Origin of the sequence: Curtobacterium sp. MCBD17_023 (genome assembly GCF_003224415.1) — a bacterium.
In the GTDB taxonomy this organism is placed as follows: domain Bacteria; phylum Actinomycetota; class Actinomycetes; order Actinomycetales; family Microbacteriaceae; genus Curtobacterium.
Map to the genome: position 1 here is coordinate 1 of NZ_QKLJ01000015.1, position 55,231 is coordinate 55,231.

58 protein-coding genes (1 of these 58 cut by a window edge) are annotated in these 55,231 nt (G+C 71.8%); 33 read left to right on the top strand and 25 right to left on the bottom strand.

Going from position 1 to position 55,231, the window contains the following annotated elements:
* Window positions 1–21: 21 nt before the first annotated feature.
* Both DEI84_RS13175 and DEI84_RS13180 read right to left on the bottom strand, forming a co-directional pair.
* On the bottom strand, window positions 22–306 hold the full coding sequence (locus DEI84_RS13175) for a hypothetical protein (RefSeq protein ID WP_146236374.1): 285 nt from the start codon (window positions 304–306) through the stop codon (window positions 22–24).
* A 13-nt stretch (window positions 307–319) separates the two neighbouring features.
* Window positions 320–1,360, bottom strand: a complete 1,041-nt coding sequence (locus DEI84_RS13180) for a hypothetical protein (RefSeq protein WP_110891177.1) — start codon at window positions 1,358–1,360, stop codon at window positions 320–322.
* A gap of 211 nt (window positions 1,361–1,571) precedes the next feature.
* On the opposite strand from DEI84_RS13180, the gene DEI84_RS13185 reads away from it, so the two are divergent.
* The 3 genes from DEI84_RS13185 to DEI84_RS13195 all read left to right on the top strand — a co-directional run bounded on the left by DEI84_RS13185 (window position 1,572) and on the right by DEI84_RS13195 (window position 4,184).
* On the top strand, window positions 1,572–2,564 hold the full coding sequence (locus DEI84_RS13185; protein WP_146236375.1) for an AraC family transcriptional regulator: 993 nt from the start codon (window positions 1,572–1,574) through the stop codon (window positions 2,562–2,564).
* Between the two features lie 219 nt (window positions 2,565–2,783).
* Window positions 2,784–3,596, top strand: coding sequence for a helix-turn-helix transcriptional regulator (locus tag DEI84_RS13190; RefSeq protein WP_110891179.1), 813 nt, complete (start codon window positions 2,784–2,786; stop codon window positions 3,594–3,596).
* Between the two features lie 81 nt (window positions 3,597–3,677).
* Window positions 3,678–4,184, top strand: coding sequence for an ATP-binding protein (locus DEI84_RS13195; RefSeq protein WP_110825643.1), 507 nt, complete (start codon window positions 3,678–3,680; stop codon window positions 4,182–4,184).
* Window positions 4,185–4,288: 104 nt separating this feature from the next.
* Here the strand turns inward: DEI84_RS13195 and msrA are convergent, their stop codons facing one another.
* Entirely contained in the window at window positions 4,289–4,810 is a 522-nt protein-coding gene (msrA, locus tag DEI84_RS13200) for a peptide-methionine (S)-S-oxide reductase MsrA (RefSeq protein WP_110825642.1), read from the bottom strand.
* Window positions 4,811–4,968: 158 nt separating this feature from the next.
* Here msrA and DEI84_RS13205 point away from each other — a divergent pair, with 158 nt between their 5' ends.
* Entirely contained in the window at window positions 4,969–5,304 is a 336-nt protein-coding gene (locus DEI84_RS13205) for a hypothetical protein (RefSeq protein WP_110891180.1), read from the top strand.
* A gap of 22 nt (window positions 5,305–5,326) precedes the next feature.
* Here the strand turns inward: DEI84_RS13205 and DEI84_RS13210 are convergent, their stop codons facing one another.
* Window positions 5,327–6,316, bottom strand: coding sequence for an AraC family transcriptional regulator (locus DEI84_RS13210; protein WP_146236376.1), 990 nt, complete (start codon window positions 6,314–6,316; stop codon window positions 5,327–5,329).
* Window positions 6,317–6,515: 199 nt separating this feature from the next.
* Here DEI84_RS13210 and DEI84_RS13215 point away from each other — a divergent pair, with 199 nt between their 5' ends.
* Window positions 6,516–8,243, top strand: a complete 1,728-nt coding sequence (locus tag DEI84_RS13215) for an AMP-binding protein (RefSeq protein WP_110891181.1) — start codon at window positions 6,516–6,518, stop codon at window positions 8,241–8,243.
* 25 nt (window positions 8,244–8,268) lie between these two features.
* On the opposite strand, the gene DEI84_RS13220 is transcribed toward DEI84_RS13215, so the two are convergent.
* Window positions 8,269–8,778 carry a MarR family winged helix-turn-helix transcriptional regulator gene (locus tag DEI84_RS13220; protein ID WP_110891182.1) on the bottom strand — a complete coding sequence of 170 codons (510 nt, stop codon included), beginning with the start codon at window positions 8,776–8,778 and terminating at the stop codon, window positions 8,269–8,271.
* Window positions 8,779–8,863: 85 nt separating this feature from the next.
* Here DEI84_RS13220 and DEI84_RS13225 point away from each other — a divergent pair, with 85 nt between their 5' ends.
* The 5 genes from DEI84_RS13225 to DEI84_RS13240 all read left to right on the top strand — a co-directional run bounded on the left by DEI84_RS13225 (window position 8,864) and on the right by DEI84_RS13240 (window position 12,232).
* On the top strand, window positions 8,864–9,988 hold the full coding sequence (locus tag DEI84_RS13225; RefSeq protein ID WP_110891183.1) for an LLM class flavin-dependent oxidoreductase: 1,125 nt from the start codon (window positions 8,864–8,866) through the stop codon (window positions 9,986–9,988).
* Window positions 9,985–10,701, top strand: a complete 717-nt coding sequence (locus DEI84_RS13230; RefSeq protein ID WP_110891184.1) for an NADPH-dependent F420 reductase — start codon at window positions 9,985–9,987, stop codon at window positions 10,699–10,701. Before DEI84_RS13225 ends, DEI84_RS13230 begins: the two co-directional genes overlap by 4 nt.
* 35 nt (window positions 10,702–10,736) lie before the next feature.
* Complete coding sequence (locus DEI84_RS15760) at window positions 10,737–10,904, top strand: hypothetical protein (RefSeq protein ID WP_181420462.1); 168 nt, start codon at window positions 10,737–10,739, stop codon at window positions 10,902–10,904.
* A 3-nt stretch (window positions 10,905–10,907) separates the two neighbouring features.
* Complete coding sequence (locus DEI84_RS13235; RefSeq protein ID WP_110891185.1) at window positions 10,908–11,639, top strand: OBAP family protein; 732 nt, start codon at window positions 10,908–10,910, stop codon at window positions 11,637–11,639.
* Between the two features lie 134 nt (window positions 11,640–11,773).
* A complete protein-coding gene (locus tag DEI84_RS13240; RefSeq protein ID WP_110891186.1) occupies window positions 11,774–12,232 on the top strand; it encodes a BLUF domain-containing protein in 459 nt (152 codons plus the stop codon).
* Window positions 12,233–12,306: 74 nt separating this feature from the next.
* On the opposite strand, the gene DEI84_RS13245 is transcribed toward DEI84_RS13240, so the two are convergent.
* Entirely contained in the window at window positions 12,307–12,606 is a 300-nt protein-coding gene (locus DEI84_RS13245; protein ID WP_110891227.1) for a Dabb family protein, read from the bottom strand.
* 157 nt (window positions 12,607–12,763) lie between these two features.
* Here DEI84_RS13245 and DEI84_RS13250 point away from each other — a divergent pair, with 157 nt between their 5' ends.
* Window positions 12,764–13,120, top strand: a complete 357-nt coding sequence (locus DEI84_RS13250; RefSeq protein WP_110891187.1) for a VOC family protein — start codon at window positions 12,764–12,766, stop codon at window positions 13,118–13,120.
* Window positions 13,121–13,201: 81 nt separating this feature from the next.
* On the opposite strand, the gene DEI84_RS13255 is transcribed toward DEI84_RS13250, so the two are convergent.
* Both DEI84_RS13255 and DEI84_RS13260 read right to left on the bottom strand, forming a co-directional pair.
* Window positions 13,202–13,666 carry a DUF4383 domain-containing protein gene (locus DEI84_RS13255; protein WP_110825632.1) on the bottom strand — a complete coding sequence of 155 codons (465 nt, stop codon included), beginning with the start codon at window positions 13,664–13,666 and terminating at the stop codon, window positions 13,202–13,204.
* Between the two features lie 116 nt (window positions 13,667–13,782).
* Window positions 13,783–14,103 carry a metal-sensitive transcriptional regulator gene (locus DEI84_RS13260; RefSeq protein WP_110825631.1) on the bottom strand — a complete coding sequence of 107 codons (321 nt, stop codon included), beginning with the start codon at window positions 14,101–14,103 and terminating at the stop codon, window positions 13,783–13,785.
* A gap of 89 nt (window positions 14,104–14,192) precedes the next feature.
* Here DEI84_RS13260 and DEI84_RS13265 point away from each other — a divergent pair, with 89 nt between their 5' ends.
* From DEI84_RS13265 to DEI84_RS13275, 3 genes are read left to right on the top strand one after another with little or no spacing between them, the layout of a single operon-like run.
* Entirely contained in the window at window positions 14,193–14,420 is a 228-nt protein-coding gene (locus tag DEI84_RS13265; protein WP_110891188.1) for a heavy-metal-associated domain-containing protein, read from the top strand.
* Window positions 14,420–16,639: a cation-translocating P-type ATPase gene (locus DEI84_RS13270; RefSeq protein ID WP_110891189.1), complete on the top strand. Its 2,220-nt coding sequence runs from the start codon at window positions 14,420–14,422 to the stop codon at window positions 16,637–16,639. Before DEI84_RS13265 ends, DEI84_RS13270 begins: the two co-directional genes overlap by 1 nt.
* Window positions 16,636–17,091 carry a DUF4396 domain-containing protein gene (locus DEI84_RS13275; RefSeq protein WP_110891190.1) on the top strand — a complete coding sequence of 152 codons (456 nt, stop codon included), beginning with the start codon at window positions 16,636–16,638 and terminating at the stop codon, window positions 17,089–17,091. Before DEI84_RS13270 ends, DEI84_RS13275 begins: the two co-directional genes overlap by 4 nt.
* Window positions 17,092–17,198: 107 nt before the next feature.
* Here the strand turns inward: DEI84_RS13275 and DEI84_RS15765 are convergent, their stop codons facing one another.
* The 3 genes from DEI84_RS15765 to glgX are packed head-to-tail and all read right to left on the bottom strand — an operon-like array spanning window position 17,199 to window position 20,353.
* Window positions 17,199–17,372, bottom strand: a complete 174-nt coding sequence (locus DEI84_RS15765) for a hypothetical protein (RefSeq protein ID WP_181419503.1) — start codon at window positions 17,370–17,372, stop codon at window positions 17,199–17,201.
* Between the two features lie 39 nt (window positions 17,373–17,411).
* Window positions 17,412–18,299, bottom strand: a complete 888-nt coding sequence (locus DEI84_RS13280) for an SDR family oxidoreductase (RefSeq protein ID WP_110891191.1) — start codon at window positions 18,297–18,299, stop codon at window positions 17,412–17,414.
* 35 nt (window positions 18,300–18,334) lie between these two features.
* The gene (gene glgX, locus DEI84_RS13285) at window positions 18,335–20,353 is read right to left on the bottom strand and encodes a glycogen debranching protein GlgX (RefSeq protein WP_110891192.1); all 2,019 of its coding nucleotides are present in this window, start codon (window positions 20,351–20,353) and stop codon (window positions 18,335–18,337) included.
* Window positions 20,354–20,490: 137 nt separating this feature from the next.
* Here glgX and DEI84_RS15510 point away from each other — a divergent pair, with 137 nt between their 5' ends.
* Entirely contained in the window at window positions 20,491–21,498 is a 1,008-nt protein-coding gene (locus tag DEI84_RS15510; RefSeq protein WP_220032899.1) for an AraC family transcriptional regulator, read from the top strand.
* An 83-nt stretch (window positions 21,499–21,581) separates the two neighbouring features.
* Here the strand turns inward: DEI84_RS15510 and DEI84_RS13295 are convergent, their stop codons facing one another.
* The 3 genes from DEI84_RS13295 to DEI84_RS13305 are packed head-to-tail and all read right to left on the bottom strand — an operon-like array spanning window position 21,582 to window position 25,067.
* A complete protein-coding gene (locus DEI84_RS13295) occupies window positions 21,582–22,355 on the bottom strand; it encodes a copper homeostasis protein CutC (protein ID WP_110891193.1) in 774 nt (257 codons plus the stop codon).
* Complete coding sequence (locus DEI84_RS13300; RefSeq protein WP_110891194.1) at window positions 22,352–23,890, bottom strand: M81 family metallopeptidase; 1,539 nt, start codon at window positions 23,888–23,890, stop codon at window positions 22,352–22,354. Before DEI84_RS13300 ends, DEI84_RS13295 begins: the two co-directional genes overlap by 4 nt.
* On the bottom strand, window positions 23,883–25,067 hold the full coding sequence (locus DEI84_RS13305) for an ROK family transcriptional regulator (RefSeq protein WP_110891195.1): 1,185 nt from the start codon (window positions 25,065–25,067) through the stop codon (window positions 23,883–23,885). The genes DEI84_RS13300 and DEI84_RS13305 overlap by 8 nt, the downstream gene beginning before the upstream one ends.
* Before the next feature lie 188 nt (window positions 25,068–25,255).
* On the opposite strand from DEI84_RS13305, the gene DEI84_RS13310 reads away from it, so the two are divergent.
* The 5 genes from DEI84_RS13310 to DEI84_RS13330 all read left to right on the top strand — a co-directional run bounded on the left by DEI84_RS13310 (window position 25,256) and on the right by DEI84_RS13330 (window position 31,655).
* Complete coding sequence (locus DEI84_RS13310; protein WP_110891196.1) at window positions 25,256–27,052, top strand: peptide ABC transporter substrate-binding protein; 1,797 nt, start codon at window positions 25,256–25,258, stop codon at window positions 27,050–27,052.
* Between the two features lie 94 nt (window positions 27,053–27,146).
* Entirely contained in the window at window positions 27,147–28,106 is a 960-nt protein-coding gene (locus DEI84_RS13315; RefSeq protein ID WP_110891197.1) for an ABC transporter permease, read from the top strand.
* Window positions 28,103–28,999: an ABC transporter permease gene (locus tag DEI84_RS13320; RefSeq protein WP_110825621.1), complete on the top strand. Its 897-nt coding sequence runs from the start codon at window positions 28,103–28,105 to the stop codon at window positions 28,997–28,999. Before DEI84_RS13315 ends, DEI84_RS13320 begins: the two co-directional genes overlap by 4 nt.
* Window positions 28,996–30,741: an ABC transporter ATP-binding protein gene (locus DEI84_RS13325; protein ID WP_110891198.1), complete on the top strand. Its 1,746-nt coding sequence runs from the start codon at window positions 28,996–28,998 to the stop codon at window positions 30,739–30,741. Before DEI84_RS13320 ends, DEI84_RS13325 begins: the two co-directional genes overlap by 4 nt.
* Window positions 30,738–31,655, top strand: a complete 918-nt coding sequence (locus DEI84_RS13330) for an ROK family protein (protein ID WP_110891199.1) — start codon at window positions 30,738–30,740, stop codon at window positions 31,653–31,655. The genes DEI84_RS13325 and DEI84_RS13330 overlap by 4 nt, the downstream gene beginning before the upstream one ends.
* A gap of 15 nt (window positions 31,656–31,670) precedes the next feature.
* Here DEI84_RS13330 and DEI84_RS13335 read toward each other — a convergent pair whose 3' ends face one another.
* Window positions 31,671–32,813, bottom strand: a complete 1,143-nt coding sequence (locus tag DEI84_RS13335; RefSeq protein WP_181420463.1) for an ATP-binding protein — start codon at window positions 32,811–32,813, stop codon at window positions 31,671–31,673.
* A gap of 205 nt (window positions 32,814–33,018) precedes the next feature.
* On the opposite strand from DEI84_RS13335, the gene DEI84_RS13340 reads away from it, so the two are divergent.
* Window positions 33,019–33,744 (top strand): phosphatase PAP2 family protein, encoded by a 726-nt coding sequence (locus DEI84_RS13340; RefSeq protein WP_110891201.1) that lies wholly within the window; start codon window positions 33,019–33,021, stop codon window positions 33,742–33,744.
* Here DEI84_RS13340 and DEI84_RS13345 read toward each other — a convergent pair.
* Window positions 33,725–34,183 (bottom strand): iron chaperone, encoded by a 459-nt coding sequence (locus DEI84_RS13345; RefSeq protein ID WP_110891202.1) that lies wholly within the window; start codon window positions 34,181–34,183, stop codon window positions 33,725–33,727. The genes DEI84_RS13340 and DEI84_RS13345 overlap by 20 nt on opposite strands.
* 54 nt (window positions 34,184–34,237) lie before the next feature.
* Here DEI84_RS13345 and mgrA point away from each other — a divergent pair, with 54 nt between their 5' ends.
* The 6 genes from mgrA to DEI84_RS13375 all read left to right on the top strand — a co-directional run bounded on the left by mgrA (window position 34,238) and on the right by DEI84_RS13375 (window position 39,922).
* On the top strand, window positions 34,238–35,281 hold the full coding sequence (gene mgrA / locus DEI84_RS13350) for an L-glyceraldehyde 3-phosphate reductase (protein WP_110891203.1): 1,044 nt from the start codon (window positions 34,238–34,240) through the stop codon (window positions 35,279–35,281).
* Between the two features lie 283 nt (window positions 35,282–35,564).
* Window positions 35,565–36,788: an MFS transporter gene (locus DEI84_RS13355; RefSeq protein WP_110891204.1), complete on the top strand. Its 1,224-nt coding sequence runs from the start codon at window positions 35,565–35,567 to the stop codon at window positions 36,786–36,788.
* A 79-nt stretch (window positions 36,789–36,867) separates the two neighbouring features.
* Window positions 36,868–37,308 (top strand): hypothetical protein, encoded by a 441-nt coding sequence (locus DEI84_RS13360; protein ID WP_110891205.1) that lies wholly within the window; start codon window positions 36,868–36,870, stop codon window positions 37,306–37,308.
* 53 nt (window positions 37,309–37,361) lie between these two features.
* Window positions 37,362–37,967: a TetR family transcriptional regulator gene (locus tag DEI84_RS13365; RefSeq protein WP_181420464.1), complete on the top strand. Its 606-nt coding sequence runs from the start codon at window positions 37,362–37,364 to the stop codon at window positions 37,965–37,967.
* A 38-nt stretch (window positions 37,968–38,005) separates the two neighbouring features.
* Window positions 38,006–39,562 carry an FAD-dependent monooxygenase gene (locus tag DEI84_RS13370; RefSeq protein WP_110891207.1) on the top strand — a complete coding sequence of 519 codons (1,557 nt, stop codon included), beginning with the start codon at window positions 38,006–38,008 and terminating at the stop codon, window positions 39,560–39,562.
* Window positions 39,563–39,565: 3 nt separating this feature from the next.
* The gene (locus DEI84_RS13375) at window positions 39,566–39,922 is read left to right on the top strand and encodes a hypothetical protein (RefSeq protein ID WP_110891208.1); all 357 of its coding nucleotides are present in this window, start codon (window positions 39,566–39,568) and stop codon (window positions 39,920–39,922) included.
* A 22-nt stretch (window positions 39,923–39,944) separates the two neighbouring features.
* On the opposite strand, the gene mnhG is transcribed toward DEI84_RS13375, so the two are convergent.
* From mnhG to DEI84_RS13405, 6 genes are read right to left on the bottom strand one after another with little or no spacing between them, the layout of a single operon-like run.
* Entirely contained in the window at window positions 39,945–40,310 is a 366-nt protein-coding gene (gene mnhG, locus DEI84_RS13380) for a monovalent cation/H(+) antiporter subunit G (protein WP_110891209.1), read from the bottom strand.
* Window positions 40,307–40,720, bottom strand: a complete 414-nt coding sequence (locus DEI84_RS13385; protein WP_110891210.1) for a hypothetical protein — start codon at window positions 40,718–40,720, stop codon at window positions 40,307–40,309. Before DEI84_RS13385 ends, mnhG begins: the two co-directional genes overlap by 4 nt.
* Window positions 40,717–41,298, bottom strand: a complete 582-nt coding sequence (locus DEI84_RS13390) for a Na+/H+ antiporter subunit E (protein ID WP_110891211.1) — start codon at window positions 41,296–41,298, stop codon at window positions 40,717–40,719. The genes DEI84_RS13385 and DEI84_RS13390 overlap by 4 nt, the downstream gene beginning before the upstream one ends.
* Window positions 41,295–43,028 carry a Na+/H+ antiporter subunit D gene (locus tag DEI84_RS13395; protein WP_110891212.1) on the bottom strand — a complete coding sequence of 578 codons (1,734 nt, stop codon included), beginning with the start codon at window positions 43,026–43,028 and terminating at the stop codon, window positions 41,295–41,297. The genes DEI84_RS13390 and DEI84_RS13395 overlap by 4 nt, the downstream gene beginning before the upstream one ends.
* Entirely contained in the window at window positions 43,025–43,510 is a 486-nt protein-coding gene (locus tag DEI84_RS13400) for a Na(+)/H(+) antiporter subunit C (RefSeq protein ID WP_110891213.1), read from the bottom strand. Before DEI84_RS13400 ends, DEI84_RS13395 begins: the two co-directional genes overlap by 4 nt.
* Window positions 43,507–46,380 (bottom strand): Na+/H+ antiporter subunit A, encoded by a 2,874-nt coding sequence (locus tag DEI84_RS13405; RefSeq protein WP_110891214.1) that lies wholly within the window; start codon window positions 46,378–46,380, stop codon window positions 43,507–43,509. Before DEI84_RS13405 ends, DEI84_RS13400 begins: the two co-directional genes overlap by 4 nt.
* A 216-nt stretch (window positions 46,381–46,596) precedes the next feature.
* Between DEI84_RS13405 and DEI84_RS13410 the strand changes: the two genes are divergently transcribed.
* The 4 genes from DEI84_RS13410 to DEI84_RS13425 all read left to right on the top strand — a co-directional run bounded on the left by DEI84_RS13410 (window position 46,597) and on the right by DEI84_RS13425 (window position 50,414).
* A complete protein-coding gene (locus DEI84_RS13410; protein ID WP_181419504.1) occupies window positions 46,597–47,217 on the top strand; it encodes a DedA family protein in 621 nt (206 codons plus the stop codon).
* A 94-nt stretch (window positions 47,218–47,311) separates the two neighbouring features.
* On the top strand, window positions 47,312–48,217 hold the full coding sequence (locus DEI84_RS13415) for an SMP-30/gluconolactonase/LRE family protein (protein WP_258371789.1): 906 nt from the start codon (window positions 47,312–47,314) through the stop codon (window positions 48,215–48,217).
* Window positions 48,218–48,234: 17 nt separating this feature from the next.
* Window positions 48,235–49,386, top strand: a complete 1,152-nt coding sequence (rlmC, locus tag DEI84_RS13420) for a 23S rRNA (uracil(747)-C(5))-methyltransferase RlmC (RefSeq protein ID WP_110891216.1) — start codon at window positions 48,235–48,237, stop codon at window positions 49,384–49,386.
* Window positions 49,387–49,724: 338 nt separating this feature from the next.
* Window positions 49,725–50,414, top strand: a complete 690-nt coding sequence (locus DEI84_RS13425) for a transglycosylase family protein (RefSeq protein ID WP_110891217.1) — start codon at window positions 49,725–49,727, stop codon at window positions 50,412–50,414.
* Window positions 50,415–50,525: 111 nt separating this feature from the next.
* Here DEI84_RS13425 and DEI84_RS13430 read toward each other — a convergent pair whose 3' ends face one another.
* Window positions 50,526–51,554, bottom strand: coding sequence for an LCP family protein (locus DEI84_RS13430; protein ID WP_110891218.1), 1,029 nt, complete (start codon window positions 51,552–51,554; stop codon window positions 50,526–50,528).
* 81 nt (window positions 51,555–51,635) lie between these two features.
* Window positions 51,636–52,049, bottom strand: a complete 414-nt coding sequence (locus DEI84_RS13435) for a MarR family winged helix-turn-helix transcriptional regulator (RefSeq protein WP_110891219.1) — start codon at window positions 52,047–52,049, stop codon at window positions 51,636–51,638.
* A gap of 92 nt (window positions 52,050–52,141) precedes the next feature.
* On the opposite strand from DEI84_RS13435, the gene DEI84_RS13440 reads away from it, so the two are divergent.
* Entirely contained in the window at window positions 52,142–52,792 is a 651-nt protein-coding gene (locus tag DEI84_RS13440; protein ID WP_110891220.1) for a GntR family transcriptional regulator, read from the top strand.
* A 12-nt stretch (window positions 52,793–52,804) separates the two neighbouring features.
* Here the strand turns inward: DEI84_RS13440 and DEI84_RS13445 are convergent, their stop codons facing one another.
* Window positions 52,805–53,641, bottom strand: coding sequence for a YdcF family protein (locus DEI84_RS13445; RefSeq protein WP_146236377.1), 837 nt, complete (start codon window positions 53,639–53,641; stop codon window positions 52,805–52,807).
* Between the two features lie 136 nt (window positions 53,642–53,777).
* Here DEI84_RS13445 and DEI84_RS13450 point away from each other — a divergent pair, with 136 nt between their 5' ends.
* A protein-coding gene (locus tag DEI84_RS13450; protein WP_258371790.1) for an LCP family protein crosses the window boundary here: on the top strand, window positions 53,778–55,231 show its 5' portion. It continues 52 nt past the right edge of the window; 1,454 of the gene's 1,506 nt are visible here — the first part of the coding sequence; it begins with the start codon at window positions 53,778–53,780; its stop codon lies beyond the right edge, outside the window.

Consider the following 55,231-nt stretch of genomic DNA (forward strand, 5'->3'; position numbering starts at 1 on the left):
AGATGTGTATAAGAGACAGGGTCAGGACTGGTCAGGGTCGGGGTCGGGGTGGGTGCGGCCGAGACGTTCTGGCGCCCAGGTGAGGATGAACCGCATGATCCGGTCCGCTTCCGCCATCGCCGGATCCGACGGGTCCTGGACGTCAGGGTCGACGTTGCTGAGGCGGAACCACGGCGCCTGGTCGGCGTGGTCGATGAGGACGACTGAGGGCGTGTTGTTGGGGCGGGTGGGGTTGGTGAACATGACGGAGCCGAAGAAGCGGGTGTCATCGAACGCCAACGTCATGGACAGCAGCTGCAACATCATCGGCGTCCCCTCGTCAACTTCCACTGGGGTGCCAGCGGAGGTCGTGGGCGAGGTCGGCTTGGAAGTGCAGCAGCTGCCGCAACGCGTTCACCGCGTCCGTGTTCACGACCACCCAGCTGTCTTCGTAGATGACGTGCGCGGTGATGAACTCATTCGTGCAGCACCCGTGATTGGTCGCGGTCAGGATGGTGGTGTCCTGCGGGATGACGACCGCCACGGTGGCGCTATCCGCTGATGCGGGCTCGTAGCCGAGCGCGTGCATGTCGGGATGCTTGGCGAAGAACGCGGTCAGCCGGTTCGGCGGGACCAGGACGCCGGACTGCTGCACGGCCCAACGGTCCGACATCACCCCACCGAATCCGACGAGCTCCTCTGCTTGCGCGTCGATGGTGTCGTCGCGGTGCCAGCAGGTCCGCACTCCGCCGGGGCCCGGGTAGGCGGCGAGAGCCCAGTCGATGAGCGAGGGCCGGTCCCTCGCTTCCCACCCCAACGGCGTGTGAAACACATGATTGCCAAGGGTGGGCATGGCTGCACGGACGTCGTCCGCCGGGATGCCGATGTATTCGGCGACGGCATGCGTGCCGCCACCGTGCAAGGCGATCGTGCGGGCGATAGCGAACACGTGACGCCAGCGCGGCGTCGCGCCTCGTTGCGTTGACGTTCCGTGCACTTGCCGGCCGTTCGCCCAGACGCGTTGCCGCTTCCCGTTCACGACCACCAGGTCCGGATACCGGCGCACCAGTGACAGGACTCCGCCCTCCGATCCACCGGGCAGGAGGATCACATCGTCGCGTCGGCCGTCCCCAGTTCCGTCATGAACGGTGGCCGTGGGGTCCGGCGTTGCGAGGAACGCAGTACGGCCGTCCTCGAACCGGAGCCGGTCAAACGCTTCCACCTGGGCGGGCATACCGGCAGCGGCGAGAGCGGTCAGCGTCTGGGTGATGTCGATCGTCCAACCGAGGCCGAACGGCAACGACAGGATCCTCTGCTGCTGCCGGATGTCCTGCACCCACTTCCGGTCAGACATCAGCAGGGCCAGCCGCTTCCACACCACGACCCATCGAACGGAGTTCCAGTAACACGTTCATCACCTGGGTCGCCGCTTCCACCAGGGGGTCCGTCGGATTGGTCAAGGGTGCCCCGTTGAAGAGACTGAACGTCCACCTGTCGTCGGAGACTCGAACGGTGACGTGTCGTTGCAGGATGGGACTGCTGCAGGTTTGGTTGACTCGTTGGTTCAGGCCGCGAGTGCGACGTGTGGGGCGATGATCGTCTCGTACCACGCCACCATGTACCGGAACGCGTCGCAGCTCCTCCAGGCCGAGATGGGGCGCCTCGCCGCGGTGTCGCTCCTCGAGCTCTACCCGCAGGCGACCGTGGACCTGCCTGCGGAACTGCTGCTCCCGCAGAACGCCCGGATCCGGCACGTCGCGGAGTACGTCCACGAGCACGCCCACCTGCCGATCACCAGCACCGACCTCGCAGTCCTCGCCAACCTGAGCCTCCGCGCGCTCCAGGTCGCGTTCAACCGGGTCCTGGGGATGTTCCCGAACCCCTACATCCGTCAGGTGCGTCTCGACCGCGTCCGCTCGGAACTGCTCGCTGCTGACCCTGCCGCAACGAACGTCTCGGACGTCGCCCGGTTCTGGGGGTTCGCGCACGCGGGCGGCTTCTCAGCCGCTTACGCCGGCGTTTCGGCGAGTACCCCCGCGAGCCGCTGCACCGCTGACACCGCTGACACCGCTGACGCCGCTGACGCCGCTGACGCCGCTGTGCCGGACAGCACCGGCGAGACGTCGGACGCGGAGGACGGCGAAGAGATGAGCGACCCGCACACGCCGGTCGGCGAGCAGGACACACGAGAGGTGGAGATGGGCGAGCACGACGCTGGCACGCCGACGAGTCGACCGGAGCCTGTCCGCGCCGCGGCAGCAGGATCCCACCCGGACAGGGCGATGGCGACACTGCCGGGGCTCTACGACGGGAGGCGGTGGTACAGCCGTGCCACCGACTCGCCCTATTCGTACCGGTACGTCGCTGCGGGGGACGAGGCGCTGACGCTGCGCCGGTCGCAGATGTCCGGTTTCATCCGGGTGAGATCCCGCCCGGCGACGACTACGTCGTGCAGTGAATCGACGCCGGCTCCTCCGTCGTCGACCTGGGCGGCGACGACATCCCCCAGCAGCTACACCAGCCACTGTTGTTCCCTCCAGACCGGGAGTTCGTGTTCACGTTCACGGACTACGACCAACGCCTGATGCCCCTCGACCGCGACCTCGTCCGCGAGGTCGCGGCGGAACGGTACGAGCTCACCGGTGGGGAGTTGCGGTTCGAGCACACGCGGCCGCCGACAGACGAGTCGGTGCTCCGGTGGCGGCAGAGCGTGGCCGGTGCATCGCGAGCACTCGGAGCGTCCGCGGCGGGGTCCCTGCTCTGGCACGAGGCGACCCGGGGAGGTCGCCACAGCGTTCCTGGGCATGTACCGGCCGCAGACCGACGAACTCAGGGCGGCGCTGCTGCAGCCCGGGCACGCCCGGGTCCGTCGCACCGCCGAGCACGTCCACGACCACGCGCACGAACCCCTCACGGTGGGCGACATCGCCGCCGCCGCCGGCCTGAGCGTCCGAGGTCTGCAGGAGGCCTTCCAACGCCATGTCGGGCGCAGCCCGATCGTGTACCTCCGCGAGGTCCGGTTGCAGCACGTGCGCGATGAGCTCCTCCGCGGTGAGCCGGGCGCGATCGCCGTCAGCGACGTAGCGCGACGGTGGGGCTTCACCCACCTGGGCCGCTTCGCCAGCGTGTACGCGCAGCAGTTCGGCGAGTACCCGAGCGCGACTCTCCGCCGGCGGAACGAGCCCCGAGACGGAGGACGACGCCGGGCAGCTGGAAGCACCGAGCCCGTGCACGTCGTGACGCATACCATCGGACCGAGTCAGCCACCGGTCCGCGTCGCGGACCGGGCGAACACCTGGCTGAACAGGATCGTCGCCATGAAGTACGTCCTGTACGGGTTCTGGTCCGTGATGACCGGTGACGCCGCTGCGGTCGTCCTCCTCGAGTACGCGGCGGCGCTCAACCAGGCCGGCCTCACCGATGTCGTCGCCGCTCCCGCGTTCGACGTGAGCGGGACGCCCGTCACGGCTCAGATGCTCCTGGCTCCCGCCGTGCCCCTCATGGTGATGCCCGCCCCCGAGGACCTGCTCGAGCCCGACGACCGCACCTTCGTCAGGGACCTCCGTGCTCGGACGCGAGCGGCACTCGCCGGCCACGATCCGCATCGGCACCCCTGAGCGCACCCCGGTGCCGAGCGACCGGTGGTCGTGCTGCGATCCCACTGCCCCAGACGCCCGTCGAGATGTGAGGATGTGCGCATGGTGACTGACGGCACGGCTGACGGTTCGGCGATCTCCGGCCCGGCATGGGAGCGCACCGTGCTGCTCGTCGTGCCGCCGAACGACGTGGACGAGGTGCACGACTCGGTGGACGACCTCTGGCACCGCAACGCCGACCTCGGCCCGGGTGAGCGGATGCGGTTCGAGACCGCGCTGCTCGAACTCGCGGGGAACGTCATCGAGCATGCCGAGGGGAACGAACGGCTGGTGTGCCAGCTGACGCTGCGGCGGACGTCGACCACGCTCGAGGCGGTGCTCAGCGACAGCGGCGCCGAGGTGCAGGTGCCGTTCCGCACGGAGATGCCGGACCCCGAGGAGATGGCCGAGTCCGGCCGCGGGATCGCGATGATCGAGCTCCTGATGGACGACTTCTCCTACGAGCGGGACCCCGAGGGCAACCGATGGCGCCTCGTGATGGGACTCCCGGAGTCGCTCCAGCGCGAACACGACGTCGCGGAGGACACCGGCGGCGACGCCCCGCGCTGACGCGCCTGGTCGCCGGGCCGACGGCGACGACCCGACGACGGACGGGAGGCCCGGTACCAGCTGGTACCGGGCCTCCCGTCCGTGGGCTGTGACGGCGCGACCGGTCAGGCCGTGGCGGCCGCCTCGCTGCGCTTCGGCAGGACCCAGCCCGGGCGCACGAAGTGGCACGTGTACCCGTTCGGGATCTTCTCGAGGTAGTCCTGGTGCTCCTCCTCGGCCTCCCAGAAGGGGCCGGCGGGGGTGACCTCGGTGACGACCTTGCCCGGCCACAGACCGGAGGCGTCGACGTCGGCGATGGTGTCGAGGGCGACGTCGCGCTGCTCGTCCGAGGTGAAGAAGACGGCGGAGCGGTAGCTCATGCCGACGTCGTTGCCCTGGCGGTTCTTCGTCGACGGGTCGTGGATCTGGAAGAAGAACTCGAGGAGCTCACGGTAGGAGATCACCGACGGGTCGAAGACGATCTCGACCGCCTCGGCGTGCGTGCCGTGGTTGCGGTAGGTGGCGTTCGGCACGTCGCCGCCCGAGTAGCCGACGCGGGTGCTGAGGACTCCCGGTCGGCGGCGGAGGAGCTGCTGCGCTCCCCAGAAACACCCGCCGGCGAGGATCGCGGTCTCGGTGGTGGTCATCGGTACCTCCGTGGTTCGTGACGCTGGCTGCGACAGTACCCGGTGCAACAGAGGGACGGCTCCGTCTGTTCCATCCGAGCGGATGCCGCGTCGGCCGGGCGGTTGCGTCTCGTGGAGGACCTGAGCCCCGCCGCACGCGTCGCGCGTTGACTGGGCGGATGAAGGACATCCAGTACGCAGGTCGGGCGATCCGGACGAGCGACGACGCAGCCGACGCCGTCATCCACTACGCGGCGGTGCTCGGGGCGAACCGGAAGACCGACACCCTGGACGTCCCGACGGTCGACGAGCAGGGACTGCCGGTCGTCGAGACCCTGCTGATCGGTCCGTCGAGCCAGATCACCCTGAGCCCGGCACCCGACGACGGACGGGGTGTCGACGTCGACGACTCCGCGTTCGTGGAGCACGTGCACCGGTTGGCGGACATCGCCGGGCCGGTGCGCCCGGTCCACGAGGACCCGGACGTCCGCCCGGAGGACTACTACTTCGACTGACCGCGCCCCGTCCGGACCGACGTCAGCGGCGCAGCGTGTTCCGCGGGTACTCGCCGTAGGCGTTCCGGTACGCGGCGGAGAAGCGACCGAGGTGCGCGAACCCCCACCGTCGGGCGATCGTCTGCACGGCAGCGGTGGTCGGGTCGGCCTGCAGCAGCTCGCGGCGGACCTGCTCGAGGCGCACCTGCAGCAGGTACTGCATGGGCGTCACCCCCAGGTGGCGCTGGAACGCCTCCTGGGTCGCCCGGACGCTGAGGCCGGCGGCACCGGCGACGTCCGAGACGCTCATCGGCTCGGCGACGTGCTCGTGGACGTACTCGACGGCGGCGCGGAGGCGTGCGCGTCGGGGCAGGAGCACGGCCGGCGGCAACGTGGTCACGGTCGGCGGGTACATCCGGAGGAACGCACCTGCGGTCCCGCGGACGAGGGTGTGCCAGAGGAGGGAGTCGACGCCGCCCGTCCGCAGCTCGCGGGAGAGCAGCGCCAGGCTGTTCTTCCACTGCGCCACGGCGGCCGGGTCGAGGGTGCGCAGGTGGTCGAGGCCGAGGTCCGCGACCTGCCCGGTGTGGAACTGCTCGTCAGCGACCTCGTGCACGACCCGTCGGGACAGGTGCACGACGCGCTGGTCGTAGTCCTGGTACTCGAACACGAAGTCCCGACAGGTCGGGAAGAGCATCGGCACGTCACCGGTCATCGGCACGCGGTCCTGCAGGACGTCGGGGACGCCCTGCCCCGCGGTGAGCCACTGGACGATGTACTCGTCGGACGCCGGGATGGCTCCGCGGAGGAACCCGGAGACCTGCGCCCGACGGAGCGTCAGGTCGGCGTCGCCGACCGCGGTGTAGCGGTAGCGGAAGGGCTGCTCGGTCGCTCGGGCGGACCACTGCCGCCCGGCGTAGAACCCGCTGAGGTCGAGGACTGCTGCGTCGGGTGCATGCCCCATGGCCTCGATGCGGACGGTGCTGCGAGGGGCGGTGCCCGTCAGGCCGGGCCGTTCGTCGATCAGTGTCATCGTCGGTCCGATCCTCTCGCTCATGGTGTCGTGCTGGCCCGGGCGGCCCCGCATCGGAAGCGAGCAGCACACGTTCGGTGCCTCCATGAGCACGTTACGGACCGGGAATCATCCCCGCGAGGGGTTGATCGCTTCTCCATGCTGTGGTAGTTGGGCGTCGGCCGTGCGCGGACCCACCTCGATGGGGCAAGGTCGGTACATGCGCACCGAACCCGCCGCCGCCCTCCGCGCCGCCCGAGACGCCCTCATCGCCGCCCGCACCGACAGCGCTGCGGCGCGCGAGACGTTCCGGTGGCCGGACGTCGGTGCCACGTTCAACTGGGCGATCGACTGGTTCGACGTCATCGCGGCGGGCAACGACCGGGACGCCCTGGTCATCGTCGAGGAGGACGGGCGCGAGTCGCACACCACCTACGCGGAGATGTCCGCCCGTTCCGACCGGCTCGCGGCCCGGTTCCACGACCTCGGCGTCGCGAAGGGCGACCACGTGCTGCTCATGCTCGACAACCAGCTGGAGCTCTGGGAGTCGATGCTCGCCGTCATGAAGGTCGGCGCCGTGATCCTCCCGACGTCGACGATGCTCGGCGCCGCGGACCTGCAGGACCGCATCGACCGCGGCCAGGTCGCGCACGTCGTCACCACGCTGCGCGAGACGCCGAAGTACGCGGACCTGACGGGGGGCTTCACCCGCATCGTGGTCGGCGGCACCGTGGACGGCTGGACGACGTACCCGAGCGACCTCGGCGAACCCGCACCCGTGGGGGAGTGGAGGCCCGAGGTGGTGACCGCGGCCACGGACCCGTGCCTGGTGTACTTCACCTCCGGGACCACGGACAAGCCGAAGATGGTCGTGCACACGCAGACGTCCTACCCCGTGGGGCACCTGACGACCATGTACTGGATCGGGCTCGAGCCCGGCGACGTCCACCTGGCGATCAGTTCGCCGGGATGGGGCAAGCACGCGTGGAGCTGCTTCTTCGCGCCGTGGATCGCCGAGGCCACGGTGTTCGTGTACAACCAGGAGCGCTTCGACCCGGTGGGCCTGCTGCACCAGCTCGAGCAGGCCCAGGTCACGTCCTTCTGCGCCCCGCCGACCGTGTGGCGCCTGCTCATCCAGGCCGACCTCGGCAGTCGGCCGACCGCCCTCCGCGAGGTCGTCTCGGCCGGCGAGCCCCTCAACCCCGAGGTCATCCGGCTCGTCGAGGAGTCCTGGGGCCGCACGATCCGCGACGGCTACGGCCAGACCGAGACCACCGCGATCGTCGGCAACGCCCCGGGCGACACCGTGCGGCCCGGCGCGATGGGCCACGGGCTGCCCGGGGTCGCGATCACGCTCCTCGACCCGGTCACGGGCGAACCCGGCGCCAGCGAGGGCGAGGTCTGCCTCGACCTGACGACGACGCCGGTGAACCTCATGGCCGGGTACCTCGGCGCGCCCGAGCGGACCGACGACGCGCTCCGCGGCGGCTTCTTCCACACCGGCGACGTCGCCACCCGGCACGAGGACGGTTCGCTGACGTTCGTCGGCCGCACCGACGACGTGTTCAAGTCCTCGGACTACAAGGTTTCGCCGTTCGAGGTGGAGAGCGCGCTGCTCCAGCACCCCGCGGTCGCCGAGTCCGCGGTCGTCCCGGCGCCGCACGAGGAACGCCTGACCGTGGTGAAGGCGTACGTCACGCTCGCGTCCGGGTGGGAGCCCACCGCCGAGACCGCGCGGGACATCCTGGCGCACGCCCGCTCCGCGATGCCGGCCTGGCAGCGCGTCCGACGGGTGGAGTTCGGTGCGCTGCCGAAGACCGTGTCGGGCAAGATCCGCCGCGTCGAACTGCGCGCCCGCGAACAGGAGGCGTTCGGCGGCCCGCAGCTCGAGGGGGAGTGGCGCGACGAGCAGTTCCCGGGCCTCCGCACCGGGCGTCGCGACGCCTGACCCGCGGCGAGTGTGACCGGACGGATCAGGTCCGGTCGGCCCGGCCTCGGTCCGGGAGGCCCGCGGCCTGGTGGCGGCGGAGGGCCCCGGACACGACGCGGACCGCGGCGAGCTCCTCGGGCGTGAAGGCGTCGACGAAGACCTGTCGGACCGCGCGGAGGTGGGCGGCCGAGGAGCTCCGGTAGAGCCGGGCGCCCTCGGCGCTCAGGGTCACGGCCGTGCCGCGGGCGTCCGGTCCGAACCGGTCGCGCGTGACGAGGCCGCGTTCCTCCATCCGCCGGAGGTGGTGGGAGAGCCGGCTGCGTTCCCACCCGACCTCGTCGGCGAGCTCCGCGGACCGGCGTGTGCGCTCCGGCGCCTCGCTCAGCGCGAGCATCACGCGGTAGTCGCCGTCGGAGATCCCGGACGCGGACTGGAGCGCCGCGGCGAGCGCACGCCGGACGGCGTCCGACGTCTCGACGTAGTCGCGCCAGGTCGCCAGTTCGTCGACGGTCGGCGATCGCCGGCCCCGCGTCTGCTGTCCGTCGTCACCCATGCGGCCTCCTCTTGACTCCTCGACGGTAGCGGCACATGATTGACGCGTCAATCACTTGGTTGAAGCGACAACGAAATGAGGCACCATGCCCGACATCACCTTCGGCCTCGACACGTTCGGCGACGTCCCGACGGACGACGACGGCGCGTTCGTCAGCCACGCCCGGTCGATCCGGCAGCTCGTCGACGAGGCCGTCATCGCCGACGAACTCGGCGTCGACGTCTTCACGGTCGGGGAGCACCACCGGCCCGAGTACTCCGTGTCCTCCCCCGAGACCGTGCTCGCCGGTCTCGCCACGGTGACGAAGCGCATCCGCCTCGGGTCGGGCGTCACGGTCCTGTCCTCCGACGACCCCGTCCGCGTGTTCCAACGCTTCGCGACGGTCGACGCGCTGTCCCGTGGTCGGGCCGAGGTGATCCTCGGCCGCGGGTCCTTCACCGAGTCCTTCCCGTTGTTCGGCCACGACCTGGCCGACTACGAGGTCCTGTTCGAGGAAAAAATCGAGTTGTTCGCGCAGCTCCTGCGCGAGGAGCCCGTCACCTGGAGCGGGACGACCCGCGCGCCGCTCGTCGACGCCGACGTCTTCCCGAAGACCGAGCACGGCCTGCGCACGTGGGTCGGCGTCGGCGGGTCCCCGCAGTCGGTCGTGCGGACCGCGCAGTACGGGTTCCCGCTCATGCTCGCGATCATCGGCGGGCAGCCCGAGCGCTTCGCGCCGTACCTCGACCTGTACCGCCGGGCCGCCGAGCAGTTCGGCACGACGGCGTACCCGGTCGGCATGCACTCGCCCGGCTTCGTCGCCGACACGGACGAGGAGGCCACGGAGCTGTTCTGGCCGCACTACCGGGTCGTCCGCGACCGGATCGGCGCCCTGCGCGGGTGGCCGCCGGTGACCCGCGCCGAGTTCGACCGCGAGGTCGCCACCGGCTCGATGTACATCGGCTCGCCGGAGACCGTCGCGCAGCGGATCGCCCACGCCGTCGACACGATGGGCGTCGGCCGCTTCGACATGATCTACACCTCCGGCGGCCAGTCGATGCGGGCCCGCACCCGAGCCGTCGAGCTGTACGGCGGCGTCGTCGTCCCCCGGGTGCGCGAACTGCTCGCCGACCGCGGCGACACCGACCACGGCGACACCGCCCGCGGCGACACCGACCGCGGCGACACCGCCCGGACCGAGGACACCGATCGCCAGGAGGCCGCAGCATGACCGGCACGGACACCACCGGTACCTCCCCGTTCCGGACCGTCGCGGTCCTCGGCGCCGGGAAGCTCGGGACGGTCCTCGGTCGCCTGCTCGTCGGCACCGGCCACCGCGTCCTCGTCGCGGGCTCGGGCGACCCGGACCGCATCCGCCTGATCCTGTCCGTCGTGGCGCCCGGGACCGAGGCGGTCCGCGCCGCCGACGCCGTCGAACAGGCCGACGTCGTCGTGCTCGCCCTGCCGCTCGGACGCCTCGACTCGGTCCCGGCGGAGCGGCTCCGCGGCAAGGTCGTCATCGACGCGATGAACCACTGGTGGGAGGTCGACGGGCACCGACCCGACCTCGAGGACGGCCGCGTGTCGACGAGTGCGCTCGTGCAGCAGCACCTGCCGGGAGCCACGGTCGTCAAGGCCTTCAACCACATGGGGTACCACGACCTCGACGCCGGCGCACGTCCGGCGGGCGACCCCGAGCGGAAGGCGATCGCCGTCGCGGGCGACGACGAGGCGGCCGTGGCGGCCGTCGCGGCGCTCGTCGACGAGCTCGGCTTCGACGCCGTCGCGGCGGGCTCGCTCAGCGACAGCGTGGCGCTCGAACCGCACGCCGAGGCCTTCGGGGCGAACGTCCCGGCTCCGGAACTCGTGGCGCTCATCGAGCGGTTCCCGACCACGGACCGGGGGCGGGCCGTCGCGGCCGCGCGGGCGGGCCTCCCGGCCTGAGCCGGCGAGGACGGCCACCGCGTACGGTCGCGTCCATGAGCGACACGACGAACGGAACCGGCCCGGACGACATCTCCGACGCGGAGGCCCGGCACACCGAGGAGCTGCCCGACGGCTCCGCCTCGGGGAACGCCACGCAGGACCCGCAGCAGGACAGTGACGTGGACTCCGGCGGGGAGCCGGCCGAGCCCGAGGAGGGCTGACCCGTGCCGCGGAATCCCGCGGTCCCGGCCCGTGCCACCGGCGTCACCCCACCGGGCGCGGACCGGGGCTTCCGCCTGGCCCTGCTCGACCGTGGCGCCGACCTGCTGCAGCCGACGGACCCGCTCAAGGGGTTCGACGTCTACGTCGTCGGGTTCCACTGCGTCAAGGGCGAGCCCGACGTGCAGATGGAGGCCCACCACTACTGCAAGGTTGTGAACGCCGACATGCTGCAGTGCGTGCTGTTCGACGGCAACACCGCGGACGCGAACCTGATCGGCGTCGAGTACATCGTCTCCGAGCGGCTGTTCGACGGGCTGCCCGAGGACGAGAAGCCGTCGTGGCACCCGCACAACCACGAGGTCTTCTCCGGCGAGCTCGTCGCCCCGGGGCTGCCGATCGCGGTCGAGACCGAGCTGATGGGGCACCTCGTCAACTCGTACGGCAAGACCTGGCACACCTGGCACAGCGCCCCGATGGGCGGGCACGAGGCGGACCCGCTGCCCGTCGGCGACCCGATGCTCATGTGGTCGTTCAACCGCGAGGGCGAGGTGCAGTCCGCGCTGCAGGACGACCGGAACACCGCGATGCACACCGACCCCGGGCCGCGGAAGGCCTCGCGGGCGAAGCACCTCGACCGGGCGCACCCGCAGCGTGGCGTCGGCACGATGCGCGACGACTTCACCGGCACGACCCCGACCCCGGGCGTCGTGGACGCGGAGGACGGCCGACCCTGACGCCGGCGCCGGCCCGACCGTCCCTGAGCGGACAGCGGGACGGTCCTCCCAGCCGTGCCGGAGTTCGCTGGCATCCGGTTCCTCGCCCGTCCACCACGGGTGTGCCGGGCCGGTCGACCGGAAGCGGTGCCCAGATGCTGTCGTTGATCTACTCGAGCGTCGCGACGGACGTGTTCGACGACGATGCCCTCGCGGACCTGCTCACGCAGAGCCGGGACGCGAACGAGCGGAACGACGTCACCGGCATGCTGCTGTTCCGGAACGGCTACTTCCTGCAGCTGCTCGAGGGTCCCGACGCCGCCGTCCGCGGCAAGATGGCGACGATCAAGACCGACCCGCGGCACACGAAGGTCACCATGCTGGTCGAGGAGCTCATCGAGGAGCGACAGTTCCCCGGGTGGACGATGGCGTTCGCGCCGACGTCCGAGGCCGACCTCGACGACGTGCCCGGGTACCGTTCGACCTTCGAGGACGTCGAGGCCGTCTCGACCGAGTCGCCTGCGCCGGGCACCGGCCCGTCGGTGGCCTCGCCGGCGCTCCGCGAGCTCATCCGCTGGTTCGAGGCACGACCGGACCGCTTCCGAACCGCCTGACCGTTCCGAACCGCCTGACCGGGCGTGCGCCGGACGGGAGGCCCGTGGCGAGCGTGCCACGGGCCTCCCGTCCGTCAGGCAGCCACGTCGAACACGACCACTCGCGCGTCGTGCGCGCCGATGTGGTCGGCGACCGGCTGGTGCGCCGGGTGCGGCAGGTAGGCGTCCCGCGCAGCGGCGTCCCGGAACCTGACGACGAGCATCCAGTCGAAGCCGCCCTCGAGCCCCTCGGGGCTGACGCTCGGGCCGGTCTCGACGGACACCACGCCGTCGATGCCGGGCAGGTGCTCGTGTGCGAGCGCCGTCGCCCGTTCCGGCACGGCAGTGTCCTCCGTGTCCCACTCCACCAGCACGACGTGCACGATCTCGGTCATCGGCGACCCCTCCTCCACTGCACCACCGGCCGTCCGACGGTGTCCGGACCGAGCCTGCGCCGCGGGGCCTGGACGTACCCCGGAGCGCCGCCGGACTGGGTGTCCTCGACACGGCGCGGCCTACCGTCCAGGGCACACCACGACGAGAGGAAACACCATGGCAAGTGGAGTCGCAGCAGTCTGGGTCCCGGTCAGCGACATGGCGCGCGCGGTCGCGTTCTACCGTGACACCCTCGGTCTCACCGTGCAGGACCAGTCGGAGGACTGGAGCGAGATCGACGCCGGTGGGCTCATGATCGGCCTCAACGGGCGCGAGTCGGCCGGCGGGTCGAGTTCCGGTGGCGCGGTCGTGTCGTTCCAGCCCGACGGCAGCATCGAGGACGAGGTCGCCGCGCTGCGGAGCCGCGGCGCGGACATCCAGGGCGAGATCAGCGAGCACCCGTGGGGCAAGATCATCCCGTTCAAGGACAGCGAGGGCAACGACCTGCAGCTGTACACGCCGCCGCAGGGCTGAGCGGCCGCGGACACGACAGAGCCCCCGGGGTGACCCGGGGGCTCTGTCGATGCTTCTGGTGGGGTGCGTCCGACGCTGGGGTCAGCGGGCGGTGCGGGCCCCGGAGCGCGGGAGGACGATGCCGAGGATGATCATCGCGACGGCGAGGATCAGGTGCAGCACGTTGTCGGCGCTGTTCAGCGGCACGAAGTTCGCGGCGCTGGACATGCCGGCGGTGAAGAGGCCGTAGATGAAGAGCACGGCGTAGATGATGCCGCCGACGAGCAGGTACTGGCGCGAGAAGCCGAACGAGCGCGCGGCGATCAGGCCGACGATGCCGAACAGCAGGTGGACGATGTTGTGCAGGACGGACACCTGGAACAGGCCCAGGAGCTGCGCGTTCGAGTCGTTGCCGGCGGCCATCATGCTGCCCATGTCCATGGTCAGGCCGGGGATGAAGCCGGCGATGCCGACGATGAGGAAGACGACGCCGAAGACCAGCGCGCCCTTCTGCGTGAGCGTCCGGCCGTAGCCGTGGTCGGTGCGGGTCGATGCGTTGGTGGTCATGAAGGAACCTTTCGTCAGGAGTCGACGCGGTCGGTTGCCATGCGCCTCGCAGGACATTCGGAGTGGACCAGCAGTCGGTTTGGTGGGAGAACCCAGCAGTACACGGAAAGTGGTCGTCATGACCGGAGGAGGCGCTTGATGGCCAGGGTCGCCTCCTGGATCTTCTCCTCCGCAGCCGGTCCGCCCTGGGCGACCGCGTCCGTGACGCAGTGGCGCAGGTGGTCCTCGAGCAGGCCCATCGACACCGCCTGCAGTGCCTTCGTCATCGCGGACACCTGCGTGAGGATGTCGATGCAGTACTCCTCGCCCTCGACCATCCGCTGGAGTCCGCGCGCCTGGCCCTCGATCCGCCGCAGCCGCGTGAGGTAGTCGTCCTTCGCGGAGATGTAGCCGTGGTGCTGGTGCTCGGTCGTGTCGGATGCGGTGGGTTCGGGCATCGGGAACAGATCCTCGTCGTCGGCGTTACGGTAGTGGTACCCCCCTAGGGTATCCGCCCGATCCGGGGTGCACGACGAGGAGGACCGCCATGACCGACCAGCAGACCGTCACCTACGGCATCGACGGCATGACCTGCGACCACTGCGTGATGAGCGTCGACGAGGCGTTCCGCGAGCTCCCCGGGGTCACCGACGTCCGGGTCGACCTGGTGGCCGGCGGCCGGTCCACCGCCACCGTGACGAGCACCGGACCCCTCGACCACGACGCCGTCGACGCCGCGATCGACGAGGCGGGCTACACCCTGGTCGCGCGCTGATGGCGGGCACGACCACGGGCACCCCGGTCGAGCTCGCGATCGAGGGCATGACCTGTGCCTCGTGTGCGAACCGCATCGAGCGGAAGCTCAACAGGATGCCGGGTGTCTCGGCCACCGTGAACTACGCCACCGAGACGGCCACGGTCTCGCTGCCGGACGGCACCGCGGTCGACGACGCCATCACGACGGTCGAGCAGGCCGGGTACGGCGCGCGGCTGCCGGAGCCCGAGCAGCCGGACGGCGACGCGCTCGCTCCGCTCCGGCGTCGCCTGGTCGTCTCCATCGCGCTCGCGGTCCCCGTCGTCGCGCTGTCGATGGTGCCCGCGCTGCAGTTCCCCTGGTGGCAGTGGGTCGCACTCGTGCTCGCCGCCCCGGTCGCGACCTGGGGTGCCTGGCCGTTCCACCGTGCGGCTGCGCTGAACGCCCGGCACGGTTCGGCGACGATGGACACGCTCGTCAGCCTCGGCGTCGTCGCCGCCGGGCTCTGGTCCGTCTGGGCGCTGGTGTTCGGCGGCGCCGGTGGACCCGACATGCACATGGCCTTCGCGTTCACGGCGCCCCGGGGTGCCGCCCCGGAGCCGTACCTCGAGGTCGCCGCCGCCGTGACGGTGTTCCTGCTCGCCGGCCGGTACGCCGAGGGCCGCGCGAAGACCCGGTCCAGCGCGGCGCTCCGTGCGCTCCTGGCACTCGGCGCGAGCACCGCACGGGTGCTCCGCGACGGCCGGGAGGTCGAGGTGCCGGTCGGGTCGCTCCGTGTCGGCGACCGGTTCGTCGTCCGCCCAGGGGAGCGCATCGCCACCGACGGCACCGTCGTCGCGGGCACGAGCGCCGTCGACACGAGCGTCATGACCGGGGAGAGCGTCCCCGTCGAGGTCGGACCCGGTGCCCCCGTCACCGGCGCGACCGTGAACGTCGGCGGCATGCTCACCGTGCAGACCGTCCGCGTCGGTGCGGACACCGAGCTCGCGCGGATCGGCAAGCTCGTGACCGAGGCGCAGACCGGCAAGGCCGACGTCCAACGGCTCGCCGACCGCGTCTCCGGCGTGTTCGTCCCCGTCGTGCTCGGGCTCGCCGCGCTCACCCTCGTCGGTTGGCTGCTGCTCACCGGCGACGTCGAGGCTGCCCTGACCGCCGCGGTCGCCACACTCGTCATCGCCTGCCCCTGCGCGCTCGGCCTCGCGACGCCGACCGCGCTCCTCGTCGGCACCGGTCGCGGCTCGCAGCTCGGCGTCCTCATCCGCGGCCCGCAGGTCCTCGAGGCCACGCGGCGGATCGACACCGTGCTGCTCGACAAGACCGGGACCGTCACCACCGGCACCATGCGGGTCACCGAGGTGTTGCCGGCCGACGGCGAGGACCCCGACGCGGTCCTCCGCGCCGGGGCCGCCGCCGAGTCCGGGTCCGAGCACCCCATCGCCCGGGCCCTGGTCGCCGCGGTCCCCGACGTGGGCAGGCCGGAGGCGTTCACGTCCACCGCGGGTCTGGGCGTGCAGGCCGTCGTCGACGGCGTCCTCGTGCTCGTCGGGCGGCCGACCTGGCTGCGTGACGCGTGGTCCGTCCCGATGCCCGGCGCGCTCGCCACCGCGGCCGCCGATGCCGAGCGGTCCGGTCGGACGTCGGTCGCCGTCGCCTGGGACGGTCGGGTCCGCGGCCTCGTCGTCGTCGCCGACACGGTCGCGCCCGGTGCCGCCGAAGCCGTCGGGCACCTGCACGCCCTCGGTCTCGAGACCATGCTCCTCACCGGTGACGCCGACGGGGTCGCCCGGAGCGTCGCCGCACAGGTCGGCATCACCCGCGTCACCGCCGGCGTCCGACCGGAGGACAAGTACCGCATCGTCACCGAGCTGCAGGCCGCGGGCCGGACGGTCGCCATGGTCGGCGACGGGGTGAACGACGCGGCGGCGCTCGCCGCTGCCGACCTCGGCATCGCCATGGGCACCGGGACCGACGCCGCGGTCGAGGCCGCGGACATCACCCTCGTGCGCGCCGACCTCCGGGCAGCGGTCGACGCCGTCCGGCTCGCCCGCCGGACCCTCCGGACGATCCGCACGAACCTGTTCTGGGCCTTCGCCTACAACGTCGCCGCGATCCCGCTCGCGATGGCCGGCCTGATGAACCCCGTCATCGCGGGAGCCGCCATGGCACTGTCATCGGTCTTCGTGCTGACGAACAGCCTGCGCCTCCGCCGCTTCCGGTCCGTCGACGGGAGCGCACGGTGAGCGGGCACGCGCACGGCACGACCACGTGGTCCACGGCCGCCCAGGCGACGCTGCACTGCCTGACCGGGTGTGCGATCGGCGAGGTCCTCGGCATGGTGATCGGCAGCGCGACCGGTCTGCACAACGCCGGCACGGTGGTGCTGTCGATCGTGCTGGCCTTCGTCTTCGGGTACGCGCTCACCATGCGCGGTGTGCTCCGGTCCGGGCTGTCGCTCGGCGCGGCGCTCCGGGTGGCGCTCGCCGCGGACACGGTGTCCATCGCCGTCATGGAGGTCGTCGACAACACCGTGGTCGTCGCGATCCCGGGGGCGCTCGACGCGGGGCTCGACCAGTGGCTGTTCTGGGGCGCCCTGGCGCTGTCGCTCGCGATCGCCTTCGTGGTCACGACGCCGGTGAACCGGGCGCTGATGCGCCGCGGGCTCGGGCACGCGAAGGTGCACGCGCACCACTGAGCGGTGGACGTCGCCGACGCGACGGACCACGGAACGGACGGGAGGCCCGGTACCAGCTGGTACCGGGCCTCCCGTCCGTCGTCTGGTCGGCGCGTGCGCCGCGTCGCTCAGGCCTCGGAGTCACCCTCGGCGGCGTCGTCCTCTTCGGGGTTGAAGTGCGATGCGTCGCCCACGAACCCGGCCGCGAGGCCCTCGGGCTCGTTGGGGACCGTACCGTCGTCGCCCAGGCCGTCCGCCTTCGGCGTGCCCTCGGGGTCGTGCGCCGTGCTGTCGTTGCTCATCGTGTGCTCCTTCGCAGTGCTGGCCGGGTGCGACGACCGTCAGAAGGCGGGGGTGCCGCCGGCGATCGTGATCGTCGACCCGGACTGGTAGCTCGATTCTGGACTGACGAGGTGGACGTACGCCGCACCGAGCTCGGCCGGCTGACCCGGTCGGCCGAAGGGCGACTGCTGCCCGAAGGTCGAGACGGTCTCGGCGTCGTCGGAGCCCGGCTGCAGCGGGGTCCACACCGGACCGGGCGCGACCGAGTTGACCCGGATGCCCTTCGGTGCGAGCTGCTGGGCGACGGCCTCGGTGAAGAGCTTGATCGCGCCCTTCGACACCGCGTAGTCGATCTTGTCCGGCGACGGGGTCGATGCCTGGATCGAGCCCGTCGTGACGATCGTCGAGCCGGGCTCGAGGTGCGGCACGGCGGCCTTCGTCAGCCAGAACAGCGAGTAGATGTTCGTCTTGAAGGTCGAGTCGAACATCGACGTCTCGAGGGTGAGGATGTCGTCGTTGCTGTCCATCCGGCCCGCGACCATCACGAGCGTGTCGAGGCCGCCGAGCTCGTCGACGCCCTTCTGCACGAGGTCGATGCAGTACTGCTCGTCGGAGATGTCACCCGGGAACAGCACGGCCTTGCGGCCCTCGCCCTCGAGCAGGTCACGGACCTCCTCGGCGTCCTCCTGCTCGTCCGGCAGGTAGGACAGGACGAGGTCGGCGCCCTCGCGGGACAGCGCGATCGCGGCGGCGCGGCCGATGCCGGAGTCCGCCCCGGTCACGATGCCGCGGAAGCCCTCGAGCCGGCCCTTGCCGACGTAGCTCTCCTCGCCGTGGTCCGGCTTCGGGTCCATCTTCGACGCGGCCCCCGGCAGCGACTGCTCCTGCTTCGGGAACGGCGGCACCGGGTAGAGGGTGGTCGGGTCCTTCTTCTCGTACTGGCTCATGGGGGCCACTGTCCTCTCGGTCGTCTGACGGGGCTCTAGTGCAGTGCGGTGAACGAGGCGTCGCGGACGAGCAGGGTCGTCGCGTCGCCGTCCACGGCCTGGTCGGGGTCGCTCGACAGCCCGAGGGTCCAGGTGCCGCCACCCGGACGTTCCGGCAGCGTGAACTCGACGGTCGTCTCCGAGGCGTTCAGCAGCACCGCGACCGAGTCGTCGCCCTCGCTGAGGACGAGGATCACGGCACGGTTGCCGCCGTCGGTCCAGTCACCCTCCTCGAAGTCGTTCGCGTCGGCGCGGAGCACCTGCACGGTCGAGGGGGAGATGCCGGGAGCCGTGCGGTACCACTGCGGGCGCAGGGCGACGTGCTCCTTGCGGAACGCGATCGCGGCGGTGGTGAAGGCGAGCAGGTCCTGGTCCGCGGCCGACCAGTCGAACCACGAGATCTCGTCGTCCTGGCAGTACGCGTTGTTGTTGCCGCCCTGCGAGCGGGCGATCTCGTCACCGCCCAGGATCATCGGCACGCCGGCCGAGAGCAGCAGGGTGCCGAGGAAGTTCCGGCGCTGGCGGTTGCGGTAGTCGTTCACGCTCTCGTCGTCGGTGGGGCCCTCGATGCCGCCGTTGAAGGAGGTGTTGTTGCTCTCGCCGTCGTTGTTGTCCTCGCCGTTCGCCTCGTTGTGCTTCTCGGCGTACATGGTCAGGTCGGCCAACGTGAAGCCGTCGTGTGCGGTGACGAAGTCCACCGAGCAGAGCGGCGAGCGGCGCGACCCCTCGTACACGTCTGGGCTGCCGAGGACGCGCTGCACGGCGTCGCCGAGCGTGCCCTCGTCGCCGCGCCAGTAGCCGCGCAGGTCGTCGCGGTACTTCCCGTTCCACTCGGACCAGTCGGCCGGGAACCCGCCGACCTGGTAGCCCGCCGTGTCCCACGGCTCGGCGATCATCTTCACCTCGCGCAGGACCGGGTCCTGGTGGATGATGTCGAGGAACGCGGAGTGCTTCTCGGCCGCGCCGTCCTGGCGGGTGAGCGTCGTCGCGAGGTCGAACCGGAAGCCGTCGACGTGCATCTCCTCGACCCAGTACCGGAGCGAGTCGGTGATGAGCTGCAGCGCGGACGGGTGCGACACGTTGAGGCTGTTGCCCGTGCCGGTGGTGTCGAAGTAGTTCGCCTCGTCGCCCTCGACCAGGCGGTAGTACGACTGGTTGTCGATGCCCTTGAAGGACAGCGTCGGGCCCATGTGGTTGCCCTCGGCGGTGTGGTTGTAGACGACGTCGAGGATGACCTCGAGGCCCGCGGCGTGCAGGGCCTTCACCATCTCCTTGAACTCCGCGACCTGCTGGCCGGCGGTGCCGGAGGCGGCGTACTCGTTGTGCGGGGCGAAGAAGCCGATGCTGTTGTAGCCCCAGTAGTTCCGGAGGCCCTTGTCCTGCAGGGTGGAGTCCTGCACGAACTGGTGGATCGGCAGCAGTTCGACGGCGGTGACACCGAGGTCGGTCAGGTGCTTGATCGCGGCCGGGTGCGCGAGGCCCGCGTACGTGCCGCGGATCTCCTCGGGCACGTCGGGGTGCTGCTTCGTGAAGCCCTTGACGTGCACCTCGTAGACGATCGTGTCCGCGAACGGGGTGTCGAGGCGGGTGTCGCCCTCCCAGTCGAACGAGCGGTCGGCCACGACGGAGCGGGGCATGGCGGCGGCGGAGTCGGACTCGTCGATCTGGTCCGGCTCGTTCATGTCGTGGCCGAACAGCTCCTGGCCCCAGGCGTAGTCGCCGTCGATCGCCGTGGCGTACGGATCGAGGAGGAGCTTGGCCGGGTTGTGGCGCAGGCCGTTCGCCGGGTCCCAGGGGCCGTGCACGCGGAAGCCGTACTTCGTCCCGACGGTCACGTCCGGCACGACGTCGTGGAAGGTGTAGCCGGTGCGGTTCGTCAGCTCGGTCCGGTGCTCGGTGCCGTCGTCGTCGAAGCGGCAGAACTCGACGCGTTCGGCGGTGCTGGAGAAGACGGCGACGTTGGCGCCGCCCTCGACGAGGGTGACGCCGAGCGGGTTCCGTGTGGAAGAGGTCATGATCCGTTCTACCGGTCGCCGACTGAGCCCGCCGCCGATCCGCGTACCCCGGGCCCGGGCGTACCGCCCCGTGGCGACGGGCCTGGTCCGGCTCGGGGCCGCTCGCGATCGGTGCACGGGCATGGGAAGATCAGATAGTGACCCATCTCCACCCGGTACCGGGGAGCCCTGACGGGTTCCGTGCCGTGCGCCTCGAGGGCACCAGTGCGACCCGCCCCGCGGTCCTCGACGACGCCTACGGCACCGGTGCCGGGATCGGTGACGAGCGGTCCGCCTTCCGGTACACCGGTGCGGGTGACGCCGACCTCACGCTGAGCGGCTCCGCGGTCGAGGGCCGGCGCTCCGGCACGATGGAGCCGCGACCGACGCACATCCTGTTCTGGATCGGCGACGGCACCGCGACGATCACGGACGAGGACGGCACCCGTGACGTGGTCCGGCCCGGCCGACCGTTCCTCCTCGCCGCCACCGTCCGCTACCGGTTCGAGGCCGCGACGAGCCGCGTCTCGATGATGCACCTGTCCGACCGGCTGCTCCGGGCGGCGCTCACCGCGGAGGGCACGCAGGTCGTCGGGCCGCTGCGGTTCCGCCGGACCACCGCGGACGCCGACCTGGCGGAGCTCCGGACCGTGCTGCAGTCCCTCGGGCGGACGATCACCGACCCGGACGTGGCCGGCAGGCAGCGGGCGGAGTTGAACGCCCGGGTCGCCCGGGTCGTCATCGGCACCTTCCCGGTCGACGTACCGGCGACCACGAGCAGCGAACGCCTGCGGGACGCCCTGACGTACATCCAGGAGCACGCGCACACCGTGGTCACGCTGGCGGACATCGCCGCCGCCGCGGGGATGAGCGCACGCGGACTCCAGCAGTCCTTCAACCGGTCGGTGGGCGTCTCCCCGCTCTCGCACCTGCGGAACGTCCGGCTCGACGCCGTGCACGACGAACTCGTGCGCTCGGAGCCGCTCACGGCGTCGGTCGCCGAGGTCGCACGGCGGTGGGGGTTCGCGCACCTGGGCCGGTTCTCCGGCGCGTACCGCGACCGCTTCGGCGAGCTGCCGAGTGCGTCCCTGCGTGCCGACCGCGGCGGCAGCGCGGACACCGACGGGGTGGTCGGTACCGGCACCGGCACCGGCGCCGGCTCCTGAACCGGCTCCTGGCTGCACCGGAGGCCGGGCGCGGTTCGTGTCGACCGGTCCCGGTCAGGGCACGCCGCCCGTCGCCAGCCCGGTCAGGACCGGTACGCGTCCACCGCCGCCCGCGCTGCCCGGACGACCTCGGCGTCGGTCTCGAAGTGCCCGGTCCCGGTGTCCCCGGCGCCCATCGGGACGCCGCCGTGCGCGGTGTCGGCGAGGCGCTTGGCGGACAGGTGCACCGCCGCCGCCCCCGTGCCGAGCAGGACCGGGACGTCAGCGGGTGTGACCCCGGCACCCGCCATCACCTGCACGTCCCCCGCCACGGCGACCATCCGCGTGATGGTGTCCGCGCCGACGAGTGCGGTCGCGGCGCCGCCCGAGGTGAGGACACGCGCGAAGCCGAGGTCGCCGAGGCACGCAGCCGCGGCCACGGGGTCGGCCGCGTGGTCGATCGCCCGGTGCAGGGTGACCTCCGCACCGGGCACTTCCGACCGGGCGACGTCGATGAACCGGGCGAGCGCGTCCGTGTCGAGCGTCCGGTCCCGACGGAGCGCGCCGACGACGACCCCGGCGGCACCGGAGCGGAGGACGGCGACGAGCTCCCGCGCCATGAGGTCGACCTCGTCGGGGTCGTGCACGAACCCGCCCGGGCGGCAGCGCACCAGGACGTGCACCGGCGGTCCGACGGCGACGGCGGCCTCGACGAGCCCCTGCGAGGGCGTCAAGCCGCCGAGCTCGAGCGCGCTGCACAGCTCGACCCGGTCGGCTCCGGCAGCGCGCGCGATCGTGGCGCCGGTCGGTGAGGTGACGGCGATCTCGAGTGTCGGCGGCCTGGTCGGCGCCGGGGCCCGGCGGTCGTCGGTGCTCACGCGTGCACGAGCGGTCGGTCCGACGCGGGGATGATCCGGGCGTGCAGGTCCGGCGGCTCCGGGAACGTCCGGTCGAAGGGGAACACCGGCCGTTCGATCCGGTGGTGGCCCAGGCGTTCCAGGTCCTGGTCGACCCCACCGGGCGTGAGCGCGAGCATCCAGTCCGCGGCCATGTCGTACAGCTCGGGTTCGAGGTAGCCGATCTTCACGACGACCAGGTCGGCGCTCCGCGGGTCGAGGTCCAGGTCGGTGAAGTCGTGCTCGTGGTGGTACGGCTTCCGCAGCTCGGTGAGGACGGCGAAGACGCTGCCGACCTGCAGCACGACCTCGGTCCGGGCGTCCCGGTCGCCGTGCTTGACCGCGTGCACCCGTCCGGTCATCGTGAGCGGCCCGGCGTGCAGGTCGTCGACCTCGGCGCCGGCGGTCACGGTGACGGTCGCCCCGACGCCGGCCTCGACGCAGGCGGCGACCGCGGCGGGGCCGGGGACGCTGGCGTAGAGGACGACCGGGCCGTCGGCGCTCCGGAACTCCTCGCGGGCGAGCAGCTGCGTCAGCCCCCACGTCATGTCGCCCGAGCCGCCGGCGGTCGGGTTGTCGCCGGAGTCGGACACGAAGTACGGACGTGCGACACCGGGGGCGAGGGCGGCGGCCAGGCACTCGTCGAACGTCCCGGTCGGGGCGACGAAGGCGAAGTCCTCGCGGGCGTCCCAGAACGCCCGCGCCAGACGCTCGGCACCGGCGGTGACGGCGGCCTCGTCCCACCCGGTGACGACGGTGACGGCACGGTTCCGCGGCTGGTCCGCCCAGGCGTACCCGACCCAGATCGCTGCGTCGAGCACGCCGTCGGTCGCCTCGACGTCGGCCACCTGCGCGTAGACGGACGCCGCGGGCTCGATCCGGGTGGAGGTCTTCTCGCCCGGCAGCAGGACCGGGACCGGGATCCACGCCTTCACCGGGCGTCGAGCTCCGGCCGGGCGGGTGGTGAGCACGTCGACCAGGTTGCGGACAGCGCGCTCCTTCGTCTCGAGGGCGTCCTCGTGCGGGGCCATCCGGTAGCAGGTGATGAGGTCGCACTGGTGGGCGAGCTCCCGCGAGACGTTGCCGTGCAGGTCCATCGACGCGGAGACGACGACGTCCGGCCCGACGACGGCGCGGATGCGCTCGAGCAGTGTCGCCTCGGCGTCGTCGAGCCCCTCGACCACCATCGCGCCGTGGATGTCGAACCACAGGCCGTCGATCGCGGTCTCGGCGGCGATCGTGGAGAGTCGGTCGGTGATCTCGGTGCTGAGCTCCTCGAAGGACTCGCGGAGGACCACGCCACCGGGCAGCGCGTGCCCGATCAGTGCACCACGGAAGTCGGCCCGCTCGGACAGTGGCGCGAGGAAGTCGTAGCGCGCGACCACCTCGTCGCCGCGGTCCGGGTGGAAGGCGGCCGCCGGTGTGCGGGTGGGCGTGAACGTCGACGTCTCGATGGCCAGGCCGGCGATGGCGATGACCGGACGACGGGCGCCGGGGGTGGTTCCGGTGTCAGACACGGGTGCTCCTGTTCCTGGTGGTGCGCAGCGGGACGGGGGTGGACAGCTCCTCGAGCGACGCCGCCAGGCCGCGCTGCAGGGCGAACTGGCCGGCGCCGACGAGCCCGGCGTCGGCCCCGAGCGAGGCGCGCTCGATGACGAGGTGCTGTGTGACGAGCGGGTGGCAGCTCTCGTACAGCTGGCTCCGCACGGCGGCGACGAAGGGGTCGAGGGTGGAGAGGATGCCGCCGAGGGAGACGGCGTCCGGGTTGAAGAAGTTCACGTTCGCGGCGAGGACCTCGCCGAGGTACCGGCCCGCGAGACGGACGGCACGGGTCGTCTCCGGGTGTGCCTCGGACGCCAGGCGGACGACGTCCTGGGTGGTCGTGACGTCGGCCCCGGCCTCGCGGAGGATCCGCACGAGCGCGGCCCCGGATGCGACCGTCTCGAGGCACCCGGTGTTGCCGCACGAGCACGGGGTGTCACCGGCGGCGTCGATCCGCACGTGGGTGATGTCCCCGGCGGCACCGGTCGAGCCGCGGTACAGGTGCCCGTCGATGATGATCCCGGCACCGATCGCCGAGCCGGCCTTCACCGTGATCGCCTGGCGACGGGTGGCCGGCTGCACGGTCTGCTCGCCCGCGGCCATGCAGTTCGCGTCGTTGTCGATCGCGGCGGGTACCCCGAAGTGCTCGGTGAGCCACGCGGCGACGGGGAACCCGTTCCACCCCGGCATCCGGCTCGGCAGGTCGACGACCCCCGCCTCGACGTCGACGGGACCCGGGAGGCTCAACCCGACCCCGCGCAGGCCGTCGCGTCCGCGCGCCGCCACCAGGTCGTCGAGGAGCGCCGCGAGCGCTGCCAGGCCGGCGGACGGACCGTCGGCGAGGGCGAACGGGACGGTCGAGACGGACTCGAGCGCGCCTCCCGGCAGGACGATGCCGATCCGGACGTGCCCGCCACCGACGTCCGCGGCGACCGCGTACTCGTCCGTCCCGCCGATCCGGAGGACCTTGCGCGGGCGGCCGCCCGTGGAGACGTCGGTGCCCTCCTCGGCGAGGATGCCGTGCCCGAGGAGCTGACCGACCACGTGGGACACGGTCGACGGAGCGGCGCCGAGGAGTTGCGCGATCTCGGTGCGACTCGACGCCTGCCCGCTGGCGATGAGTTCGAGGACGCGGGAGCTGAGGTCCGGCACGACTTTCTCCAATCCGCGGCGACGGACGCGCTGACCGCCCGACCCGCCCGAGCCTACGGGGCGGACGGGTCGATCGACGCTTTCCGTCGATCCGCAGAAACACACTATTTACACGGGAACGTTTGTTTTTCCAACGACTTCGGCCATTGACTGTGCGGACCACGCCGACCCTCGCTCAAGGAGTCCACATGACCAAGCCCCGTCGCTGGGCCCTCTTCACCGGAGCCGCGCTCGCGGTGAGCGCACTGCTCGCCGGGTGTTCCGGAGGCGGTTCCGCCACCACCGGCACGAAGTCCGACGAGATCAACTACGCGTTGCCGGCGAACTTCACGCCGAACTGGATCCTGCCGATCGGCACCGCGGCGCACCTCAACACGAACAACGGCTCGATCGCGCAGTCGCTGTACGAGCGCTTGATCGCCTACGACGGGTCCACGGGCAAGATCGCGTGGAACAAGGCCGGGTCCGTCGCGACCGATGCCGACTTCGCCGACGACGGCAAGAGCGTCACGATCACGCTGGGGGACCGGCACTGGTCCGACGGCGAGGCGATCACGAGCCGCGACGTCGAGTTCTGGTTCAACCTCATCAAGGCGAACGCGCAGGACTGGGGCTCCTACTCCGAGGGCAAGGCCCCGGACAACTGGAGCTCGTTCACGACGGTCGACGACACGCACTTCACCATCGCGTTCGACCAGGCGTACAACCAGGACTGGATGCTCGCAAACCAGCTGAGCTACATCATCCCGCTGCCGCAGCACGCCTGGGACAAGACGAGCGCCTCGGCCGAGGTGACCGACGCCGACCGCACCCCGGCCGGCGCCAAGCAGGTGTGGAAGTACCTCAACACCGCCGCCGGCAAGATCGCCGACTACGACTCCGACCCACTGTGGAAGACGATCTCCGGCCCGTACGGCTTGTCGTCCTTCACGACCGCGGGGAAGGTCCAGCTCACCGCGAACGGCAAGTACGACGGTGGCGAGAAGGCGTCCATCACGACGGTCAACCTGCTGCCGTTCACCACCGCCGACGCCGAGACGAACGCGCTGCGCTCCGGAGCGGTCGACTACGGCTACATCAACGCCACCGACCTCGACCAGGAGGACTCCTTCACGGCGAAGGGCTACGAGGTCGACCCGTGGACCGGTTGGGCGATCACGTACATGCCGTACAACTTCAACAACCCGGACATGGGCGCCGTCTTCAAGCAGCTGTACGCCCGCCAGGCCGTGCAGATGTCGATCGACCAGGAAGCGCTGTCGAAGGTCGTCTTCAACGGCACCGCCACCTCGACGTACGGTCCGATCCCGCAGGCACAGGAGTCGGACTACGTCTCCGACGTGCAGGAGGACAACCCGTACCCGTTCAGCACGAAGAAGGCCAAGGCCTTGCTCACCAGCCACGGGTGGACCGCGAAGGGCGGCACCATGGTGTGCACCGACGCCGGCAGCGGCGCGGACCAGTGCGGCGAGGGCGTGGCCGAGGGCACGGAGTTCACGATGCAGGTGCTGTCGCAGTCCGGCTCCACCGTCACCGACAACATGATGAGCGCCGTCCAGTCGTCGCTCGCGAAGACCGGCATCGGCTTCACGATCAAGACCGCGCCGGTGTCGAGCGTCCTCTCGCAGACCCCGACCTGCACGTCGGACGAGGACAGCTGCGACTGGGACCTGTCGTTCTTCGGCACCGCGGGCAGCTGGTACTTCCCGGCGTACCCGACCGGTGAGTCGCTCTTCTCGACCGGTGGTTCGGCGAACTTCGGCAGCTACTCGAACGAGGAGGTCGACGCGCTCATCGACGCGACCACCACCTCGACCGACACGAGCGCCGTGCAGGACTACAGCGCCGCGGTCGCGAAGGACCTGCCGGTGATCTGGCTGCCGAGCCCGGACTACCAGATCTCCGTCAAGAAGAGCGGCCTGACCGGGTTCGACCAGGACTCGCTCGCGAACTTCCACCCCGCCCAGTGGAAGTGGAGCAAGTGAGCCGCTGACGCGGCCACTCCGGGAGGCTCGGTGCGCGCCCGTCGCGCACCGAGCCTCCCGGGTCCTCACCATCCACCCCGACGACGGAAGCAGCATGACCACTGCCCTCTACCTCACCCGCCGCGTCCTCCAGGCGCTCGCGGTGGTGCTCATCGTCACGATCGTCGTGTTCTGCCTGCTGCACGCGCTGCCCGGCGGACCCGCCCGCGGCGTGCTCGGCGTCGCGGCCACCCCCGCGCAGATCGCCGCGTTCAACCAGGCGCAGGGACTCGACCAGGCGCTCCCCGTGCAGTACCTCCGCTTCCTCGGGCGGCTGCTCACCGGCGACCTCGGCACCTCGTACACGCTCAACGAACCGGTGGCGCAGCTCATCCAGGAGCGCATCCCGAAGACCCTCGTACTGACCGGCCTGTCGGCGGTGCTCGGGCTCGTCGTCGCCATCCCGGTCGGCATGTGGCAGGCAGCCCGACGCAACGGTGCGATCGACTACGCCGCCACCGCACTCGCCTTCGTGTTCTACTCGACGCCCGCGTTCTTCCTCGGGCTCGTGCTCATCGTCGTGTTCAGCCAGCAGCTGCCGTGGCTGCCGTCCCAGGCGCCGAGCGGCACGACCCTCGCCGAGGTGTTCCAGCAGCCGGCCGGACTCGTCCTGCCCGTGCTCACCGGCGCCCTCGCGATGATCGCCGTCTTCAGCCGGTACATGCGAGCCGCGACGCTGGAGAACCTGCAGGAGGACTACGTCCGCACCGCGCGCGCCGGAGGCTCGTCGACGGCGACGATCCTGCGGCGGCACGTGTTCCGGAACTCGCTGACCCCCGTGGTCGCGATGCTCGGCTACTACCTGCCGGTGCTGTTCGGCGGCGCGCTCGTCACCGAACAGCTGTTCAACTACCCCGGCATGGGGCTGCTGTTCTGGAACGCCGCCCAGACCTCGGACTACCCGACCCTGCTCGGCTGCGTCCTCGTGATCTCCGTCGCGACCGTCATCGGCACGCTGCTCGCGGACGTCGCCCAGTCCCTCATCGACCCCCGTGTGAAGGCAGGCCGCGCATGACCACCGTCCAGCTCGCCCCCGAGACCCCCGGCGCCCCCGTCACGGCCGCCGCCACCGGCTTCCGGCTCGCCGCGCGCCGGTTCCGCCACAACACCCTCGCCGTGATCGGCCTGGTCGTGCTCGTCCTCATCGTGCTGTTCTGCTTCGTCGGGCCGTTCCTGTACCCGACCGACCAGACCCACACGATGCTCGAACAGGCGAACCAGCGCCCGGGCGGCGGCCACCTGCTGGGCACCGACGCCGTCGGGCACGACGTGCTCGGCCGGCTGATGTACGGGGGCAAGGTGTCGCTGCTCGTCGGCATCGCCGCGGGTCTCCTGGCGACGGTCGTCGGCACGCTCTGGGGCTCGGTCGCCGGGTACGTCGGCGGCTGGGTCGACGCGACGATGATGCGCGTGGTCGACGCCGGCATCGCGATCCCGGCCCTGTTCATCCTCCTCGTCATCTCGGCGATCACGACTCCCGGCGTGTGGGGGCTCGTCGTGATCCTCGGGTTCGTGTCCTGGCTCGTGCCCTCCCGGCTCATCCGTGCCGAGACGCTGACGCTGAAGAACCGCGACTTCGTGCTCACCCTCCGCGCGATCGGCGGCTCGCACGCCCGCGCGATCGGCCGGCACCTGCTGCCGAACTCGGTCTCGACGATCGTCGTGGCCGCGACCTTCCAGGTGGCGGACGCGATCCTCCTGGTCGCCTACGTCTCCTACCTGGGGCTCGGCGTGCAGCCGCCGGCCACGGACTGGGGCGGCATGCTCTCGGCGGGCCTCACCGCCGCCTACTCCGGTCGCTGGTGGCTCATCGTGCCGCCGGGACTCGCCGTGATCCTCGTCGTCTGCGCCCTGAACGCGGTCGGCGACGGACTCCGGGACGCATTCGACGTGAAGGGCCGCGGATGACCGCCACCGAACCGATCCTGGCCGTCGAGGACCTCGGCGTGCACTTCCGCACCGAGTCCGGTGACGTGCACGCCGTGCAGGGCGTGTCCCTGACCGTGGCACCCGGCGAGACCCTCGCGCTCGTCGGTGAGTCCGGCTCCGGCAAGTCCACCGTGGCGCTCGCCGCGATGGGGCTGCTCTCCGGCAACGCGACCGTCACCGGCAGCGCCGTCGTCGACGGGCACCAGGTCGTCGGCGCCGCCGAGACGGCCCTCCGCGGGCTGCGGGGGAAGACCGTCTCGATGGTGTTCCAGGAGCCCGCGACCGCACTCGACCCGCTCACCCGGGTGGGCGCGCAGATCGCCGAGGTCATCCGGAACCACCGGCAGGTCTCCGCGGGGGACGCCGCCCGCCAGGCCGTCGACCTGCTCCGCCGCGTCGGCATCCCGTCGCCGGAGGAACGCGCGAAGGCCTTCCCGTTCCAGCTCTCCGGCGGGCAGCGGCAGCGCGTCGTCATCGCGATGGCGATCGCGAACGAGCCGGCGCTCCTCATCGCCGACGAGCCGACCACCGCGCTCGACGTCACGGTGCAGGCCGAGATCCTGGAACTCCTCCGGGCGCTCGCCGCCGACACCGGCACCGGCGTGCTCCTCGTCACCCACAACATGGGCGTCGTCGCCGACTTCGCCGACCGGGTCGCGGTGATGCTGCGCGGGCGGATCGTCGAGACCGGCGGCGTCGAGGACGTGCTCCTCCGCCCGCAGCACGAGTACACCGAGCGGCTGCTCGCCGCGGTGCCGCGGCTCGAGACGGCGGCGTCGGCGCAGGACGCCGCCGGGTCGTCCGCACGCCGCCGAGAACCGCGGCGTGCCGAGGTCACCGAGGCGTCTCGCGTGCCCGACGCTGCCCCGCCAACGGACGGGAGGCCCGACCGCACCCCGGTGGTCGACCTGCGCGACGTGTCGGTCACCTTCGGCCGCGGCGCCCGCGCCGTGCACGCCCTCCGCGGCATCGACGTCGAGGTCCACGCGGGGGAGACCGTCGGTCTGGTCGGCGAGTCCGGCTCTGGCAAGTCCACCGCGGCCCGCGTCGCTCTCGGCCTCGTCCGGCCCACCGCCGGCAGCGTCCGGCTGTTCGGGTCCGACCTCCGCCGTACCCGGGGCCGCGACCGCCGCGCGCTCCGGTCCGGCATCGGGGTCGTCCTGCAGGACCCGGTCGCCTCCCTCGACCCGCGCATGTCCGTCGCCGACTGCATCGCCGAACCACTCGCCGTCCACCGCCGCGGGACGTCCTCGGCCGACCGCCGCCGCCGGGTGGACGAGGTGCTCGACGCCGTCCGGCTGCCGCGCTCCCTCGCGACACGGGCCCCGCGGGAGCTCTCCGGTGGGCAACGTCAGCGGGTCAGCCTCGCCCGGGCGCTCGTGCTCGACCCGCGCCTGCTCGTCGCCGACGAACCGACCAGCGCGCTCGACGTCAGCGTGCAGGAGGCCGTGCTCGAGGTCCTCACCGAGCTGCAGGGCGACCTCGGCTTCGCGTGCCTGTTCGTCTCGCACGACCTCGCCGTCGTGCAGCAGTTCGCCGAGCGCGTCGTCGTGATGCGGGCCGGCGCCGTGGAGGAACAGGGGCCCACCACGTCGACGCTCCTGCACCCGACCACCGACTACACGCGACGGTTGCTCGCCGCGGTGCCCGTCCCCGACCCGGTGGTGCAACGGCAGCGCCGGGCCGAGCGCCTGGCCTCCCTCGCCGCGGTGGCACCGTGACGGGCGCGGTCCTCGCCGGCGTCGACGTCGGCGGGACGAACACGAAGGTGCTCCTCGCCACCCCCGACCTCGAGGTCCTCGACCGCATCGACCTGCCGACCCCCGCGCACGACGGTGGGGACGCGATCCTCGACGCGGCCGAGGCGGCGGTGCGGTCCCTGCTCGACCGGCACCGGGCCTCCTTGGCGGGGGTCGGGGTGGGCGCCGCCGGTGTCGTCGACCCGACCACGGGCACCGTGCTCGTCACCGCGAACTCGTTCACGGGGTGGGCCGGTTACGGCGTCACCGACGCCGTCGCCGCACGGCTCGGGGTCCCGGCGACCCTCGACAACGACGTGAACGCGTTCCTGCTCGGCGAGGTCGCCGCGGGGGCGGTCGCCGGGGAGCCCGACGTCCTCGGCATGACGCTCGGCACCGGGGTGGGCGGTGCGCTCGTCCTGGGCGGGACGCTGTTCGGCGGACCGCACGGTGCCGCGGGGGAGATCGGCCACGTCCCCGGCTTCGGTGACACCGTCTGCACCTGCGGGGCGCGCGGGCACCTCGAGACCGTCGCCGGTGCCCGGGGCATCACCGACCGGTACGCCGAGCGCACCGGTCGCCGGATCGGGACGCACGAGGTCGCCACGGCGGCCCGCACGGGCGACCGGGACGCGCAGGACGTGTTCGCGACCGCGGGGTGGGGCATCGCCCGGGCCGTGCTGCTCACCGCCGGCATCCTCGACGTGACGACCGTCGTCATCGGCGGCGGGGTCGCCCGGTCGTGGGACCTGCTCGAACCGGCCGTCACGGCGGCGCTCGTGGCCGAGCCCCCGGTCAGCGGGGCGGCGATCCGCGTGGAGCAGTCGGTTCTCGGGGCGGACGCGGTGGCGCTCGGGGCAGCGGCGCAGGTGCGGCGGGTCGTGCTCGGGGGCTGACGCCTCAGCGCGGTTTCACGCCCGGACGGTGCGGTGGATGAAGTCGGCCATGCCGGGCACGGTGAAGGCGAGGTATCCCCGGTCCGGAGCGTAGACGTGCCCGTTCTTGATGAGCTCGTTCCGTGAGACCGAGAGGTCGCTCGTTCGTGTCTTCCCGGTCCGCGTCACGAGGTCCTGGATCGCTGACGGCCGTCCGTCATCGACTGCCATGGCCTGCATGAGTTCGCGCTGCTTGGGCGTGGCCCGGTCCCAACGCGACTGGTAGAGCCCCTGATCGACTTCGTCCCGTGCTCGGAGCACTCCGGCCGCCGCCGATTCTGCATCGATGCGGTCCTCGACCGACCGTGCGTCCCACACGTGCTTGCCGCACGCCTGCGCGAAGTAGGGGTATCCCTGGATGGACTCGACCGCGAGGTCGAGCGCGTCGTCTGCCCACTCGACGCCTGCTCGCTCCGATGGGTCGGTCAAGGCGAACCGAGTCTCTGCGTCGGTGAGGAGGTCGAGCCGCCGGTAGTCGTACAGGCGTTCCGCGTAGCTCGTTGCGTCGGCGAGTACCGACGGCAGCGACGGTAGTCCGGTGCCGATGAAGAACACGGGCACCGGCCACGACTCCTGGCCGAGAGCGTGCAGTGCCAGGTTCACGGCGTTGAGGTCGTCCTTGGGCGCTTCCTGGAGTTCGTCGATCGCGATGAGGAGTCCCTGTCCGATCTCCCGGAACGCGAGGCCGACCTCTCGCAGGAGATCCTCGAGGTCACGCTCGAGGTCACCGCTGTCAGCGACACCAGCAGTCGGGGCGACGTCGAACCCGAAGTTGTAGGTGCCACTCGGATCGACGCTGATTTGGAAGGAGCGGAACGCACCCAGAGCACGTCGGAACTTCTCCGCCACGGCGGTTCCGAGAGACACCGTGCCGCGGAGCGTCGAGTGGAGCTGTCGGACGACACCTTGCTGGAGACTGCGTTGCCGAGACGCTTCGAGTTTGACGACCGACCAACGCCCGGTCTCGATCGCCCGACGGGCGACCTCGTTCAGCAGGACTGTCTTGCCGACTCCTCGAAGTCCGGAGACCACCACTGGCCGGGCGCCTTCGGCCGTCTCGAGCGTCTCTGCGAGGGTCCGCTCGATGCCGGCGAGCAGCGCATCGCGGCCGGCCAGCACCGGCGGGACGCGACCCGCGCCCGGCTTGAAGGGATTGATGACATGTGCACTGCCACTCACTCGGTAAGCCTATCTCAGTGCGTATAAGCAAACCCCTTATACGAGCTCAGAGACCTTACCGGTTCCCCGCAGGGCTGAGCGCTCTCTGATCTCCGCCCGCCGGTCTCCCGGCTCGGCCCGGTCGGTCGACTGGGAGCATGGCCGGATGACCGATGCGCCGCTCGTGACGCCTGCCCGCCGGAAGCCCGCGCAGCGCGGCATCCTCGTCCCGACGCCCCACCCGCTCAGCACCATCGCGATCGCGGTCGGCGCGGTGGTCCTCATCACGATCGTCGGCTTCGTGCTCGGGGACGTCGACCTCGGGCTCGCGCGGGCGCTCAACGCGCTGCACGTCGGCGCGCTCGGGGCGTTCACGACCGCGGTCTACCACGTCATCAGCCCGGTGCCGGCGATCGGCATCACGATCGTGGTCACCGGCGTCGTCTGGCTCGTCCGGCGAGACGTCCGGCCGGCGGCGGCGTTCGCGGGGACGGTGGTGATCACCTGGGTGCCGTCCGACCTCGTGAAGGAGTTCGTGCAGCGGCCCCGTCCCGACACGTCCGCGCTCCCGCACCCCTTCGCGACGCAGCCGGACCCCTCGTACCCGAGCGGGCACACCGTCTTCGTCGTCGCGTTCGAGATCGCCCTGGCGTGGGTGCTCCGGGACACGCGGTGGCACCGACTCGCGGTGGTGCTCGGCTCGGTCGTCGTCATCGTGGTGGTGCTCGCGCTCACGATCGACGCGGTGCACTTCCCGACGGACACGGTCGCCTCGGTGCTGTGGGCGCTCGCCGTGGCACCGGCGGCACGGCTCGTCTGGGCGGACTGGGCGATGCCGCGGATCCCGGTGCTCCGCCGGGCCGAGTACGGGCTCAGCCGACCGCGCGCCTGATGAGCTCGGCGACGGTCCGCTCGTCGTCGAGCGAGAACTCCGGCGTCACCGCGAACGACGTCGGCCAGAACGACCCGTCGTCGAGCGCCGCCGCGTCCTGGAACCCGAGGGTGGAGTACCGCGCCCCGAACTTCGCAGCGTCCTGGAAGAAGAACACCACCGAGCCGTCCTTCGCGTACGCCGGCATCCCGTACCAGAGCTTCGGCGCGAGGTCGGGAGCGACCTCGAGCGCGATCCGGTGGATCCGCTCCGCCAGGCCGCGGTCCGGCTCGGGCATCGCGGCGATCTTGTCGACGACGGCCTGCGCGTCGAGGGCGGCCTTCTCGGCCTTCGAGGTCCCGCGCTTGCGACTGGCCTTCACCTCGGCCGCGTGCTCGCGCATCGCGGCGCGCTCCTCCTCGGTGAAGGTGCTGTCCGAGGTCTCGTCGCGTGCTGCCATGGCGGGTCCCTTCGTCGGTGGGCATCACGGTAGCGCCGTGGCAGGCTCGGGTCCATGACCTACATCGCTGCCGACGACCGCTACGACTCGATGACGTACCGCCGCACCGGCCACTCCGGCCTCGACCTGCCGCTGCTGAGCCTCGGCTACTGGCACAACTTCGGCGACGACGTGCCCTTCGAGACGCAGCGCGCCGTCAGCCGCCGGGCGTTCGACCTCGGCATCACGCACCACGACCTCGCGAACAACTACGGCCCGCCCTACGGTGCCGCGGAGGTCAACTTCGGCCGGCTCATGCGCGAGGACTTCGCCCCCTACCGCGACGAGATGGTGATCTCGACGAAGGCCGGCTGGGACATGTGGCCCGGTCCGTACGGCCAGGGTGGCGGTTCCCGCAAGTACGTGCTCGCCTCGCTCGACCAGTCGCTGCGCCGGACCGGCCTCGACTACGTCGACGTCTTCTACTCGCACCGGCTCGACGCGTCCACGCCGCTCGAGGAGACGATGGGCGCCCTGCACACCGCCGTCCAGCAGGGCAAGGCGCTCTACGTCGGCATCTCCTCGTACGACGCTGACCGCACCCGCCAGGCCGCCGCGATCCTCCGGGACCTCGGCACGCCGCTGCTCATCCACCAGCCCTCGTACTCGATGCTCAACCGCTGGATCGAGACCGAGGGACTGCTCGACGCCGCCGGGGAACTCGGCTTCGGCGTGATCGGGTTCACCGCCCTCGCGCAGGGGCTCCTCACCGGCAAGTACCTGAACGGCGTGCCCGACGGCAGCCGGGCCGCAGCGGGGAAGTCGCTCGACCCGTCGACGATCACCCCGGAGGTCGTCGAGCACCTGAACGCGCTGAACGCCGTCGCGGAGGCGCGTGGGCAGAGCATGGCGCAACTCGCGCTCGCCTGGGCCCTCCGCGACGAGCGCGTGACCTCGCTCGTCATCGGGGCGTCGCGCGTCGAGCAGCTCGAGGACAACGTCGCGGCGCTCGCGAACACGACGTTCTCCGACGAGGAGCTCCGCGCCATCGACGAGCACACCGTCGGCATCGCCGACGTCGACCTGTGGGCGGGCGCCCGCGCCGGCGAGGTCTCCTGATCCGACGCGGGCCGTCCCGCGCCGTTCCGAAATGTCACCGACGCACCTGCATTTCGACACCTAGGACGCCGGGTGTCGACGACCGGTCGGAACGGATCGACCGCGGGAATCGCCGGACGGGAGGCTGGGCACCAGCCCGGAACGCGCCTCCCGTCCGGCGGGTACCCTGGACAGGCAATCCAGCAACAACCGTGTATCTACCGGACGCCGGCACCCCGGCGGACAGCGGCGGCACCCGATGGGTCCGCCCGACAGGGGCGGGCCGAGAAGGCACACCCCCACCATGCTCCAACCGCGTTCCACCAGCGCGTCCCTGATCACCCTCGCCGGGCGGTCCTACTTCCCCATCGCCTTCATCGCGCGGCTCCCGTTCGCGATGATGGTCGTCGGCGTCCTGACCCTCGTGGTCGCCGCTCGCGACTCGGTCGCCCTCGGTGGCGTCAACTCCGCGTCCGTCGGCATCGGCTCGGCGCTGTTCGGTCCGCTCGTCGGCGCCGCCGCGGACAAGTACGGCCAGCGGGCGGTGCTCGTCCCCGTCGGGCTCGCCAACGCGGTGCTGCTCGGGGCGCTCCCGTTCGTCGTGCAGAGCGCCGCGCCGGACCTCGCCGTCCTCGCGATGTCCTTCCTCATCGGTGCGAGCGCACCGCAGGTCGCGCCGATGTCGCGTACCCGGCTGGTCGCGATCATCCGCAACCGCATGGACCCGAAGCGGCACGAACGGGTCCTCAGCGGCACGATGGCCTACGAGTCCGCGGCCGACGAGACCGTCTTCATCGTCGGGCCGTTCCTGGTCGGTGTCCTCGCGAGCGCGATCGCGCCGTGGGTCGCCGTGGCCGGGGCCTCCGTGCTGACCTTCGTCTTCGTGACGGCGTTCGCGCTGCACCCCACCGGTCGGCTCACGATCGCGCACGCGTCCGACCCCCGTCCCGCGCCGGCCCGGGAGCTCCTCCGGCCCCGTCTGGTGGTCGTGGTCGTCGGCATCCTCGGCATCGGGTTCTTCTTCGGGTCGACCCTGACCTCGCTGACCGCGTTCATGGCCGACCACGGCGGGTCGTCGCGCGCCGGCCTGCTCTACGGGCTGATGGGCATCGGCTCGGCCGGGCTCGCGCTCGGGTCGGCGGCGTTCCCGCGGGCCTTCCGGCTCGGCTGGCGGTGGCTGGTGTTCGGCGCCGTGCTCCTGGGCTCGGCGATCGTCTTCGCGACCGCGGACTCCGTGCTCGCGGTCGGGATCGTCCTCGCGGTGATGGGCATCGGCATCGGTCCGACCCTCGTCACGCAGTACAGCCTCGGGTCCGACCGCTCGCCGGTGGGCCGGTCGGCGACGACCATGACGATCCTCGGCTCGGCGGTCATCGTCGGACAGTCGATCGCCTCGGCCGTGGTCGGTGAGGTCGCGGAGCGTGCGGGTACGCCCGCTGCGATGGCGTTCCCGGCGATCTCGGCAGCCGTGGTCGTGTTGGCCGCGGTGGCGAACCTGGTGCTGTCCCGTTGGGACAGCGTGCGCTGACCCGAGCGCGCTCGGGTACCTGCACCGGTTCTCAGCCGGTAGCCTTCCCCTCGCGGCGTGGCCGTCGCGATGATGAGCCGTGCGTCGCATCACGGTCGTGGGTCTCGGGTCCGTCCTCGCCGTCCTGGTCGCCGCGGGCGTCGTCGTGTGCGTCCCTGGCAGATCGGGGCCGTCCGCGCCGCTCCCACCGGCCGGCGCCTCGGCGAGCACGGTGGGCCGGGCCTTCCTGGACGCCGCCGTCCGCCGCGACTGGGACGGGATGCGGGCGCTGTCGAGCCCCGACGACACGAGCTGGTGCCCTGCGAGCCTGTGGGCCCGGTGGGCCGGCGAGGGTGACCCGACCATGCACTCCTGGGGAGGACTCCGGGACGTCTCGGCCCCTGCCGACGCCGATCGGTGCTTCGAGTACTCCCTCCGGGAGTCCGGGCTCGTCGGGATGGCGATGGGGGAGGGCACCTGGGGGTTCTGCGAGCGGCACACCCGGCACGGATGGCGGATCGTGTCCGAGGGCCAGGCGTAGATTGCCCATCAGGTAGATTTGCCCAATGGGCAAGTTCGGTCTACGTTGGCCGCATGGTAGACGAGGTCTCGTTCCGTGAGCAGAAGAAGGCAGCGATCCGTGACGCGTTGAGCGTGACGACAGTGCTGCTCGCCCGGGAGCACGGGCTCGACAACATCCGTGTCGAGGACATCGTCGGCAAGGTCGGGGTGTCGAGGCGGACGTTCGGGAACTACTTCTCGAGCAAGGAAGACGCCATCGCAGACCGCCACGTGCAACGCGTCCGCGCGGCGGCCGTCGAGCTGCTGCAGCGGCCGCGCGAGGAGCCGCTGTGGACTGCTGTCACGGAGGCGCTGCTCGCTCCGTACGAGGCGGAAGAGACGACGGTCCCCTCGCAGGAGGAGCAGAGCGGGCTGCTCGCAGTGCTGTCGACGCCAGGCATGCAGTCCGCCGTCGACCGAGGTGCCCGCGCAGCGAACGCCGTCTTCACGACCGCCATCGCGGCACGCTCTGACGCAGCACCGGATGACCCCCTGCCTGGTCTGGTGTCCGCCGCGGCGCTGTCGACCTTGTTGACGACGCTGGAGTCCTGGGCGGCGCGTGCAGAGCCGCAACCCCTGCAGCCGTTCCTCCGAGCTGCGTTCCGACTCCTCGGCGACGGTTTCGACCACCTCCGCTGACCACTGTTCCCACGGATTCCGGCAGAAGGAAGATCATCATGTACGACGTCGTCATCGTCGGAGGCGGACCTGTGGGCGTCTTCGCCGCCTGCGAGCTGAAGCTCGCGGGTGCGAACCCCCTCGTCCTCGAACGCCTCCCCGAGATCAACCAGTGGGACAAGGCGCACGGCTTGACCGGACAGGTCGTCCGACTCCTGGACCACCGCGACTTGTTCGAGCAGTGCGCTGGGACGGCCGTCCCGGCGCCTGCGCCGAGCTTCTTCTTCGGAGCACTGCCCCTTCCCCTCCACGTGCTCGGCGACCACAACCCGATGTACCTGCTCCACATCAACCAGCGTGACCTCGAGCGCGTCCTGAACGACCGTGCGGCAGAACTCGGTGTCGAGATCCGTCGCGGCGTCGAGATGCGTTCCTTCGCGCAACACGACGACACCGTCACCGTCGACGTGGTCGACGCCGCGACCGGTGCGGAGCGGACCCTCTCGGCGCAGTACCTGGTGGGGAGTGACGGGGCGCGGAGCACTGTCCGGAAACGCTCCGGTATCGGCTTCCCCGGCAACACCGACGAGCACATCGTCGACCGCACAGCGCTCATCGCCCCGACTCCGCAGCTGACACCCGCCGGCCCCGGGAAGGTGCACGTCGCCGGTCTGGGGGAGATCGCCGAGAGCTTCCACCGCACCGAGACCGGCGTCGTCACCATCGCCCTCCGCGACCCGGAGCACCCGCTGGTCTACACCGCCGAACGGGAGGACCACCCCGAGCACAGCTTCCCCGGCGACGGAGCAGCCATGACGCTGGCCGATATGGAGGACAGCCTGGAGCGCGTCCTCGGCGTCCGCGTCGACCTCCAGGCGCCGGCCGCCGGCGAGCCGACGTTGCTGCGCCGTCTGACCGGTCGGAACACCCGCGTCGCCGACCGCTACCGCGACCGGCGGGTGTTCCTGCTCGGTGACGCCGCACACGTGCACTCCGCCGCCGGCGGACCCGGCCTGAACCTCGCACTGCAGGACGCGGCGAACCTCGCCTGGAAACTCGCCGCCGTCCTCCACGGCTGGGCCCCCGAAGGTCTGCTCGACACCTACGAGACCGAGCGCCGCCCGCTCGGGCAACGCGTCTTCATGCAGACCCAAGCACAGACCGCGCTCATGGCGCCCGGCTCGGACGTCACCGCCCTCCGCGACCTGTTCGCCGAGATGCTCACCGACACGACCACCGTGCAGCGCATCGCAGACCTCCTCGCCGGGTCGGACGTCCGCTACGACATGGGTTCGATGGACCCCGACGGCCCCACCGGACGGTTCGCGCCGTCGACGACGGTCGAGCTCGTCGACGGGACCACCCGCAGGATCCCGGAACTGCTCCGCGACGCCCGCCCCGTCCTGCTCGACGCGACGGGCGGACACCGCGACACCATCGCCCCGTGGCACGACCGCGTCGACCAGGTGCCACTGGCCACGACGCACGGACAGACCTCGATGCTGGTTCGACCCGACGGCTTCATCGCCTGGTCCGACACCGACCCTGCCTCCCTCACCGAGGCGCTCTCCGCCTGGTTCGGAACACCCGAGCACAACTCCACCGGAACGGTGTGAAGCGTGGACCTCGACGTCATCGGAGCCGCGATCGTCTCGATCAGCGGTGCGCTCTTCGCGACCGCTTCGATCTGGTGCCTGGTCGGCCTCTTCCTCAGGACCCGCGGGGAGTCCGTCCTCCCGGCAGCTTCCAGAGCCCACCTGTCCACGTCGGCATCGACGGTCGTCGCCGGGCTCGTGGTCCACGTCATCGGCTTCTTCCCCGAAGCCTTCGTGCTCGTCTACGCGGGTGCGACGTCGACGCTCGTCGCCGTCGCCGTCGCACGGACGGCGGAACGCACCACTCCCGCCCGGGTCGCGGGACCGGCACTCCTCACGGCGAGCGGGATCGTCACGCTCACGATCGGGCTGCTCATCTGACCGCTGCCGTCCGGGACGGCGGTCAGGCCTCGGTGTCGTCGACCAGCAGCTCCTCGTGCCGGTAGTCGCCCGAACGCAGCCCGGCCCGGGCGATCATGTGCGTCGACACCGGCACGAGTGCGAGCTGGAACACCATCGCCGGCAGGACCACCCAGAGCGCCGTCCACGTCCACACGGCGACGACGACCGCCGCCAGACAGCAGGCGAGGCCGAGCACCTGCGGCTTCGACATCGCGTGCAGCCGGACCAGCGGGTCCGGGAAGCGCACGATGCCGATCGCCGCGGCCAGGGACAGCGATGCCCCGACGAGCAGCAGCGCGAGGGCGATCCAGGCGCGGATCCCGGCGGCGTCGAGGAACGCCTGGAGCATGTCCGTCATCTCGGTCATCGCTGGCCTCCTGCGGTGTGGCCGTGGTCGTCCTCGGCCGCGGCGTCGTCGGCCTGGCCGGCGACCGCCGCTTCGTCCGCTGCCTGGACGGCATGCTCCGGCGTGGTGGCGTCCATGCCCTCGTCCTCGGGGTCGGTGGAGGGCGTGACGGCCCGCGCGACGGCGACGGTCGCGAAGACACTGGTCGCGGCGATGACGACGAGCACGGGGACCGCGCTGAGGTCCTGCCGGATGACGATCGCCGCGGCGATGACGAGCAGCACGGTGGTGAGCACCATGTCCGACCCGATCATCCGGTCGAGGATCGTCGGTCCGCGCACGATCCGGCCGACCGCGAGCGCGAGGGTCGCGCCGAGGAGCAGCAGCACGAGGGCGACCCCGACGGCCATGACGACGACGGCGGCGCTCACCGGGTCACCTCCGGCAGCGGCTCGGACAGCTCGGACACGTCCTGCTGCGACCCGATCGCCCTGATGACGAGCGCCTCGATGGTCATCGCTTCCCGACAGGCGTGGTCCACCTGTCCGATGCGCTCGGTGTCGAGCACGTGCAGCAGCAGGCGTCGGCGCCGCAGGTCCTCGTCGATGACGTAGGAACCGGGGACGAGCGAGATCGCGATCGTCGACAGCGTGAACGTCATCTCCGAGGTGGTGTGCAGCTGCACGAGGACGATCGAGCTCTTCCGCACCCCTCGCGGCCGGACGGCGACCCAGGCGACCCGGAACGACGCCGCGACGACGTACCCGGCCCACACGACGAGGAACCGGAGCACGTGCAGGACGGAGAACCGTGCGGACAGCGGGACCGGTGGCAGCGGCAGCAGCTGCGTGACGAGCAGCGCGACGACGATCCCGCAGAGCAGGGTCAGCGGCGTCCAGTTGCCCCAGAGCAGCGCCCACAGCACGGTCAGGCCGGCGACCAGGGGCACGTCGTACCGCCAGGCCAGGGCCATCCGGCGTGCGTTCGTGTAGCGGCGGGCGTCGCTCATCGCTCGTCACCTCCGAGCACGGCCTGCACGTAGCGGTCCGGCGACTCGAGGGACTCGGCGGCGCGGGTCGCGTACCCGTAGAGCGGACCGGCGACGACCGTCAGGGCGACCGAGCCGAGGACGGCGACCGTCGTCACCGCGACCATCATCCGCGGGAGCGAGGACCGGGCGTGCTCGGAGGACGGGGCGTCGCCCGTGCTGTGGGCGTCGGACCGCGTCGGGTCGTCGAGGGTGCCGATCGAACCGTCCCCGGCCGGGGCGCGGACGACCGCGCCGGGCACGCCGGCGGGGGCCGTGCCTCCCGTCCGGTCGTCCGTCGCGTCCTCGGGCACGGTGACCGGGGCGGGCTCGGGTGCCCGGAGGTGCTCGTGCGGCTCGGCGACGCTGGCGTGCGGTGCGGCCGCCTCGGCGGCGGGCTTCGGCCGCCAGAAGGCGGCGTCCCAGACGCGCATCAGCGCGTACAGGGTCAGGAGGCTCGTCACGACCCCGGCGCCGATGGTCACGTAGGCGAGTGGCGAGCCGTCCTCGGCTGCCGCGCGGAACAGGCCGAGCTTGCCGATGAAGCCGGAGAACGGCGGGATCCCGCCCAGGTTGAACGCGGGGACGAGGTAGAGCGCCGCGAGCAGCGGGGCCGCCGTGAGGAGACCGCCGAGTGACCGCGTCGACGTCGTGCCGCCGACCCGCTCCATGAGCCCGGAGACGAGGAACAGTGTCGTCTGCACGACGATGTGGTGCACCGTGTAGAAGACCGCCGCCGCCGTGCCGATCACCGATCCGAGCCCGATGCCCATCACCATGAAGCCGATGTGGCTGATCAGGGTGAACGACAGCAACCGTTTCACGTCCGTCTGCGACACCGCGCCGAGCACGCCGACGATCATCGTCAGCGTGGCGACCACGAGCAGGACCGTGTTCAGCTGGGGCCGGGGGAAGATGATCGTCTCCAGCCGGATGATCGCGTAGATGCCGACCTTCGTCAGCAGGCCCGCGAACACCGCCGTCACCGGGGCCGGGGCGGTCGGGTACGAGTCCGGCAGCCAGAACGCGAGCGGGAAGACCGCTGCCTTGATGCCGAACCCGATGAGCAGCATGGTGTGCAGCAGGAGCTGGACGTGGTCGGGCAGGTCGGCCACGCGCTCGCTGATCTGGGCGATGTTCACCGTGCCGGTCGCACCGTAGACCAGGCCGATGGCGGCGAGGAAGATCGACGACGAGATGAGGCTCGTGATGATGTAGGTCGTGCCGGCGCGGACCCGCTGCACGCTGCCGCCGACGGTGATGAGCACGTAGCTCGCGACCAGGAGCATCTCGAACGCCACGTACAGGTTGAACAGGTCACCGGCGATGAACGAGTCGAGGACGCCCGCGGCGAGCACGAGGTACGTCGGGTAGAAGATCGTGACCGGTGCGTCCTCGTCGTCGTCCGCCAGACCCTGGCCGATCGAGAAGAGCAGGACGACGAGCAGCACCGACGCCGACACGGTCAGGAGCAGGGCGCTCAGCCGGTCGACCACGAGCGAGATCCCGTACGGCGCCTGCCACCCGCCGACCTGCACGACGATCGTGCCGTGGCGGTCGACGAGCACCATGAGCGTGACGGCGACCGCGACGGCGATGACGAGCACCGCGACCGTGATGGCGCGCTGCAGCTGCTGGTGCCGGAGCAGCCCGAGGGCGACGGCTGCCCCGAGGAGCGGGACGAGGACGAGGAGCGGGACGAGGGCGGTCACGGGTGGGCCTGCTCTCGGTCGGTGTCGTGGGGAGCGCTGACGTGCGGGTCGTCCTCGTCCTCGGGGGCCTTCGGGTCGCGCGGTGCGGCGTCGTCCTCCTCGGCGAGCTCCGGGTCGTCGTCGGCGGGGTCCTGGCGGTCCTGCCGGATCGCGACGTCGGCCTCGTCGACCTCGACCTCGTCGGCGCGGGACAGCCGCCACGAGCGGTGGATGAGCGCGAGCAGGAACGCGCTCACCGCGAAGGTGATGACGATCGCGGTCAGGGCGAAGGCCTGGGGGAGCGGGTCGGCGATGCCGTCCGCCGACTTCCCGATCGGCGGGTCGCCCGCGGCACCCGACATCGTCAGGAGCAGCAGGTTCAGCGCGTTGCCGAGCAGCAGGAACCCGAGCAGCATCCGGGTCAGGGAGCGTTCGAGGAGCAGGTAGACGCCGCACGAGAAGAGCACGGCCATCGCGATGACGAGGACGAGGGTGACTGTCATGCGTTGGTTCCCTCCATGGTGTCGGCGGCGGGTGTGCGGCGGTCCTCGATGCGCTGGCGGTCGACCTCGGCGCCGAGCGAGCGGAGGACGTCGAGCACGAGCCCGACGACGACGAGGTACACGCCGATGTCGAAGAACGTGGCGGTGACGAACTCGACGTGCCCGAGCACGGGGACGGTCGCCTCGAAGAACTCGGAGTACAGCGCCTCCTTGCCGGCGACCATCGGGACGATCGCCGTGACCGCCGCCGTGGCGACGCCGAGCCCGAGGAGTCGTCCGGCCCGGATCGGAGCCGCCGCGCCGAGTTCGGCCGGTCCGCCGGCGAGGTACCGGGCGGCCAGGGCGATGCCGGCCACCAGTCCGCCCGCGAACCCGCCACCGGCCGAGTTGTGCCCGGCGAAGAGCAGGTAGAGCGACAGCACGACGAGCCCGTGGAACAGCAGCCGGACGACGATGTCGAGCAGGGCGGAGCGGCCGGTGGGGATCGCTGCGCTCGTCGGCAGCCAGGCGCGCGGTTCCCCGTCGGCACGGTCGTCGCCGTTCGCCACCCCGGCCGGCATGTCCCGCAGGCGGGGCAGGGTGTCCTCGCGGGACTTCACGAAGATGAGGCTCGCGACGCCGGTCGCGGCGGCCACGACGACGGTGAGCTCGCCGAGCGTGTCCCATCCGCGGAGGTCGACCAGTGCGACGTTGACGACGTTGAGCCCGTGGCCGAACGAACTGGTCAGCGCGGGCAGGTCAGGCCACAGCGGTCGGGCGGTACGGGCCGAGGCGGCGACGATGACCACGGTCGCCAGGGTGACGCCGGCGAGGGCGGCGAACAGCGCCCGGAGGACCCGGAAGCGCGAGGGGTTGGCGGTGCCGATCTTCGGGGGCAGGCGTCGGAGCACGAGCACGAAGGCGATGAGGGTGACGGTCTCCACGACGAGCTGCGTCAACGCGAGGTCGACGGCGCCGTGCAGCAGGAACAGGATCGACGTCCCGTACCCGGTGACCCCGACCAGCACGGCGGCGGCGAACCGGGTCTTCGCGGCGAGCACGGACACCGCGGCGGCCGACATCACGACGACCACCGGGAGTTGCCCCCACGTGTCGGCGAAGCGGACGTGGAACTCCCACGGGCCGCCGACGACGAGGTTCAGCAGAGCGCCGGCGACGAAGACCGACAGGATCACCGTCAGGTAGTACGGCAGCGAGCCGCGCTGCAGGCTCGCGGTGAGCCAGGTCGCGAACCGGTCGAGTGCCCGCATCAGGCGGCGGTAGGTGCCCGACGCCGAGGGGGACCCGGCCAAGCGGTGCTGCACGGCCTCGACCCGGGCGCGGACGAGGAACAGCGCGATCCCGGCGACGAGCGTCAGCGCGGAGAGGCCGAGCGCGGGCTCGAGCCCGTGCCAGAGGGCCAGGTGCGGGACCTCGCCGGAGCCGTGCCGCGCGGTCTCGGCGGCGGACTCGAAGCCGTGCGCGACGAACGGGGTCGCGAGGCCGAGCACGAGTCCGGTGACGCCGAGCAGCGACGGGACGACCCCCATCCCGTGCAGGGCGTGCGGCTCGGTCTGCGGGACCCCGGCCTTGCGGGCGAAGGTGCCCCAGAAGAACCGGCAGGAGTACGCCACGGTCAGGGCCGAGCCGACGGCGATGCCCACGAGCGCGGTCCAGGCCCACACCGCGTCCGTGCCGTGCAGCTCCTCGACGAAGCCGGTGAGCACGGCCTCCTTCGCGACGAAGCCGACGAGCGGCGGGATCCCGGACATCGACGCGAGCGCGAGCACGGCGACCGCGGCGAGCCAGGGGAGGCGTCGGCCCAGACCGCTGAGCTTCCCGAGGTCGCGGGTGCCGGCGACGTGGTCGACCGTCCCGACGACCAGGAACAGCGTCGACTTGAAGGTGGCGTGCGCCACGAGCAGCACGATGCCGCCCAGGGCGATCTCCGGCGCTCCCCACCCGGCGGCGAGCAGCAGGAAGCCGAGCTGGGCCACGGTGCCGTAGGCGAGCAGGAGCTTGAGGTCGGTCTGCCGGAGCGCCCGGTACCCGCCGACGAGCATCCCGAGCACACCGAGGACGGTGACCGTCTCACGCCAGCCGTCGAGCAGCGCGAACGCCGGGGCGAGGCGCGCGACGAGGTAGATCCCCGCCTTCACCATCGCCGCCGCGTGCAGGTACGCGCTCACCGGGGTCGGCGCGGCCATCGCGGCCGGCAGCCAGAAGTGGAACGGCACGATCGCGGACTTCGTCAGCGCGCCGACGAGCACGAGCACGACGGACACCGACACCGCGGTGCCGGTCGGGGGAGCGGCGATGATGCCGGACAGCGAGGTCGTCCCGGCGGCGACCGAGATCACCACGAGGCCCGCCAGCATCGCGAGCCCGCCCGCGGTGGTCACGACGAGCGCCTGCATGGCCGCTGCGCGACTGGCCCGCTTCACGGCGTCGTGGCCGATGAGCAGGTACGAGAAGACCGTCGTGGCCTCCCACAGGACGAACAGCACGATGACGTCGTCGGCGATCACCAGGCCGTACATCGACCCGGCGAACGCGGTCAGCACGCCCGCGAACCGACCGAGCCCGGGCTCGTCGGCGTCGAAGTACGAGGCGCAGTAGACGAGCACGAGTGCGCCGACCGCGGTGACGACCAGCGCGAGCACCCACGACAGGGCGTCCACCCGGAACGCGAGGTCGAGTGCGAGTTGCGGGATCCACCGCACCCGCTCCGTGACACCGCCGCCGAGTGCGGCAGGGGTCTGCGTCACCGTCAGGACGGCGGCGGCCGCGGGTGCGAGGGCGGCGACGAAGAAGACGCGGCGCCCGAGCAGGGGGGTGAGTGCGGGGACGACGAGTGCGATGACGCCGAACGCGATGAGGACGGTGGACAAGCGGACACCTCCTCGGGGGTCGGGCTGCAGTCCGGCTCTCTTGGTTCCTCACAGCCTACGGAGAGGCGGATGAGCAGAGCCTGTACGGGCGGACAGGATGGGCCGAGCCGGAGCAGACTGATCCCTTCCGCGCATCTGTCCGGGTGCAGCCCGGCCTGCCGATCTGGGATGATCGGACGGACGGTGCCGATCTCGCGCGCCGCGGAGGGTGACCCGGTGGACGCAGCAGAACAGGTGGTGCTCCAACTCGTCGGCACCCCGTGGGCGTTCCTCGCCGTCGGTCTCGTGCTCGCCGTCGGCAGCGTCGCGGTGTTCCTGCCGAGCCAGGCGATGGTGGTGGCGATCGGTACGCTCCTGGTCGGTGGCGACGGCGGGCTCCTGCCGGTGCTCCTCCTCGTCGTCGCGGCGACGACCGGCATGGTGCTCGGTGACCTCGGGCTCTACCACCTGGCGCGCTCGGCGGACCTCGGCTCGAAGTCCTGGTTCACGCGGCCGAAGGTCAGGAAGGCGCGGGAGGCCATCGACGAGCGCTACCGGTCGGCACCCGGGCGCATCGCGGTCCTCGGCCGGTTCATCCCGATGGGCCGGCTCACCACGAACCTCGTGGGTGCCGACAGCGGACTCGACGCCCGGCGGTTCCTGCTCGCCTGCCTGCTCGCCGACGTCGTATGGGCCGCGTACTGTGTCGCGATCGCGGCGGCGACCGGGAGTTGGAGCCGCGACCAGCCGTTCCTCGTGACGGTGGTGGCGGTCGTGGCGTCGATCCTCCTCGGACTCGGCATCTCCGCGGTCGAGAAGGCCCTGCGCCGGCGGAGCGAAGCGGTCGCCGCGCGCTGAGTGCCCGCGGCGGCCGATCGGCCGCGACGGACTGGGTGCCGCACGGACGCGCGCCCGTACCGTGGTGGGACCGTCCGCGTCCGGAGGAGGACCCGTGCCCGAGTCGACCATCGCCGAGCTCGTCCCCGACCCCACCGCGCTCGAGACCCTCGACACCGGCAGCACCTGGGCCGAGGGTCCGTGCTGGATCCCCGCGACCCGGACGCTCCGCTGGTCGGACATCCCCGGCGACCGGATCATGCAGTGGTCCGCGGCGGACGGTACGGTGTCGGTGTACGCCGACGACGTGGAGTACACGAACGGCCGGACCCTCGACCGGGACGGATCGGTGGTGCAGTGCTCGCACGGGCTGCGCCGGGTCGAGCGTGACCGGGACGGCACCGTGACCCCGATCACGTCGTCCTGGGGAGGGGTCCGCTACAACTCCCCGAACGACGTCGTCGTCACCCGGGACGGCAGCGTCTGGTTCACCGACCCCGCGTACGGCATCACCCAGCCCCGCGAGGGACACCCGGGCGTGCGGGAGTACGGCGACCACTGGGTGTTCCGCTGCGGACCCGCCGGCGAGGACCTCCGCCCGGTCGTCCTCGACGTCGACGAGCCGAACGGCCTGGCGTTCTCGCCCGACGAGCGCGTGCTGTACGTCGCGAGCTCGGACCGTGCCCGCCCGGTGATCCGCGCGTATGACGTCGTGGTGGACGCCGACGCGGCCGGAGCCCCGGCCGTGCGGGTGAAGAACGGCCGCGACCTCGTGCGCTTCGCTCCGGACGAGGGCGTGCCGGACGGCATCCGCGTCGACGAAGCCGGACGGATCTGGTCGTCCTCCGCCCTCGGGGTGGTCGTCAGCTCCGCCGACGGGGTCCGGATCGGGACGGTCCCGGTCCCCGAGGTCGTGTCGAACCTCTGCTTCGGCGGCGACGACGGCCGCACCCTCTTCATCACGGCGACGACCTCGGTGCACCGCATCCGGACCACGACCCGGGACGCCGCCCGCCGCTGACGTATCCTGACCCGGCCATGCAGTGCGACTACTTCGACCGCGGGGTGTGCCGGTCGTGCACCCTCATGGGTCAGCCATACGGCGACCAGGTGCTCGACAAGGAACTCCGGACGCGGGAGCTCCTCCACGACGCGGTCGAGGCCGCCGGCGGCCCGGGAGCGGTCGAGTGGCTCCCCGCGGTCACGAGTCCGGAGTCGGGGTACCGCAACAAGGCGAAGATGGTGGTCGGCGGCTCCGTGCAGCACCCCACCGTCGGGATCCTCGACGACCGTCAGCGTGGCGTCGACCTGCGGCACTGCGGGATCTGCACGCCGGGCATCCAGCGGGCGCTCCCGGTGCTCGCCGAGTTCGTCTCGACCGCGGGGCTCATCCCGTACGACGTCCGCCAGCGCCGTGGTGAGCTGAAGTACGTGCTCGTCACCGAGTCGCCCGACGCCGAGCTCATGGTGCGCTTCGTCCTCCGCTCGGAGGGACAGCTCCCGCGACTCCGCGACCACCTCGACGTGCTCCGACGGGTGCTGCCGCAGGCGGTCGTCGTGACCGCGAACCTCCTGCCGGAGCACAAGGCCGTCACGGAGGGGGACCGGGAGGTCGTGCTCACCGAGCAGCAGACCCTCCCGATGCGCCTCGGTCCCGTGACGATGCACCTGCGCCCGCAGAGCTTCTTCCAGACGAACACGGCCGTCGCGACGCAGCTGTACGCGCAGGCGTCCGCGTGGATCGACGAGGTCGACCCGGCGTCGATGTGGGACCTGTACTGCGGGGTCGGCGGGTTCGCCCTGCACGCGGCCCGGCCGGGTCGTGCGGTGACCGGCATCGAGACGAGCCGGGAGGCGATCGTGTCCGCCAAGCAGTCCGCCCGTGAAGCGGGTCTGGCCGACGTCCGGTTCGCCGCGGACGACGCCACGGCGCACGCCCTCCGCGCTCGTCCCGCCGCCACCCCGGAACTCGTGGTCGTGAACCCGCCCCGGCGCGGCATCGGTGCCGAGCTCGCGGGGTGGTTCGAGGCGTCGGACGTCCGGCACGTCGTGTACTCGAGCTGCAACCCGGTCACGCTCGCGCGTGACCTCGCGGCGATGCCGTCGTACCGGCTGCGGCGGGCGCGCGTGCTCGACATGTTCCCGCAGACGGGGCACCTCGAGGCCGTGACGCTGCTCTCGCGGGCCTGACGGCCGGGAGGCGCGGTGCGGGCCCGTCCCGGGCCTCCCGTCCGCCTCGCACATCGTCGGGCCGGGATTGCCAGGGAACTCGGAAGGTCGTGTACCCGGGTACACCCCGATCGCCGCAGGCGCGGCGATCGTGACACCCAGGTTCCGCCGAGGGGTACATACCACTGATGGGCAGAACCATTTGTCTCGGTTTGATAACGAGCCAGAGTTTCCTATGGTGGCCGACCGTGACACCGGCGCGGAGGCTGCCCCCGGTGACGCCATCAGACTGACCGCGATCGGTCGGGGTGGGCAGCCGGCGTCGGGAACGACGAGTGCGGCCCCGGTGGAGCAACGACATGAAGAACCACACCCGAACCCGCGCCCTCGTCGGCGGACTCGCCTTCGCCGGCCTCGCCGCGACGGGCGTCGGTCTCGCGGCTGCACCGGCGAGTGCGGCCAGCGGCTCGACCTGGGACGCCCTGGCAGCATGCGAGGCCAGCGGCAACTGGGCCGCGAACACCGGCAACGGCTACTACGGCGGACTGCAGTTCACGCAGAGCACCTGGGCCGCCAACGGCGGCACCGGCAGCCCGGCCGCCGCGAGCCGCGAGACGCAGATCGCGGTGGCCGAGAACGTCCTCGCCTCCCAGGGCTGGGGCGCATGGCCGGCCTGCTCCGCGAAGCTGGGCCTGAGCGGCACCACCGGCGCCGCTCCGGTGCCGCAGCCGGCCGCGCCGGCACCGGCCCCCGCCGCCCCGGCGGCCCCCGCGCAGCAGGCGGCCCCGGCCCAGCCGGCGGCTCCCGCACCGGCCCCGGCTCCGAAGGCCGCCCCGAGCACGCCGGCTCCGTCGGCGACCTCGAGCAAGCCGGCCGCGGTGCCCACGAGCGGCAAGACCGTCAAGGTGGTGTCCGGCGACACGCTCGACACCATCGCGACGAAGCTCGGCATCGACGGTGGCTGGAAGCAGCTGTGGGCGGCGAACACGTCGACCATCGACGACGCCAACCTCATCTACGCGGGGCAGACCCTGCAGCTCCCGGCCTGACGTCCAGCGTCACGCAGCCGATCGGAAGCGCCCCACGACCTCGGTCGTGGGGCGCTTCGTCGTCCCCGGTCCGGAGTCCCCGGCCCGGAGTCCCCGGACGGCCGTGTCGCCTCAGCCGGTGGCCGCGGTCCGCCCTGCCGCGTGCCCCGCGAGCCACCCCTCGACGTCGTCGGACCGCAGGGCGATGGTGAGGCTGGTCAGTTCGGCACGGTCGACCTCGACGTAGCTCTGGCCGTCCGGGCTGGTGCCACCCCCGGCGGTCGGGAGCGTGAACGTCTCGAGGTCGTGCGGCCGGATCCGGCGGAGGGACCAGCCGAGGTCGACCAGCGTGGGGAAGGTGAGGCCGGGGTCGACGGAGAGGTACGCGCTCGTCGAGCTCACGAACCGCTGCACGGCCCCGGGGTCGGTCAGGGTGTCCGCCGACAGGACCCGCTCGAGGAGCGCGTGCATGAACGCCTGCTGGTTGCGGACCCGGGTGTGGTCGGCGTCCGGGAAGGCGTAGCGCTCCCGCACGAACGTGAGCGCCGCGGCGCCGTCGAGCTCGTTCGGTCCCCGGACGAAGTGGTGTCCGCGGGCGTCGAAGGTCGCGGGGGACTGCACCGTCACGCCGCCGAGGGCGTCGGTCATCCCGACGAACCCGGCGAAGTCGATCTCGGCGACGTGGTCGATCCGGACCCCGAGGAGCTGTTCGACGGTCTGCACGGTCAGTGGGACACCGCCCCACGAGTAGGCGGCGTTGATCTTCGCCCTGCCGTGTCCGGGCACCTCGACCCAGGAGTCGCGGAGGATCGACATGAGGGAGACGTGTCTGCGGTCGGCCGAGACGTGCACGAGCATCAGGGTGTCGGAACGGCCACCGCCCACGCCGTCGTGCTGCGGGTCGAGCCGCTCCCGTGCGTCCGACCCGATGAGCAGGACGTCCAGTGCGTCCCCGTCGTCGTGCGGCCGTCCTCCGCTCGGGAAGGGGTCGTCGAGCACGGTGCGTCCCGCGTCGTACCGCTCGGCCAGGCCTCCGATGAACACGCTGGCGACGACGGCGAGCACCGTGGCGACCGCCGTGAGGGACCCGACGGTCGCCAGTAGTGCGACGAGCAGCGGGCGGCGTCGGGCGGAGCGCGCTGCGGCGCGGCGTCCGGTCACGAGACCCCCTGGGGACAGGTCGGCCCTGGTGCCGACCCGTCCAGGGTGTCATATTCCAGACGTCAGACACAAGTACCAGCGTCAGGGTGGGGTCGGCCGCGTCCCTGCGAGGATCGCGCCGAGACGACGGCGCAGCTCCGGGTCGTCCGGCAGGACCTCGCGCTCGATGTGCCGTGCGGTCTCCCACATCTCCCGCCCGCGCTCGGTGACCGTCACCACCCGGCGACGCCCGTCCTCGGGATGGGGTCCGCGGACGACGAGGCCGTCCCGTTCGAGCCGCTCGAGGGTGCGCGACATGGTCTGCGGCTGGACGCGTGCGGTCCTCGCGATGACGTCCGCGCCGGTCGGGCCGTTCCGGAGGGCGATGTCGAGTGCGATGAGTGCCGCGTGGGGCAGGCCGATCGCCCGGAGTCGTTCGTCCCACTCCCGTTCGACGGCCCGTGCGGCGGCCGCCAGCAGTCGCCCGATCGGCCACCGGGAGGGCTCGTCGTCCATGCCGCGAGTCTACGGTCGGGCGGTCCACTTCCTCCGGCGCGCTGCCGTCGCGCCTCTCGCGCCGACCGCGTGACATGTGACACGCTGAACGCATGCCAGTGCCCTCGACCCAGCCCGCTGCCGAGCGCAAGCTCCTCCGGGACACCGTGCAGGACAAGATCCGAGACGCCATCATGGACGGCACGCTCGAGCCGGGCGAGCGGCTGAACGACGACGACCTCATCGCCTGGCTCGGCGTCTCCCGCACTCCCATCCGAGAGGCTCTGGCCGAACTCGCCCGCGCCGGTCTCGTCGAGATGGCCCCCAACCGCTACACCAAGGTCGCCGCCCCCAGCGCGGCCGAGCTGCTCGACGCCTACCAGACGCTCGGCGTGATCTACGGCGGCGTCGTCCGGCTCGCGGTCCCGCGCTTCACGGACGCCGAGCGCCGCCGGGTGGTCCGGACGCTCGATGACGTGCTCGAGCGCCTCGGCGAGGGCCAGCAGGCCGAGGTCGCCCACGACGGCGCGGACCTCTACGCGATGTGGGCGGAGGCTTGCGGGAACGCGTCCCTCGCCCAGCTGTGCCGTGCCACCACCGACGGACTCGCCTTCCGGTTGCGGGTCCCCGAGCTCGCCGAGGTCGTGCCGCCCGAGGCGGTCACGCCCCGCGTGCGGGAACTCCGCGACGCCGTCGCGGCGAACGACCCGATCGCCGCGGAGCTCGCCATGGAGGCCGCCCACCTGCTGCCCAGCAGGACCTGAACCAGCCGGCGCTCAGCGGGGCAGGACCCCCGTTGCGAGCCCGAGCGACCAGAGTGCGACGATCGCCACCACCGCCGCGAGGTGCCACCAGCGGTGCATGACGAGCACGGCGGCGAACTCCCGCAGGAACGCGCTCGGGACCGCCTGCCGTGCCGTCGGGGACCCGAGCACGCGGGCGTCGAGACCGGTGCGCCGGGCCGTGATCGCGGTGCGCATCACGTGGTAGTCGTTCGTGACGACGAGCGTCCGCCCGTCCACTCCGGCGTCCTGGAGGACCGCGGAGGAGAACCGGAGGTTCTCGCGGGTGTTCCGGGAGCGCGGCTCGCGGAGGACGAGGTCGGCGGGGAGACCGTGCCCGACCAGGTACTCGGCCATGGCGTCGGCCTCGGTCCGGTCCTCGTCCGCGCCCTGCCCGCCGGACGCCACCACGACCGGGGTGCGGCCGGCGGCGTCCGACCGCCGGAACACCTCGACCGCGCGGTCGAGCCGGGACCGCAGCATCGGCGACACCTGCCCGTGCACGAGCCCGCACCCGAGCACGACGAGCGCCTCGGCCTGCTCGGACACCCGCACGTGCCCGTACGCGAGCGCGGCGCCGAGGAACACGAGGAAGGCGACGGCGACGTACCCGGCGACCGCCAGGACGAGCACGAGGACCGCCGAGCTGGTCGGGGTGTCGACCCGCGCGAGCACGACGACGAGGGCGTCGAGCGCGAGCAGAACGGTCCCGGCGACGAGTGCGAGGAGCCTGGTCAGGCTGCGGGCACCGCGGCGGAGTGCGCGGACGCCGTTTCCGACCAGGAGCACGGCGACCAGGGCGCAGCACACGGCGAGGACGGACAGGAACACCCTGCGACCGTACTGGGCGACCATGTGCGGACCGCGCCCGCCGCAGGGCCGTGAGCGGGGCCTCCCGGAGGGGTCCGTACAGCTCGTCCAGCCGGAACCCATGTCATCCGCGAGCCCCACCGTTATGGTTCTCCCCGTGACGAACGCACCCGAGGAGACCAGGCCCCGCCGTGCCGACCGCGCCGTGCCGCCCCGCCACGGGCGCCGGAAGCGCCACTGGGGAGCCGTGCTCCCCGCGGTGGCAGGCGTCCTCACCATGGCCGTGCTGCTGAGCGGTGGGTACGCGGCCTACGCGTACAACCGGCTCGCGAGCAGCGTCACGAAGGTCGACGCGATCGGCAGTGCGCCGCCGGCGGAGGACGACGTCGACGGCAGGGCGATGAACATCCTGCTCGTCGGTGACGACCACCGACCGGACAACGCCACCCCCGAGCAGCTCGCCGAGCTCAGCACCGAGTCGGACGGCGGCGCGACCAACACCGACACGATGATCGTCCTGCACATCGCCGCCGACGGCCGCAGCGCGACGATGATCTCGTTCCCGCGTGACTCGTACGTCGACATCCCGGACGTCGGCAAGGGCAAGCTCAACAGCGCCTTCGAGTACGGCACCCGCGACGGCGGCGGCGACTCCGGTGGTGCGAGGAAGCTCATCGCCACGATCCAGGACCTCAGCGGGCTGACGATCGACCACTACGTGCGGGTGTCGCTGCTCGGCTTCTACGAGATCGTCAAGCAGCTCGGCCCGGTCAACGTCTGCCTCAACCAGCCCGCCAAGGACGCCTTCTCCGGCGTCGACCTGCCTGCCGGGGTCTCGCAGCTGGACGCCAAGCAGGCGCTGTCCTTCGTCCGCCAGCGGCACGGCCTGCCGGGAGGCGACCTCGACCGCCAGGTCCGGCAGCAGTACTTCCTGTCGCAGGAGGCGCGCAAGATCCTGTCGGCCGGCACGCTCCTCAACCCGGTGAAGACCACGAAGATCATCGACGCGATCGGTGACTCGGTGGAGACCGACCAGGGCCTCGACCTGCTCGCGCTCGCGCGGCAGATGAGCAACCTCCGCCCGTCGAACATCAAGTCCGCGACCATCCCCATCCTCGGCACCCCGACGGTCTACCCGAACGGGTACGCGCTCTCCGTGGTCGAGGTCGACACCGCCGGCATGCCCGCCTTCGTCCAGGGCCTCGTCGGGGAGCCGCCCGCGTACACCGACGCGAAGGCCGCTGACCCGGCGTCCGTGTCCATCACCGTCACCAACGGAAGCGGTGTCACCGGCGCCGCGGCCACCGCGAGCGGCGTGCTCACCGGACGCGGGTTCCAGGTCGGGACGCCCGGCTCCTCGGCGACGACGGCCACGACGATGGTCCAGTACCCGGCTGGCCAAGAGGCCCAGGCCAAGGCCGTCGCGTCCGTGGTCCCCGGCGCGGTGCCGGTCCAGAGCACTGCGGTGCAGGGGGTCACCCTGGTCCTCGGTACGGACGGCGCGATGCCCTCCGCTCCCGCTGCGGCGCAGCCGTCGGAGGAGGCCCAGCCGTCCCAGCCGTCGGAGGAGGCCGAGGCGTCAAAGCCGGCCGAGCCCGCGGAACCCAGCCC

Coding starts and splice junctions, on each gene's coding strand:
- DEI84_RS13175 (WP_146236374.1), bottom strand. CDS start 306: ATGATGTTGCAGCTGCTGTCCATGACGTTGGCGTTCGATGACACCCGC.
- DEI84_RS13185 (WP_146236375.1), top strand. CDS start 1,572: ATGATCGTCTCGTACCACGCCACCATGTACCGGAACGCGTCGCAGCTC.
- DEI84_RS13190 (WP_110891179.1), top strand. CDS start 2,784: ATGTACCGGCCGCAGACCGACGAACTCAGGGCGGCGCTGCTGCAGCCC.
- DEI84_RS13195 (WP_110825643.1), top strand. CDS start 3,678: ATGGTGACTGACGGCACGGCTGACGGTTCGGCGATCTCCGGCCCGGCA.
- msrA (WP_110825642.1), bottom strand. CDS start 4,810: ATGACCACCACCGAGACCGCGATCCTCGCCGGCGGGTGTTTCTGGGGA.
- DEI84_RS13205 (WP_110891180.1), top strand. CDS start 4,969: ATGAAGGACATCCAGTACGCAGGTCGGGCGATCCGGACGAGCGACGAC.
- DEI84_RS13210 (WP_146236376.1), bottom strand. CDS start 6,316: ATGACACTGATCGACGAACGGCCCGGCCTGACGGGCACCGCCCCTCGC.
- DEI84_RS13215 (WP_110891181.1), top strand. CDS start 6,516: ATGCGCACCGAACCCGCCGCCGCCCTCCGCGCCGCCCGAGACGCCCTC.
- DEI84_RS13220 (WP_110891182.1), bottom strand. CDS start 8,778: ATGGGTGACGACGGACAGCAGACGCGGGGCCGGCGATCGCCGACCGTC.
- DEI84_RS13225 (WP_110891183.1), top strand. CDS start 8,864: ATGCCCGACATCACCTTCGGCCTCGACACGTTCGGCGACGTCCCGACG.
- DEI84_RS13230 (WP_110891184.1), top strand. CDS start 9,985: ATGACCGGCACGGACACCACCGGTACCTCCCCGTTCCGGACCGTCGCG.
- DEI84_RS15760 (WP_181420462.1), top strand. CDS start 10,737: ATGAGCGACACGACGAACGGAACCGGCCCGGACGACATCTCCGACGCG.
- DEI84_RS13240 (WP_110891186.1), top strand. CDS start 11,774: ATGCTGTCGTTGATCTACTCGAGCGTCGCGACGGACGTGTTCGACGAC.
- DEI84_RS13245 (WP_110891227.1), bottom strand. CDS start 12,606: ATGACCGAGATCGTGCACGTCGTGCTGGTGGAGTGGGACACGGAGGAC.
- DEI84_RS13250 (WP_110891187.1), top strand. CDS start 12,764: ATGGCAAGTGGAGTCGCAGCAGTCTGGGTCCCGGTCAGCGACATGGCG.
- DEI84_RS13255 (WP_110825632.1), bottom strand. CDS start 13,666: ATGACCACCAACGCATCGACCCGCACCGACCACGGCTACGGCCGGACG.
- DEI84_RS13260 (WP_110825631.1), bottom strand. CDS start 14,103: ATGCCCGAACCCACCGCATCCGACACGACCGAGCACCAGCACCACGGC.
- DEI84_RS13265 (WP_110891188.1), top strand. CDS start 14,193: ATGACCGACCAGCAGACCGTCACCTACGGCATCGACGGCATGACCTGC.
- DEI84_RS13270 (WP_110891189.1), top strand. CDS start 14,420: ATGGCGGGCACGACCACGGGCACCCCGGTCGAGCTCGCGATCGAGGGC.
- DEI84_RS15765 (WP_181419503.1), bottom strand. CDS start 17,372: ATGAGCAACGACAGCACGGCGCACGACCCCGAGGGCACGCCGAAGGCG.
- DEI84_RS13280 (WP_110891191.1), bottom strand. CDS start 18,299: ATGAGCCAGTACGAGAAGAAGGACCCGACCACCCTCTACCCGGTGCCG.
- glgX (WP_110891192.1), bottom strand. CDS start 20,353: ATGACCTCTTCCACACGGAACCCGCTCGGCGTCACCCTCGTCGAGGGC.
- DEI84_RS13310 (WP_110891196.1), top strand. CDS start 25,256: ATGACCAAGCCCCGTCGCTGGGCCCTCTTCACCGGAGCCGCGCTCGCG.
- DEI84_RS13315 (WP_110891197.1), top strand. CDS start 27,147: ATGACCACTGCCCTCTACCTCACCCGCCGCGTCCTCCAGGCGCTCGCG.
- DEI84_RS13320 (WP_110825621.1), top strand. CDS start 28,103: ATGACCACCGTCCAGCTCGCCCCCGAGACCCCCGGCGCCCCCGTCACG.
- DEI84_RS13325 (WP_110891198.1), top strand. CDS start 28,996: ATGACCGCCACCGAACCGATCCTGGCCGTCGAGGACCTCGGCGTGCAC.
- DEI84_RS13340 (WP_110891201.1), top strand. CDS start 33,019: ATGACCGATGCGCCGCTCGTGACGCCTGCCCGCCGGAAGCCCGCGCAG.
- DEI84_RS13345 (WP_110891202.1), bottom strand. CDS start 34,183: ATGGCAGCACGCGACGAGACCTCGGACAGCACCTTCACCGAGGAGGAG.
- mgrA (WP_110891203.1), top strand. CDS start 34,238: ATGACCTACATCGCTGCCGACGACCGCTACGACTCGATGACGTACCGC.
- DEI84_RS13355 (WP_110891204.1), top strand. CDS start 35,565: ATGCTCCAACCGCGTTCCACCAGCGCGTCCCTGATCACCCTCGCCGGG.
- DEI84_RS13365 (WP_181420464.1), top strand. CDS start 37,362: ATGGTAGACGAGGTCTCGTTCCGTGAGCAGAAGAAGGCAGCGATCCGT.
- DEI84_RS13370 (WP_110891207.1), top strand. CDS start 38,006: ATGTACGACGTCGTCATCGTCGGAGGCGGACCTGTGGGCGTCTTCGCC.
- mnhG (WP_110891209.1), bottom strand. CDS start 40,310: ATGACCGAGATGACGGACATGCTCCAGGCGTTCCTCGACGCCGCCGGG.
- DEI84_RS13390 (WP_110891211.1), bottom strand. CDS start 41,298: ATGAGCGACGCCCGCCGCTACACGAACGCACGCCGGATGGCCCTGGCC.
- DEI84_RS13400 (WP_110891213.1), bottom strand. CDS start 43,510: ATGACAGTCACCCTCGTCCTCGTCATCGCGATGGCCGTGCTCTTCTCG.
- rlmC (WP_110891216.1), top strand. CDS start 48,235: ATGCAGTGCGACTACTTCGACCGCGGGGTGTGCCGGTCGTGCACCCTC.
- DEI84_RS13425 (WP_110891217.1), top strand. CDS start 49,725: ATGAAGAACCACACCCGAACCCGCGCCCTCGTCGGCGGACTCGCCTTC.
- DEI84_RS13435 (WP_110891219.1), bottom strand. CDS start 52,049: ATGGACGACGAGCCCTCCCGGTGGCCGATCGGGCGACTGCTGGCGGCC.
- DEI84_RS13440 (WP_110891220.1), top strand. CDS start 52,142: ATGCCAGTGCCCTCGACCCAGCCCGCTGCCGAGCGCAAGCTCCTCCGG.